General features: G+C 47.5%; 53 protein-coding genes and 2 pseudogenes (2 of these 55 cut by a window edge). 31 read left to right on the top strand and 24 right to left on the bottom strand.

Annotation, left to right across the window (positions count from 1 at the left end; genetic code table 11):
* Positions 1-1,698 carry the 3' portion of a phosphoenolpyruvate carboxylase gene (gene ppc / locus HH682_RS09125; RefSeq protein WP_214237260.1) on the top strand. It extends 954 nt beyond the left edge of the window, so the window shows 1,698 of its 2,652 coding nt (coding positions 955-2,652); its start codon lies beyond the left edge, outside the window; its stop codon occupies positions 1,696-1,698.
* A 49-nt stretch (positions 1,699-1,747) separates the two neighbouring features.
* Here the strand turns inward: ppc and HH682_RS09120 are convergent, their stop codons facing one another.
* Both HH682_RS09120 and metB read right to left on the bottom strand, forming a co-directional pair.
* Complete coding sequence (locus HH682_RS09120; protein ID WP_214237259.1) at positions 1,748-4,183, bottom strand: bifunctional aspartate kinase/homoserine dehydrogenase II; 2,436 nt, start codon at positions 4,181-4,183, stop codon at positions 1,748-1,750.
* 2 nt (positions 4,184-4,185) lie between these two features.
* Positions 4,186-5,349 carry a cystathionine gamma-synthase gene (metB, locus tag HH682_RS09115; RefSeq protein ID WP_214237276.1) on the bottom strand — a complete coding sequence of 388 codons (1,164 nt, stop codon included), beginning with the start codon at positions 5,347-5,349 and terminating at the stop codon, positions 4,186-4,188.
* A gap of 259 nt (positions 5,350-5,608) precedes the next feature.
* Between metB and metJ the strand changes: the two genes are divergently transcribed.
* Positions 5,609-5,926 carry a met regulon transcriptional regulator MetJ gene (metJ, locus tag HH682_RS09110; protein WP_214237258.1) on the top strand — a complete coding sequence of 106 codons (318 nt, stop codon included), beginning with the start codon at positions 5,609-5,611 and terminating at the stop codon, positions 5,924-5,926.
* Positions 5,927-6,007: 81 nt separating this feature from the next.
* On the opposite strand, the gene rpmE is transcribed toward metJ, so the two are convergent.
* Positions 6,008-6,220, bottom strand: coding sequence for a 50S ribosomal protein L31 (gene rpmE, locus HH682_RS09105; RefSeq protein ID WP_062814690.1), 213 nt, complete (start codon positions 6,218-6,220; stop codon positions 6,008-6,010).
* Positions 6,221-6,452: 232 nt separating this feature from the next.
* On the opposite strand from rpmE, the gene priA reads away from it, so the two are divergent.
* The 6 genes from priA (at position 6,453) to rraA (ending at position 13,611) form a co-directional block, all read left to right on the top strand.
* On the top strand, positions 6,453-8,648 hold the full coding sequence (gene priA / locus HH682_RS09100; protein ID WP_214237257.1) for a primosomal protein N': 2,196 nt from the start codon (positions 6,453-6,455) through the stop codon (positions 8,646-8,648).
* A gap of 150 nt (positions 8,649-8,798) precedes the next feature.
* The gene (locus tag HH682_RS09095) at positions 8,799-9,803 is read left to right on the top strand and encodes a DNA-binding transcriptional regulator CytR (protein ID WP_214237256.1); all 1,005 of its coding nucleotides are present in this window, start codon (positions 8,799-8,801) and stop codon (positions 9,801-9,803) included.
* A 157-nt stretch (positions 9,804-9,960) separates the two neighbouring features.
* Positions 9,961-11,025 (top strand): cell division protein FtsN, encoded by a 1,065-nt coding sequence (gene ftsN, locus HH682_RS09090; protein WP_214237255.1) that lies wholly within the window; start codon positions 9,961-9,963, stop codon positions 11,023-11,025.
* 87 nt (positions 11,026-11,112) lie between these two features.
* Complete coding sequence (gene hslV, locus HH682_RS09085; RefSeq protein WP_048912993.1) at positions 11,113-11,649, top strand: ATP-dependent protease subunit HslV; 537 nt, start codon at positions 11,113-11,115, stop codon at positions 11,647-11,649.
* A 3-nt stretch (positions 11,650-11,652) separates the two neighbouring features.
* Positions 11,653-12,987, top strand: a complete 1,335-nt coding sequence (hslU, locus tag HH682_RS09080; RefSeq protein WP_214237254.1) for an HslU--HslV peptidase ATPase subunit — start codon at positions 11,653-11,655, stop codon at positions 12,985-12,987.
* 135 nt (positions 12,988-13,122) lie between these two features.
* Positions 13,123-13,611, top strand: a complete 489-nt coding sequence (gene rraA / locus HH682_RS09075; RefSeq protein WP_214237253.1) for a ribonuclease E activity regulator RraA — start codon at positions 13,123-13,125, stop codon at positions 13,609-13,611.
* Positions 13,612-13,652: 41 nt separating this feature from the next.
* Here the strand turns inward: rraA and zapB are convergent, their stop codons facing one another.
* Positions 13,653-13,892, bottom strand: a complete 240-nt coding sequence (zapB, locus tag HH682_RS09070; RefSeq protein WP_214237252.1) for a cell division protein ZapB — start codon at positions 13,890-13,892, stop codon at positions 13,653-13,655.
* Positions 13,893-14,235: 343 nt separating this feature from the next.
* Here zapB and HH682_RS09065 point away from each other — a divergent pair, with 343 nt between their 5' ends.
* From HH682_RS09065 to tpiA, 6 genes are all read left to right on the top strand, one after another.
* Positions 14,236-15,087, top strand: a complete 852-nt coding sequence (locus tag HH682_RS09065) for an MIP/aquaporin family protein (protein WP_214237251.1) — start codon at positions 14,236-14,238, stop codon at positions 15,085-15,087.
* Positions 15,088-15,112: 25 nt separating this feature from the next.
* On the top strand, positions 15,113-16,624 hold the full coding sequence (gene glpK / locus HH682_RS09060) for a glycerol kinase GlpK (protein ID WP_214237250.1): 1,512 nt from the start codon (positions 15,113-15,115) through the stop codon (positions 16,622-16,624).
* Between the two features lie 120 nt (positions 16,625-16,744).
* Positions 16,745-17,725: a class II fructose-bisphosphatase gene (gene glpX, locus HH682_RS09055; RefSeq protein ID WP_214237249.1), complete on the top strand. Its 981-nt coding sequence runs from the start codon at positions 16,745-16,747 to the stop codon at positions 17,723-17,725.
* A gap of 28 nt (positions 17,726-17,753) precedes the next feature.
* Positions 17,754-18,500 carry a ferredoxin--NADP(+) reductase gene (gene fpr / locus HH682_RS09050; RefSeq protein WP_214237248.1) on the top strand — a complete coding sequence of 249 codons (747 nt, stop codon included), beginning with the start codon at positions 17,754-17,756 and terminating at the stop codon, positions 18,498-18,500.
* 9 nt (positions 18,501-18,509) lie between these two features.
* Entirely contained in the window at positions 18,510-19,097 is a 588-nt protein-coding gene (locus HH682_RS09045; RefSeq protein WP_214237247.1) for a DUF1454 family protein, read from the top strand.
* 116 nt (positions 19,098-19,213) lie between these two features.
* The gene (tpiA, locus tag HH682_RS09040) at positions 19,214-19,978 is read left to right on the top strand and encodes a triose-phosphate isomerase (protein WP_214237246.1); all 765 of its coding nucleotides are present in this window, start codon (positions 19,214-19,216) and stop codon (positions 19,976-19,978) included.
* 37 nt (positions 19,979-20,015) lie between these two features.
* On the opposite strand, the gene HH682_RS09035 is transcribed toward tpiA, so the two are convergent.
* The 3 genes from HH682_RS09035 to pfkA all read right to left on the bottom strand — a co-directional run bounded on the left by HH682_RS09035 (position 20,016) and on the right by pfkA (position 22,887).
* Positions 20,016-20,765, bottom strand: coding sequence for a CDP-diacylglycerol diphosphatase (locus HH682_RS09035; protein ID WP_214237245.1), 750 nt, complete (start codon positions 20,763-20,765; stop codon positions 20,016-20,018).
* A gap of 64 nt (positions 20,766-20,829) precedes the next feature.
* On the bottom strand, positions 20,830-21,819 hold the full coding sequence (locus HH682_RS09030) for a sulfate ABC transporter substrate-binding protein (RefSeq protein ID WP_214237244.1): 990 nt from the start codon (positions 21,817-21,819) through the stop codon (positions 20,830-20,832).
* 105 nt (positions 21,820-21,924) lie between these two features.
* Positions 21,925-22,887 (bottom strand): 6-phosphofructokinase, encoded by a 963-nt coding sequence (gene pfkA / locus HH682_RS09025; protein WP_214237243.1) that lies wholly within the window; start codon positions 22,885-22,887, stop codon positions 21,925-21,927.
* Positions 22,888-23,221: 334 nt separating this feature from the next.
* Between pfkA and gmk the strand changes: the two genes are divergently transcribed.
* The 7 genes from gmk (at position 23,222) to HH682_RS08990 (ending at position 32,318) form a co-directional block, all read left to right on the top strand.
* Positions 23,222-23,845 carry a guanylate kinase gene (gene gmk / locus HH682_RS09020; RefSeq protein WP_214237242.1) on the top strand — a complete coding sequence of 208 codons (624 nt, stop codon included), beginning with the start codon at positions 23,222-23,224 and terminating at the stop codon, positions 23,843-23,845.
* 53 nt (positions 23,846-23,898) lie between these two features.
* Positions 23,899-24,174 (top strand): DNA-directed RNA polymerase subunit omega, encoded by a 276-nt coding sequence (gene rpoZ, locus HH682_RS09015; protein WP_214237241.1) that lies wholly within the window; start codon positions 23,899-23,901, stop codon positions 24,172-24,174.
* A gap of 21 nt (positions 24,175-24,195) precedes the next feature.
* Positions 24,196-26,313, top strand: a complete 2,118-nt coding sequence (spoT, locus tag HH682_RS09010; protein WP_214237240.1) for a bifunctional GTP diphosphokinase/guanosine-3',5'-bis pyrophosphate 3'-pyrophosphohydrolase — start codon at positions 24,196-24,198, stop codon at positions 26,311-26,313.
* Between the two features lie 4 nt (positions 26,314-26,317).
* Positions 26,318-27,013 (top strand): tRNA (guanosine(18)-2'-O)-methyltransferase TrmH, encoded by a 696-nt coding sequence (gene trmH, locus HH682_RS09005; protein ID WP_214237239.1) that lies wholly within the window; start codon positions 26,318-26,320, stop codon positions 27,011-27,013.
* Positions 27,010-29,088: an ATP-dependent DNA helicase RecG gene (gene recG, locus HH682_RS09000; protein ID WP_214237238.1), complete on the top strand. Its 2,079-nt coding sequence runs from the start codon at positions 27,010-27,012 to the stop codon at positions 29,086-29,088. Before trmH ends, recG begins: the two co-directional genes overlap by 4 nt.
* Before the next feature lie 94 nt (positions 29,089-29,182).
* On the top strand, positions 29,183-30,565 hold the full coding sequence (locus HH682_RS08995) for a uracil-xanthine permease family protein (protein WP_214237237.1): 1,383 nt from the start codon (positions 29,183-29,185) through the stop codon (positions 30,563-30,565).
* Between the two features lie 112 nt (positions 30,566-30,677).
* Complete coding sequence (locus HH682_RS08990; protein WP_214237236.1) at positions 30,678-32,318, top strand: AsmA family protein; 1,641 nt, start codon at positions 30,678-30,680, stop codon at positions 32,316-32,318.
* Positions 32,319-32,360: 42 nt separating this feature from the next.
* On the opposite strand, the gene fabY is transcribed toward HH682_RS08990, so the two are convergent.
* From fabY to typA, 5 genes and pseudogenes are all read right to left on the bottom strand, one after another.
* Positions 32,361-33,302, bottom strand: coding sequence for a fatty acid biosynthesis protein FabY (gene fabY, locus HH682_RS08985; protein WP_214237235.1), 942 nt, complete (start codon positions 33,300-33,302; stop codon positions 32,361-32,363).
* 14 nt (positions 33,303-33,316) lie between these two features.
* Entirely contained in the window at positions 33,317-33,754 is a 438-nt protein-coding gene (dtd, locus tag HH682_RS08980; RefSeq protein WP_214237234.1) for a D-aminoacyl-tRNA deacylase, read from the bottom strand.
* The gene (locus HH682_RS08975; protein WP_214237233.1) at positions 33,751-34,608 is read right to left on the bottom strand and encodes a virulence factor BrkB family protein; all 858 of its coding nucleotides are present in this window, start codon (positions 34,606-34,608) and stop codon (positions 33,751-33,753) included. The genes dtd and HH682_RS08975 overlap by 4 nt, the downstream gene beginning before the upstream one ends.
* Positions 34,609-34,623: 15 nt before the next feature.
* A pseudogene (locus HH682_RS16120) lies at positions 34,624-35,230 on the bottom strand (HAD-IA family hydrolase).
* A 188-nt stretch (positions 35,231-35,418) separates the two neighbouring features.
* On the bottom strand, positions 35,419-37,242 hold the full coding sequence (gene typA, locus HH682_RS08965; protein ID WP_214237232.1) for a ribosome-dependent GTPase TypA: 1,824 nt from the start codon (positions 37,240-37,242) through the stop codon (positions 35,419-35,421).
* Positions 37,243-37,688: 446 nt separating this feature from the next.
* On the opposite strand from typA, the gene glnA reads away from it, so the two are divergent.
* From glnA to glnG, 3 genes are all read left to right on the top strand, one after another.
* Positions 37,689-39,098, top strand: coding sequence for a glutamate--ammonia ligase (gene glnA, locus HH682_RS08960; protein ID WP_214237231.1), 1,410 nt, complete (start codon positions 37,689-37,691; stop codon positions 39,096-39,098).
* A gap of 101 nt (positions 39,099-39,199) precedes the next feature.
* Positions 39,200-40,249 carry a nitrogen regulation protein NR(II) gene (gene glnL, locus HH682_RS08955; RefSeq protein WP_214237230.1) on the top strand — a complete coding sequence of 350 codons (1,050 nt, stop codon included), beginning with the start codon at positions 39,200-39,202 and terminating at the stop codon, positions 40,247-40,249.
* A gap of 7 nt (positions 40,250-40,256) precedes the next feature.
* Positions 40,257-41,672, top strand: a complete 1,416-nt coding sequence (gene glnG / locus HH682_RS08950; RefSeq protein ID WP_214237229.1) for a nitrogen regulation protein NR(I) — start codon at positions 40,257-40,259, stop codon at positions 41,670-41,672.
* A gap of 32 nt (positions 41,673-41,704) precedes the next feature.
* Here glnG and hemN read toward each other — a convergent pair whose 3' ends face one another.
* The gene (hemN, locus tag HH682_RS08945) at positions 41,705-43,078 is read right to left on the bottom strand and encodes an oxygen-independent coproporphyrinogen III oxidase (RefSeq protein ID WP_214237228.1); all 1,374 of its coding nucleotides are present in this window, start codon (positions 43,076-43,078) and stop codon (positions 41,705-41,707) included.
* Between the two features lie 220 nt (positions 43,079-43,298).
* A complete protein-coding gene (gene yihI, locus HH682_RS08940; protein ID WP_214237227.1) occupies positions 43,299-43,802 on the bottom strand; it encodes a Der GTPase-activating protein YihI in 504 nt (167 codons plus the stop codon).
* Positions 43,803-44,248: 446 nt separating this feature from the next.
* On the opposite strand from yihI, the gene yihA reads away from it, so the two are divergent.
* Entirely contained in the window at positions 44,249-44,878 is a 630-nt protein-coding gene (gene yihA, locus HH682_RS08935) for a ribosome biogenesis GTP-binding protein YihA/YsxC (RefSeq protein ID WP_214237226.1), read from the top strand.
* 69 nt (positions 44,879-44,947) lie between these two features.
* Here the strand turns inward: yihA and spfP are convergent.
* Positions 44,948-44,995: pseudogene (gene spfP, locus HH682_RS16210) on the bottom strand (small protein SpfP).
* Positions 44,996-45,369: 374 nt separating this feature from the next.
* On the opposite strand from spfP, the gene HH682_RS08930 reads away from it, so the two are divergent.
* The 4 genes from HH682_RS08930 to HH682_RS08915 all read left to right on the top strand — a co-directional run bounded on the left by HH682_RS08930 (position 45,370) and on the right by HH682_RS08915 (position 48,871).
* Positions 45,370-46,710 carry a carbohydrate porin gene (locus tag HH682_RS08930; RefSeq protein ID WP_214237225.1) on the top strand — a complete coding sequence of 447 codons (1,341 nt, stop codon included), beginning with the start codon at positions 45,370-45,372 and terminating at the stop codon, positions 46,708-46,710.
* A 97-nt stretch (positions 46,711-46,807) separates the two neighbouring features.
* Entirely contained in the window at positions 46,808-47,395 is a 588-nt protein-coding gene (locus HH682_RS08925; protein ID WP_214237224.1) for an NUDIX hydrolase, read from the top strand.
* A 111-nt stretch (positions 47,396-47,506) separates the two neighbouring features.
* On the top strand, positions 47,507-47,782 hold the full coding sequence (locus HH682_RS08920) for a DUF4282 domain-containing protein (protein WP_214237223.1): 276 nt from the start codon (positions 47,507-47,509) through the stop codon (positions 47,780-47,782).
* A 144-nt stretch (positions 47,783-47,926) separates the two neighbouring features.
* On the top strand, positions 47,927-48,871 hold the full coding sequence (locus HH682_RS08915; protein ID WP_214237222.1) for a sulfonate ABC transporter substrate-binding protein: 945 nt from the start codon (positions 47,927-47,929) through the stop codon (positions 48,869-48,871).
* Positions 48,872-48,955: 84 nt separating this feature from the next.
* Here HH682_RS08915 and ssuD read toward each other — a convergent pair whose 3' ends face one another.
* The 4 genes from ssuD to HH682_RS08895 form a co-directional block, all read right to left on the bottom strand.
* On the bottom strand, positions 48,956-50,104 hold the full coding sequence (ssuD, locus tag HH682_RS08910; protein WP_214237221.1) for an FMNH2-dependent alkanesulfonate monooxygenase: 1,149 nt from the start codon (positions 50,102-50,104) through the stop codon (positions 48,956-48,958).
* Between the two features lie 26 nt (positions 50,105-50,130).
* Complete coding sequence (locus HH682_RS08905) at positions 50,131-50,910, bottom strand: ATP-binding cassette domain-containing protein (RefSeq protein WP_214237220.1); 780 nt, start codon at positions 50,908-50,910, stop codon at positions 50,131-50,133.
* The gene (gene ssuC / locus HH682_RS08900) at positions 50,907-51,695 is read right to left on the bottom strand and encodes an aliphatic sulfonate ABC transporter permease SsuC (RefSeq protein WP_214237219.1); all 789 of its coding nucleotides are present in this window, start codon (positions 51,693-51,695) and stop codon (positions 50,907-50,909) included. The genes HH682_RS08905 and ssuC overlap by 4 nt, the downstream gene beginning before the upstream one ends.
* 161 nt (positions 51,696-51,856) lie before the next feature.
* Positions 51,857-52,576, bottom strand: coding sequence for a dienelactone hydrolase family protein (locus HH682_RS08895; protein ID WP_214237218.1), 720 nt, complete (start codon positions 52,574-52,576; stop codon positions 51,857-51,859).
* A 171-nt stretch (positions 52,577-52,747) separates the two neighbouring features.
* Between HH682_RS08895 and HH682_RS08890 the strand changes: the two genes are divergently transcribed.
* Positions 52,748-53,374, top strand: a complete 627-nt coding sequence (locus tag HH682_RS08890; protein WP_214237217.1) for a LysE family translocator — start codon at positions 52,748-52,750, stop codon at positions 53,372-53,374.
* Positions 53,375-53,430: 56 nt separating this feature from the next.
* On the opposite strand, the gene HH682_RS08885 is transcribed toward HH682_RS08890, so the two are convergent.
* Positions 53,431-54,204, bottom strand: coding sequence for a MetQ/NlpA family ABC transporter substrate-binding protein (locus HH682_RS08885; RefSeq protein WP_250318640.1), 774 nt, complete (start codon positions 54,202-54,204; stop codon positions 53,431-53,433).
* A 160-nt stretch (positions 54,205-54,364) separates the two neighbouring features.
* Here HH682_RS08885 and HH682_RS08880 point away from each other — a divergent pair, with 160 nt between their 5' ends.
* Positions 54,365-54,703 (top strand): hypothetical protein, encoded by a 339-nt coding sequence (locus HH682_RS08880; protein WP_214237215.1) that lies wholly within the window; start codon positions 54,365-54,367, stop codon positions 54,701-54,703.
* A gap of 277 nt (positions 54,704-54,980) precedes the next feature.
* On the opposite strand, the gene HH682_RS08875 is transcribed toward HH682_RS08880, so the two are convergent.
* The 4 genes in view from HH682_RS08875 to HH682_RS08860 are tightly spaced (at most 9 nt apart) and all read right to left on the bottom strand, a layout consistent with a single transcriptional unit that may run on beyond the window.
* Complete coding sequence (locus HH682_RS08875; protein ID WP_214237214.1) at positions 54,981-55,949, bottom strand: HesA/MoeB/ThiF family protein; 969 nt, start codon at positions 55,947-55,949, stop codon at positions 54,981-54,983.
* 9 nt (positions 55,950-55,958) lie between these two features.
* Entirely contained in the window at positions 55,959-56,717 is a 759-nt protein-coding gene (locus tag HH682_RS08870) for a thiazole synthase (RefSeq protein ID WP_214237213.1), read from the bottom strand.
* A 3-nt stretch (positions 56,718-56,720) separates the two neighbouring features.
* A complete protein-coding gene (thiS, locus tag HH682_RS08865; RefSeq protein WP_214237212.1) occupies positions 56,721-56,918 on the bottom strand; it encodes a sulfur carrier protein ThiS in 198 nt (65 codons plus the stop codon).
* Positions 56,902-57,671: the 3' portion of an FAD-dependent oxidoreductase gene (locus HH682_RS08860; RefSeq protein WP_214237211.1), read on the bottom strand. The gene runs 175 nt beyond the window's last position; the window shows 770 of its 945 coding nt (coding positions 176-945); its start codon lies off the right edge, out of view; the stop codon is at positions 56,902-56,904. The genes thiS and HH682_RS08860 overlap by 17 nt, the downstream gene beginning before the upstream one ends.

Here is a 57,671-nt window from a genome sequence, read left to right as displayed (position 1 = left end):
TTGAGAACACAACTAATTTCTACACAAAGCTACTTAGAATTACGTTTAAAAGGTGAAGAAACTCCTCCGCCTAAAGACATCATCGTCAGCAATGAACAACTTTGGACGCCCCTTTATGCGCTCTATGAGTCATTGCAAAAAAGCGGGATGGGGATTATCGCCAACGGCCATCTTCTCGACACGCTGCGTCGTGTGAAGTGTTTCGGTGTGCCGCTGGTACGTATCGATTTACGTCAAGAGAGCACTCGCCACACTGAAGCCATCTCTGAAATTACTGGTTACTTAGGACTGGGGGATTATGAAAGCTGGTCTGAAGCCGATAAACAAGCCTTCTTAATTCGTGAACTCAACTCCCCTCGTCCGCTGCTACCCCGTCACTGGCAACCAAGTGAGTCGACGCAAGAAGTATTGGATACCTGCCAAGTCGCGGCTGAAGTTCCTCAGGGATCCATTGCGGCCTATGTGATTTCCATGGCGAAAACACCTTCCGATGTTTTAGCTGTACATTTACTGCTCAAAGAAGCGGGGATCCGTTATGCACTTCCGGTTGCGCCGTTATTCGAAACACTGGATGACCTGAATAACGCTGATAGCGTCATGACGCAACTGCTCAGCATCGATTGGTATCGTGGCTTTATTCAAGGCAAACAAATGGTCATGATCGGTTATTCAGATTCCGCCAAGGATGCGGGGGTCATGGCTGCAAGTTGGGCACAATACCAAGCTCAAGATGCGCTGATTAAAACCTGTAATAAAGCAGGTATTGCATTAACACTGTTTCACGGTCGTGGTGGATCAATTGGCCGTGGTGGGGCTCCCGCCCATGCAGCCTTACTCTCACAACCTCCTGGTAGCTTGAAAGGTGGTCTTCGTGTCACTGAACAAGGAGAGATGATTCGTTTTAAATATGGTTTACCCGAAATCACTATTGCGAGTTTAACCCTCTATACCAGTGCGATTTTAGAAGCGAATCTACTTCCACCTCCTGAGCCAAAAGCCGAATGGCGCGAGGTAATGAAGCAATTATCAGCAGACTCCTGTGAGATGTATCGCGGTTATATTCGCGAAAATAAGGATTTTGTCCCTTACTTTCGCTCAGCTACGCCAGAGCAAGAACTGGGTAAATTACCGTTGGGATCTCGCCCTGCTAAACGTCGTCCAACCGGCGGTGTCGAGTCATTACGCGCCATCCCTTGGATTTTTGCATGGACTCAAAATCGCTTAATGCTCCCTGCATGGTTAGGTGCTGGGGCTGCACTTAATAACGCGATTGACCAAGGCCAACAGAAAAATTTAGAAGAAATGTGCCGTAATTGGCCTTTCTTTTCAACGCGTATCGGAATGTTAGAGATGGTGTTCGCAAAAGCTGATCTGTGGCTAGCTGAGTATTATGATCAACGCTTAGTTGACCCCACTCTTTGGCCTCTAGGAAAACAGCTACGCGAACAGCTGGCGGCAGATATTAAAACGGTATTAACTATCGCAAATGATGCGCATCTGATGGCTGACCATCCATGGATTGCCGAATCTATAGCGTTACGTAATGTCTACACTGACCCGCTGAACGTACTACAAGCCGAGTTACTGCATCGTGCTCGTCAGGCTGAAGCAAATAATCTCCCTACAGACCCCAATGTGGAACAAGCATTAATGGTGACTATAGCTGGGGTAGCCGCAGGAATGCGTAATACCGGCTAGAGCGTACAAGCCCCAAAAAAAGCACCTCATTAGGTGCTTTTTTATCGTATTAAATCAGCTTAGCTAATCGGTTAAGATCGGAAAGTAAGGCTCCCGCCGTAACATCTCTTCCTGCACCCGGGCCACGTATCACTAATGGATTATCCCGGTACCAACGGCTCTCAATCGCGAAAACATTATCACCTGGCAGGAGTGCTGCAAGAGGATGATCCGGACGAAGCGCTTCTAAACCGACCTTGGCCTTACCGCGAGTATCAAATCGCGCAACGTAACGCAGAACCAAACCTAGCTCTTGGGCTGCTTCAAAACGCTGCTGAATCTGCTCGTCTAAGGCTTCGCTATTCTCAAAGAAATAGTCCATCGAGTTTTCACGGCAAGCTTCTGGTACTAATGACTCCACCTTCACTTGGTGAGGCTCAATATCCGAGCCGGCTTCTCGCGCGAGAATAACCAATTTACGCATCACATCAATACCGGAGAGATCGACACGGGGATCGGGTTCGGTCAGCCCCTGCTGCCAAGCTTGGTCAACAAGTTCACTAAAAGGTATCGACCCATCGTACTGAAGAAATAACCAAGAGAGAGTGCCGGAGAAGATACCGCTAATCGACAGAATTTTATCTCCTGAATTATGCAAATCCCTCACCGTATAGTTAATCGGTAAGCCTGCCCCTACTGTCGCATTAGTTAACCAATAACGACCTGTCTTATCAAATGCATCACGAAGTTGTCGCCAACGCTGATTAGACGAGGCCCCAGCAACTTTATTGGCACTGATCACGTGAAAACCATAGCTAGCAAAGTCCAAATACTGCTCTGCCAAGGCGGCATTGGCGGTCACATCGAGAACCACTAAATCGTCAAACGGGTGGTCACGCATCCAGAGAAAGAGTGATTCTTCGTCTAAAGCCGTGGCGTCTCGTTCAAAATTGGCCAAACTCTCTGCGGCATTAAGTCCATCATAGCTGAGTAAGCTACGGCGGCTATTCGCAATGCCGGCTAAAACAAAATCTATCGCCGTACGATCAGAAAGATTCTCCTGTTCCCGAGAAAACAGTTCTAACCAACGAGAGCCAATATTCCCTTTACCAAACAGCACGATACCCACGCGCTTTTCAGCTCGAAACAAGGATTGGTGCAGCCCTTGAACGATCGGAGGAAGAGATGTTTTGCGCAGTACTGCGACTAAGCTAAGCTTTTCTTCTGATTGCCAGACGAATTCTACCGGTAGATCTTTAATCTGTTGCCAAAAACGGTGGCAGTGGAGCGGGTTTCGAGTAACCCCTGCGCCCACCATTGCGACCAGCACGCGCCCTTCACGTAACCGTAAACTAATAGGTAACCCTGACGCCTGTAGCTGAAATAGTGCATTTTCCACTAACTCAGAGGTGTAGCATAATTGCAGTAACTGACGATCACTATGAACGCCTCGTGCCAGTGGCCGAAGTTGCGTACGAATTAAAAATTGATCGACCTCTTTCAGTAATTGAGTAAAGTCGTGCCGGGGTCCAATTTGTATTTCGATTAAGCAGACATCTTCGTGGCTTGTGACAATCCGAGCGCCTGTGCCAGAAGCCAACACACGCTCAATACGTGTAGAGCCTACCTCCGGCTGATAACTGCAACGTAATTGCAGATCAATATTACTGGTTGCTACCGGCTGTAACGTACGGGTATGCAGCACTGGTGCAGCAAGACGTGCGAGCTCTGCCGCCTCATCAAGACGTAATAAGGGAAGTAAGCAAGCATCTGACACAATCCGTGGGTCAGCGCTGAATACCCCCGCAACATCGCTCCAAATCGTTACACGTTTAACACCTGCCAAAGCGCCTATTTGGGTCGCTGAGTAGTCAGAGCCATTACGCCCAAGTAGCACAGTATCCCCTGCGCGATTCGCGGAAATAAAACCAGTAATGACTAGGCGCTTATGCGGATACTGCGTCAGAATAGAGTGTAAAAGAGGATAAGACTCACCCTCGTCCACTTGCGGCTGTCCCGAACGTTCTGCACGTAAGAAAGTGCGAGCATCAATCCACTGTGCCTCAATTCCGGAATGGTTGAGCACAGCACTCATCAAACGGGCCGACCATATCTCACCGTGGCCGACCACCTTAGCGTACAATGCTTCACTTCCCTCACCATCTAACAAGATAGAAAGGTGATCAACATCAGCAATAAAATCTTGAGCAATGGGTTCGGCTAACGCTGGGGGTAATAAACTCTCCACCAACTCCAGCTGATAGCGCCGCAAGTGTTGTTGGACTTGAAAAGCGGATAACCGGTCAGTTTGACTGAGGCGATACCAATTAATTAGCTGGTTTGTAGTACTCCCCGCTGCAGAGACCACCATAATGTCACCAACGTGACTATATTCGGCCATAATTTCTGCAACACGTGAGTAACAGCGCCGATCAGCAAGGCTACTGCCACCAAACTTATGCAGCTGTCGTATCACTTCACTTTTCAGATCTACACCGCTAACCATAATTACTCCTGAGTAAGACGTTGGAAAGCTTGGTCAAGATCAGCGATCAGATCATTATGATCCTCAATTCCCACTGAAACACGCAGTAACGTCTCTGAAATTCCTGCAGCCGCTCTTGCTTCGGCAGACATTCCAGCATGGGTCATCGTCGCAGTGTGAGAAATCAAACTTTCTACTCCTCCTAATGACTCAGCTAGGGTAAAGAGTTGTAGCGATTTCAAAAATTGACGAACGGTCTTTTCATCACCGGCTAACTCAAAACTTAGCATTGCACCAAATCCACGTTGTTGGCGACAAGCAAATTCATGGCCTTTATTCTCAGGCAGCGAGGGGTGGTAAAGCTTACTGACTAAAGGCTGATGTTTTAAGTAGTCGACAATTGCTAACGCATTCTCTTGAGCCGCTTTTGTCCGTAACGATAATGTCCGCATCCCTCTTAATAATAGATAACTATCGAATGCTGACCCAGTAACGCCAATATTATTCGCCCACCACGCTAATTCTGTTGCGTGTTGAGGGTGACGAGAAATAACGGTTCCTGCGACAATATCAGAGTGGCCGTTGAGATACTTAGTGCAGGAGTGCACCACTAAATCAGCCCCGAGTTGAAGAGGGTTTTGTAGCGCTGGGCTGAGAAAAGTATTGTCGACAACAGTCACAGCGCCAACCGCACGTGCCGCCCGACATAAGCCTTCAATATCTACCACTCGTAATAATGGATTACTTGGACTTTCGATCAAGAAAAGTTTGGGATTAAGCTTAAGGGCCTCATCAACAGCTTGAGGATCGCCTTGATCAATAAATTTCACATTGAAAGCACCGCGTTTCTGTAAGCTATCAAATAATCGGTAGCTCCCACCATAGCAATCATGCGGCGCAATCAACCACTCTCCCGGTTTTAAAAAGACAGTTGTCACAAGCAGGATGGCTGACATACCGGTATTGGTCATCACCGCACCCGCGCCGCCTTCTAACTCTGCTAAGGCTTGCTGAACAACATCTCGCGAAGGATTACCGCGGCGGGAATAGTCATGAGCACGAGGTTGATTAAAATCAGTAAAGTTATAGGTGGTCGAAAGATGGATGGGTGGGACGACGCAGCCATATTGGTGATCTTCATTTAACCCGCTGCGTACCGCAATTGTCGCCTGCTTGAATTGTGTCATAGAGAATAAACCAAGAGTCATAAAGTAATTGCTAGCATATCCTTGCGGAAAATAGACGTCAACACATCTAGACATCCAAATAGATTTGCGTGTAGATTGAGCAATACGTTGATAAGAGGTAAAATCAGACCATAACGTCCGGTCTTCGAAGAGATTATCTGCTTTTGACGGCTCTTGGACCAATAAATCCAGTTTTATCTGCGATATCTGGCATAATAAGCTGAATTCAAGTAATTAACATTTATTAATAAGGTACACCATGGCCGAGTGGAATGCCGAATATATCAGCCCTTATGCTGAACATGGCAAAAAAAGTGAGCAAGTTAAGAAAATCACTGTTTCTATACCACTAAAAGTATTGAAAATACTGACGGATGAGAGGACTCGTCGGCAAGTTAATAACTTGCGCCATGCGACGAACAGCGAGCTATTATGCGAAGCTTTTCTACATGCTTTTACTGGTCAACCTTTGCCAGATGACAACGATTTACGTAAAGAAAGAAGTGATGAGATCCCTGAAACTGCAAAATTAATTATGCGCGAAATGGGCATTGATCCCGACATGTGGGAATACTAACGCCACCCTTTTATTCCCATAAAAAAACCCGGCATCGCCGGGTTTTTTATACAGCGGGGATACCCCCACCGATCAAGAAACTTATTTGGAGCTTGGGATGCTGAAACGCTTGTTGAAGCGATCAACACGACCACCAGTGTCTACAACACGTTGTTTACCAGTGTAGAATGGGTGGCAGTTACCACATACGTCTAAGTTTAAAGGTTGACGTAGGGTTGAACGCGTTTCGATTACGTTACCGCAAGAACAAGAAATGGTAACGTTGTTATATTCTGGATGAATACCTTTTTTCATGGGATAACCTCAGTAGAAGGCCGTGTCGCTCTCCGTGCCAAGCTCAGCTTGCACAGCACCACACGCGATTGAACAATAATATAAGTGTATGTCTTCGTCGCGTAATAGAACCGCTGTCTAACGAAGGCCCCATATTATACAGAAAATAGACAACAACATGCAAATGACGATTTCAATCACTTCACGAGAAACGGTACACTTGCCGTTTCGGTTCACTGAGTATGAGTAATGCATGACCATCGTTAAGGTAGCTTTACCGGTTCCTCTACCCAAACTGTATGATTATACCGCTGACGCAGCACATATCCCTCAGATAGGATGTCGAGTACGCGTCGTTTTCGGTCGTCGCAAAATGATCGGAATCGTGGTAACGCACAGTGCAAGCAGTGATCTCAGTGCCGAACAGCTTAAGCCTATTGATGAAATTCTTGATACCGAGAGCCTTTTCACGCCCAGTCTCTGGGAGTTATTGACTTGGTCAAATCGCTATTATCATTATCCCTTAGGCGAAATTCTGTTTCACGCAATCCCATCCCAACTTCGTCAAGGCAAAGAAGCCCGTAAATCAATATGTTATGAATGGCGGCTCACCGATATGGGACACGTCATCGACCCAAGTGAAATTAAGCGTTCGGAGAAACAGCGCCAGGCGATGATGCTACTACGACAAGGTGGATTATTACGCTCAGCGGTCGCTGACCACGACTTACCAGAAAGTACGTTCCAAGCCCTACGAAAAAAAGGGTGGTGCGACCTCTACGAACTCGCTGAATCACTTGAAGATTGGCGTCCTCAGTTCCGCGTCCTCGGTGATCGGCTTAAATTAACCACTGAACAAGCCACGGCAGTAGGTGCGATTCATAGTATGAATCAGCAATTTAGCCCATGGTTATTAGCAGGTATTACCGGTTCTGGAAAAACTGAGGTCTACCTCAGCGTTATCGAAAATATCCTGACGCAAGGTAAACAAGCCTTAGTACTGGTTCCCGAAATAGGGCTGACTCCGCAAACTATCGCCCGCTTTCGGGAGCGTTTTAAAGCGCCAGTTGAAGTGATCCATTCTGGTCTCAATGATACTGAACGTCTGAGTGTCTGGCTGAAAAGTAAAAAGGGAGAGGCGGCGATTATTATCGGGACACGCTCAGCTATTTTTACCCCGCTAGCACGACCGGGGGTGATAATTGTCGATGAGGAACATGATAATTCGTATAAGCAACAAGATGGCTGGCGCTATCATGCTCGTGATCTCGCCGTCTTCCGGGCAAATAAAGAAAATATACCGGTCATCTTGGGCTCAGCAACACCTGCCTTGGAAACCTTGCATAATGTCCGCATCAGCAAGTATCGCCAGCTTAACCTTACTCGGCGAGCGGGTAATGCAACGACAGCTCAGCAGCAGCTCATCGACCTCAAATCCGTTACCCTGCAATCAGGGCTCTCTCCACAGCTCATTCGGCGTATTCATGCGCATCTACAGGCCGGTAACCAAGCTTTACTCTTTCTCAATCGTCGTGGCTACGCGCCAGCATTACTCTGCCACGATTGCGGGTGGTTAGCGGAGTGCCAACGCTGTGACCATTATTATACTTACCACCAGCAACAACGAAGCCTACGCTGCCACCACTGTGACAGCCAGCGACCGATTCCTTGGCAATGCCCTGAGTGCGGCTCATCTCATCTAATGCCCGCGGGATTGGGGACAGAACAGCTGGAAGAACAATTACAACGCTTATTTCCTGATACACCACTGACGCGTATTGACCGAGATACCACTCGCAGAAAAGGAATGCTTGAACAGCATCTAGAGAAGATTCATCAGGGGGGCGCACGAATTCTGATTGGTACACAGATGCTCGCAAAAGGACATCACTTCCCAGATGTCACCTTAGTGGCTTTGTTAGATGTCGATGGGGCACTATTTTCAGCCGATTTTCGGGCAACTGAGCATTTCGCTCAACTTTATATACAAGTTGCCGGCCGGGCGGGACGCGCGGGTAAACAAGGTGAAGTTTTACTGCAAACCCATCAACCGGAGCACCCTTTACTCCAAACCTTACTCAGTAAAGGCTATTTTCAGTTTGCTGCTGAAACGCTAGCACTACGGCAACAATTACAGCTCCCCCCTTATTCGAATCAAGCCATATTTCGTGCTGAGCATCAGGATAGCGACCAAACTGAGCGCTTCTTACAACAGTTACGTAATCTCATCGAATCGAGTCCGCTAAAAGATGATGAGTGTTGGATTATCGGTCCAGTTCCCGCCCTACATGCAAAACGCCAAGGGCGTTGGCGCTGGCAACTGGTGATACAAAGCCCTTCTCGAGGCCGTTTGCAACAGCTTCTCACGCAAAGCTTACTCCTAGTGGGCACGTTGGCTGGGGAGAAAAAAGTGAAATGGTCTTTAGATGTCGATCCTACAGACAGTTAAGCAACAAAAGGTTGTGAAGTAACTCTTAAAATTAATCGATTGATAACAATTAGTTAGTCCGTTTTGTTACGCTTTAGCGGGTTCAAACCCAGAAAGAAAACTATTAAGTAGCAAGTTGACGCAGATTCTTATCCATCGAGGAGTTACGCTTTGAAAACCACCCCTGATCCCTCGTCAGCAACCATGAAAGCTGTGGCCATACAAGCTGGCGTATCAACCGCTACCGTTTCTCGCGTCTTCACCTCGCCGGAAAAAGTCTCACCCAATACTAGGCAGCGCGTTGAAGCAGCCGCATATGCGCTCGGTTACTCATCAACGCCCCTCTTTCCACGTGGTATAACGCCGTATTGGCGTAAAGTCATGGTTATCATCGCCGATATCACTGACAGCTTTTACAGTGAAATTATTCGTGGTATTGAGACTCAGGCAAGCCAACAATACTGCTTGATCACCTTATTTGACTGCGCCCATCAATCGATGGACCGCTATATTACTCAAACGCGAGGGTTACCTGAAGGTTACGATGGCCTCATTTTTGTCGTCCTTTCCCCTACTCATCGTGATCGTAGCCACCCAATACCCAGCGTGGTCATTAATGAGTACTCCTCCGATCATGGTTTCCCTACCCTTCATATTGACAACTTGACCGCATCCTTCAATGCCGTAAATTACCTTATCCAATGCGGTCACCAACACATAGCCTGCTTGACGGGCCCCGAAGAATTAGCTATCTGCCAATATCGGCGACAAGGATACCTACAAGCTTTACAGCGCCATAACCTTCCGCTTAACCCCTACTACATCGCACGGGGGGATTTTTCGTTTAGATCAGGAATGTCGGCCGCCGAACACCTTCTAAAGCTCGCCACGCCACCCGATGCTATTTTTTGCCATAATGATAAAATGGCGCTTGGTGCTATGTATCAGGCTAAACAACTTGGTATTGTCGTTCCAAGGCAGCTATCCGTCATCGGATTTGATGATATAGAAGAGAGCCAATATGCGGATCCACCGCTCACCACTATCTCACAACCCAGAGCCGCGCAAGGCGAGAACGCAGTTTCGTTATTAATGACTCTTATGGAAGGAAAGCCACTTATCCATCGATCTTATCTGTTGGAAACTGAGTTGATTTTACGGCAGTCCACGCGTTGAACGTCATAACTGAAAAATTTCACCCCAAATAACAAAAATCTCAACTAGAGTTTACTGGTCAAACTTCATTCGGTTAAGTAACATAGTAGCAATTGTTATTAATCAATTCTTCAGGCAATCTTGCCTTTCAGCTGGCTTAAATAATATCGGTACCGGTGTGGCACAAAAAGACTATGTAGGACGCGGACGTTCATCAACAACGCAGCGAAAAAAAAATAATAGCCGACGTAAAAACTCTAAGGCAAATACTGGTATTTCCAAAGTAATTGTTGTCATTGCAGCGGCAGCCTTAGTCCTCTTTATTGGTGTATTGGCATTACTCGCTCACCATAAGAAACAAGCGGAAAAAGAAGTCACCCCTCATAAGACCACAACCAATGGGCTTCCTCCTAAACCTGAGGAGCGCTGGAAATATATAAAAGAGTTAGAAAACCGCCAAATAACAGTACCTAGCCCAGTCGAACCAAGCGCCGGTGGCGAAGTAAAATCACCTACGCAGCTCACCGATGAGCAGCGCCAGCTATTAGCGCAAATGGCTGAAGATATGCGCCAGCAGCCCACTCAACTCAGCGAAGTGCCGTGGAATCAGCAAACCCCAGAGCAGCAGCAACAAACATTACGCCAGCAACAGCAGAATGCTGCGTTACAACGCAAGTACCAACAGCAAGAGCAGCAATTTATTTCGCAACAGCAACAACTAAATCAATCGCGTCCCGCTCAGCCAGCTAATAAAGAGCTGCAAGAGCAAAATCGGCAAATACAGTTACAGCATGAACGTCAACAAAAAGCCTATGCGGATCAGCAAAGAAGGTTGGAACTTGAGCGCCAGCAACAGACGTATCGCGAGCAGCAAAAGCAGCGCCAACAATTAGAGCGTCAAATCCAGCAACAGCAACATAGTGCCCCAATTACTGCAGCTAAACCTAGCACTTCACAGCCAGAGAAAGTGGCACCTGCAACACCTGCGTCCCCTCAAGCCACAGCAGAAATCTCGTCTAAACATTGGTTAATTCAATGTGGCTCGTTCAAAGGTGCCGCCCAAGCAGAGTCAACTCGGGCAAAACTTGCTTTTGAAGGGTTTGAAAGCCGTGTGACCACTGGAGGCGGTTGGAACCGAGTAGTGATTGGTCCTTACAATCAGCGCGCGAAAATCGATTCGGTGATTAAACAGTTAAAGAATTCTGGACATACAAACTGCATAACTCTCTCCGTTGGGGGTTGAAAGTTTTTAACTCACCCCCATATGCTTGAGTAAGTGACTCCGCGCTTTGTCGCGGAGTTTTTATTTCAAGAGATTAAGGGGCAGCCCGTGACAACGATAGTAAGCATACGACGTAACGGTAAAGTCGTCATTGGCGGTGACGGCCAGGCAACGCTCGGTAACACCGTTATGAAAGGCAACGTGAAGAAAGTCCGTCGTCTTTATAACGATAAAGTCATCGCTGGTTTTGCTGGGGGCACCGCTGATGCCTTCACACTTTTCGAACTTTTTGAGCGTAAGCTTGAAATGCACCAAGGCCACTTGGTGAAAGCCGCCGTTGAGCTGGCTAAGGATTGGCGAACGGATCGTATGCTGCGTCGTTTAGAAGCACTACTGGCTGTCGCCGACGAAAATGCTTCACTGATCATTAGTGGTAATGGCGATGTTATTCAGCCAGAAAATGACCTTATTGCCATTGGTTCGGGCGGACCTTATGCTCAAGCTGCGGCACGCGCAATGTTAGAAAATACTGAATTAGATGCTCGTGAGATCACCGAAAAAGCGTTAGAAATCGCCGGTGATATTTGTATTTATACCAACCACAATCTCACGATTGAAGAACTCAACTCAGGGGATAAGGAGTAAGTTATGTCTGAAATGACTCCTCGCGAAATCGTCAGTGAACTGAACCGGTTCATTATTGGCCAAGATAACGCTAAGCGCGCGGTCTCCATCGCACTCCGTAACCGTTGGCGCCGTATGCAGCTTAACGATGAGCTGCGCCATGAAGTCACACCGAAAAATATCCTTATGATTGGTCCAACCGGTGTGGGTAAAACAGAAATTGCTCGTCGTCTTGCTAAGCTCGCTAATGCGCCGTTCATTAAAGTTGAAGCCACTAAATTTACAGAAGTGGGATATGTCGGTAAAGAAGTCGATTCGATCATCCGTGACTTAACCGAAGCTGCTGTGAAAATGGTACGTTCACAAGCGATCGAGAAAAATAAAGCGCGTGCTGTAGAACATGCTGAAGATCGAATCCTTGATGTCCTGATCCCGCCAGCTAAAAATAACTGGGGACAATCAGAAGGGGCTCAAGAAGAGTCATCAACCCGTCAATCTTTCCGTAAGAAACTACGTGAAGGCCAGTTGGACGACAAAGAGATCGAGATCGATTTAGCCGCTTCCCCTATGGATGTCGAAATTATGGCACCTCCAGGAATGGAAGAGATGACGAATCAGCTTCAATCCATGTTCCAAAATATGGGTAACCAGAAACAGAAATCGCGTAAGCTGAAGATCAAAGAAGCAATGAAATTGCTGATTGAAGAAGAAGCGGCTCGCTTGGTAAATCCTGAAGAGCTTAAACAACAAGCCATTGAAGCAGTCGAGCAGCACGGTATCGTCTTTGTTGATGAGATCGATAAAATTTGTAAGCGTGGCGGACAATCCTCAGGCCCTGACGTATCTCGTGAAGGGGTACAGCGTGACCTGCTACCTTTAGTAGAAGGATGCACTGTCTCGACCAAACACGGTACGGTAAAAACCGACCATATACTGTTCATCGCTTCAGGGGCCTTCCAAGTGGCAAGTCCTTCTGATCTGATCCCTGAATTACAAGGGCGTCTCCCCATTCGTGTCGAATTACAGGCCCTGACGGTTAACGATTTCGAGCGTATCCTTACAGAACCAACGGCATCCGTTACTGTCCAGTACAAGGCATTGATGGAAACTGAGGGGGTTAATATCGATTTCACCGATGATGGAATTCGGCGCATTGCCGAAGCAGCTTGGCAGGTGAATGAGACGACCGAAAATATTGGTGCTCGTCGACTCTACACCGTCTTAGAGAAACTGGTAGAAGATATCTCCTTCGAAGCCAGTGATCGTTCGGGCGAGTCCGTCACCATTGATGCGGATTACGTCAGTAAGCACCTTGACGTATTAGTTGCAGATGAAGATTTAAGCCGCTTTATCCTTTAACCCTAATCCCTCTATACCCAGAGCCCCTCGCTCTGGGTAACTCTCCCCCTTCTGCCGAACCACGTCCAAGAACTTTGCCGCAACACTTAGAAAGAGATATACTTAGTCTACCTCTGGCAACCAGATGAAACGACGATGAAATATGATACTTCCGAACTCTGTGATATCTACCACGAAGAAGTAAACGTGGTTGAACCCCTTTTCTCTAACTTTGGGGGCCGTACCTCTTTTGGAGGGCAAATCACGACAGTAAAATGTTTCGAAGACAATGGGCTACTCTATGATCTGCTTGAAGAAGATGGCTCAGGGAAAGTTTTACTTGTAGATGGGGGTGGCTCAGTAAGACGCGGTTTAGTTGATGCTCAACTAGCCCAACTTGCGGCCAGTAACCACTGGGAAGGGATTATCCTCTATGGCTCAGTACGCCAAGTCGACGAACTGGCAGAGTTAGATATCGGTATCCAAGCCATCGCAGCAATTCCTGCTGGGGCTTCAGGTGACGGTGTGGGAGAAAGTGATATTCGTGTCAATTTTGGCGGCGTAACCTTTTTCTCTGGCGATTATGTCTATGCCGACAATACCGGCATTATCCTCTCTGATACCCCATTGACTGAAGACGAGTAATAGTGACATCGGCGGACAGCAACACTGCCCGCCCCGTTCTTTTAAACTTCTTCCATCTTGCCGAGTAAAGTACGCAGACGCTCTTGCCATTGTGTCTGTTCTTCTTTCAGCTGCTGATTTTCACGCGTTAACGACTCGTGATTACCGGCCACTTGTTGTGCGTCCTGCTTAAGGGCACTGTTTTGCTCTTTTAATTCCTCAATTTCCATTTGTAGCAGGGTAATGGTGTCAATCGCCTGCTGTACTTTTGCTTCCAATTTCTCAAACATTTCAAATGACATTGTTACTCTCTCCAATTAACGCCAGGCGTTGATAACCGCATCCTTCAATGTATCGCATTGATGCACTGTAAAGCTGCGCTGATAGTCCGATTGTATGGAGGCCAGCGATGCAAGTCCAGAGGGGAAACAACTTCAGGAGTTGTCTGTTCGTTTTTTTCACCTCAAAAAGCGTGAAAAGAAACGGAAATATGCGAAAACGCGCATTTTTTTTGACCAAGCACACATTTTTTAAGTGCGGTATTTTGCGTTTTTTTTCGTTAACGATAAATTCACAAGAAAAATACATTTGAGAATTTTGTGAAACTCAAATACTGTCTTCACTCTCTCCGTCAAGGAATACACCATGAGTAAAACAACCAACACGCTCACCGGTCAGTGTATTGCAGAATTTATTGGAACTGGCTTGATTATCTTTTTTGGCGTCGGTTGTGTCTCTGCGCTGAAATTAGCCGGTGCAAATTTTGGCCAGTGGGAAATCAGCATTGTTTGGGGGCTTGCCGTTGCCATGGGCGCTTACGTCAGTGCTGGCGTATCAGGTGCTCATCTTAACCCAGCCGTCAGTATTGCATTATGTGTTTTCGGCAACTTTGAAGCCCGTAAACTCTTCCCTTATATCTTTGCGCAAACTGCTGGTGCATTCTGCTCTGCCGCCTTGGTATATGGCTTATATCAAAGCTTATTTATCGTTTATGAACAGACTCACCACATCGTTCGCGGTACCCTAGAAAGCTTACCTATGGCGGGAATCTTCTCGACCTATCCTGATGCGCATCTCTCTATTGCTCAAGCCTTCTTAATTGAAATGACCATTACTGCAGTATTAATGGGTGTCATCATGGGCCTGACCGATGATGGTAACGGTATCCCACGCGGGCCCTTGGCACCACTGTTGATTGGTTTACTGGTCGCCGCCATTGGCGCTGCCTTTGGTCCACTGACTGGTTTTGCCCTGAATCCTGCTCGTGACTTTGGCCCTAAACTCTTCGCCGATTTAGCTGGCTGGGGACATTTAGCCCTTACTGGCGGGAAAGATATTCCGTACTTTTTGGTTCCAGTCTTTGCCCCAATTGTCGGTGCCCTAGTCGGTGCACTGTTATACCGGACAATGATTGGCCGCCATCTTCCTTTAGCAGTACAAGTTGAACCTGAGCAGGTCTCCGTTGAAAAGGCCTCTGTTCAAGAACGTAAAGTATAATATTCACGGCGAATAGGAACTCACCATGTCTACGAAAGAAAAAAAATACATCGTCGCGCTCGACCAAGGAACCACGAGCTCTAGAGCCGTTATTCTTGACCATGATGCAAACATTATTGCCGTTTCACAACGTGAGTTTGCCCAAATCTACCCTAAGACCGGCTGGGTAGAGCATGACCCAATGGATATTTGGGCATCACAAAGCTCAACATTGGTCGAAGTCTTAGCCCATGCCGATATTAGCTCCGACGAAGTGGCCGCTATCGGTATCACCAACCAGCGTGAAACGACGATTATTTGGGATAAAGAAACCGGTAAGCCAATTTATAATGCCATCGTTTGGCAGGATCCTCGTACCGCCGATTATTGTTCCGGGCTGAAAGATGAAGGATATGAAGAGTATATCCGTGACACGACCGGCCTAGTAATTAACCCTTACTTTTCGGGAACCAAGGTAAAGTGGATTTTAGACCATGTTGAAGGGTCACGTGAACGGGCGAAACGTGGTGAACTGCTGTTTGGAACTGTTGATACCTGGTTAGTCTGGAAAATGACCCAAGGTCGTGTCCATATTACTGATTACACTAATGCCTCACGCACCATGCTCTTTAATATCCATACCTTAGAGTGGGATCAGAAGATGCTGGATTTATTAGACATCCCGCGTGAGATATTGCCAGAGGTTAAAGCCTCTTCAGAAGTTTATGGTCAAACCAATATCGGCGGTAAAGGGGGAACACGTATCCCGATTGCAGGCATCGCCGGAGACCAACAAGCGGCACTCTATGGACAACTTTGCGTCCAACCTGGTATGGCAAAAAATACTTATGGCACTGGCTGCTTTATGTTAATGAATACCGGTAAGGAAGCGATCACCTCGAAAAATGGTTTATTAACGACCATCGCATGTGGACCACGAGGTGAAGTGAATTATGCCTTAGAAGGTGCGGTATTTATCGGTGGTGCATCGATTCAATGGTTACGTGATGAACTGAAACTGTTTAACGATGCGGACGATTCAGAATATTTTGCCAATAAAGTGAAAGATTCCAACGGTGTCTACATGGTTCCGGCCTTCACCGGCTTAGGTGCCCCTTATTGGGACCCCTATGCACGAGGAGCTATCTTCGGCCTGACCCGCGGTGCGAATGCCAACCACATCATTCGTGCCACGTTAGAATCCATCGCTTTCCAGACTCGCGATGTTCTGGAAGCCATGCAACACGATGCGAATACTCGTTTACAGACGTTACGAGTTGACGGTGGAGCGGTAGCCAACAACTTCCTAATGCAATTCCAAGCCGATATTTTAGGCGCGCATGTGGAACGTCCTGAGGTCAAAGAAGTTACGGCTCTGGGAGCTGCATACCTAGCGGGCCTTGCTGTAGGTTTCTGGAATGATTTAGAAGAAGTACGATCCAAATCTGTCGTTGAAAAAGAGTTCCGTCCTTCCATTGAAACCACCGAGCGTAATTACCGTTATGCGGGATGGAAAAAAGCGGTATCTCGCGTCAAAGGTTGGGAAAAAGATGAATAGCACACAGAGTGCTAAACAATAGCACTCACTGCCTCCTGCGCTTCGCAGGGGGCATCCCTCCCCTTTCCTCGCTATGATACACTGGGTCCCTGTTTTCTCTGACGACCCTAATGATTCAGTATGAAACATACACTCACACAACAATTTTATCGCGTTACCGAAGCTGCGGCAGTTGCCGGTTTTAAGTGGCTCGGACGTGGCGATAAAAATCACGCAGACGGCGCGGCCGTTGCTGCAATGCGCCAGCAACTCAATGCTATGCCCATCGATGGAACTATCGTGATAGGCGAAGGTGAAATCGATGATGCCCCAATGCTCTATATTGGCGAGAAAGTCGGACAATCCTCTGGCGAGCGAATCGATATTGCAGTCGATCCCATTGAAGGCACACGGATGACAGCATTGGGTCAAAGTAACGCCCTCTCTGTCATGGCTGTGGCGGAAGCAGGAACGCTACTGCATGCGCCCGATATGTATATGGAAAAATTAATTGTCGGTCCTGCAGCCAAGGGAACTATCAATTTACACCTCTCCCTCGAAGAGAACCTTAAACTGATCAGCCAAGCACTGCAAAAAAGCCTCTCTGACTTGACGGTGTCTATCCTCGACAAGCCACGCCATACTCCGGTTATCGCCGCTCTTTATAAATTGGGCGTCCGCGTTTTTACTTTTCCCGATGGTGATGTCTCTGCGTCGTTACTAACATGCTTCCCTGACCAACCGATAGATGTGATGTACGGTATTGGCGGTGCACCTGAAGGAGTCATTTCAGCTGCGGCAATCAGAGCATTAGGGGGTGATATGCATGCTCGTTTACTCACCCGAGAACAGGTAAAAGGTACTAGTGCTGAGCATCAACAAGCGAGCCGCGAAGAAGTTAGGCGTTGCCAAGCCATGGGGCTCACCATAGGGCAAGTGCTCCGACTCGATGATCTTGCCAAAAGCGATAATGTGCTATTTAGCGCAACGGGCATTACCGATGGTGATTTACTCAAAGGCGTTGAGGCTTCTGAGTCGTCAATAACGACTCATAGTTTAGTCATTGATGGTCAACGTCAGACCCAGCAATGGATTAAAACGGTCAATAGATTGGCCCTGTAACAACAATATTTACTTACTGGAGGTAACGATGGCGGTATGGTGTACAGGAAAAATTATTGAGGTTAAGGCGTGGACCGACACCCTTTTTAGTTTAATTGTCGATGCGCCCATCGCGCCCTTTACTGCTGGACAATTTGCTAAGCTCAGCCTCACTCTAGAGGGTGAGACGATCCAGCGGGCCTATTCCTACGTCAATGCTCCAAGCCAAACTCCCCTTGAGTTTTATCTTGTCCATGTTCCCGAAGGGCGCTTAAGCCCAGCACTGCTATCGCTACAGCCGGGTGACGAAGTGTTGGTGACTGAAGACGCTGCAGGATATTTTATTTTAGAAGAAGTGCCAGATGCCAAAGAACTTTGGATGATTGCGACCGGAACAGCTATCGGGCCATATCTCTCCATTTTGCAGCAAGGCGAAGGTCTTGAGCGATTCGAGACAATTATTCTGGTCCATGCCGCACGTTATGCTGCCGACCTAAGTTATGTACCGCTGTTCGAAGAACTCCAGCAACGCTATGGCGATAAACTACGGATACAAACGGTCGTCAGCCGAGAAGACTCTGCCAACAGTTTACGTGGGCGTGTTCCGGCATTACTTGATGACGGAACGTTAGAGGACGCCGTAAAGACTCACATTTCAGCCGAGAAGAGCCACATTATGATCTGTGGTAACCCTGAGATGGTAAGAGAAACTCAAAAATATCTCAAAGAGCAACGTGGTCTTCGCAAGCATCTTCGTAGGAAACCCGGTCATATCACCAGCGAACATTATTGGTAAGGTAATATTATGAGATACGCCGCTTCTTTTATCCTGATTCTGTTAGTCAGTGGACTGACCAATCACGTTAACGCGCACCCCGTATCAATGCCGCTACCTGAAACTGCCCCTTACCTATCGCCCGATGCCCCAACCTTTGAACTGACGATTACTCAATTTCGCCAGCAATTTAGTCAGCATTTTCCTGCTACTCCTCTACAAGAGTTCCGTGCCATTAAAACGGGGTCGATGCAGAAATTGGTGACTATTGCGGCGACAAAAATCAGTGAAACGATTTATGCCTCGACCGCATTGGAAGTGGGAACGGCGAAAATAAAATCAATACAGCTCACTTGGCTGCCTGTTCCTAGGAATCAAGCTACAGCGTCCCGCCTACAAGCTATGAGTTATATCACTAATATTATTCACTTTTTTTCACCACAACTCACCACCAAACAGTGCCGGGAACATCTAGAACAACTGCTAACGGTGGGAAGAGGTAAAGTATATACGCTATCGAAGGAAGGCCCAGTGCGGTATATTTTATCTGATAAAGGTGAAGGGGGTATGACCTTTGCTGCAGAACCCGTTAAATTAGTACTCAGAGAGACCAAATGATCCACCGATTTGTGATCCTAAGCAAATTGAGGGCTTCGACACGGTTTATAGTGAACTTAGACGCTATTGCACCCGCGTAATAGCATTTTACTCAAGCGCGTAATGCGGAGGAAAGCATGCGACATCCATTAGTAATGGGTAATTGGAAGCTTAATGGTAGTAAGCAACTTACAGCAGACTTAATCAGTGGTCTGCGTACCGTCCTTACAGACGTACAGGGATGTAAAGTAGTTATCGCCCCACCTGCCCTGTACCTTGCTCAAGCGGTTGCGGCCGTTGAAGGCAGTAATATAGGCGTTGGTGCGCAAAATATCGATGTTAATCTTTCTGGTGCTTTTACGGGTGAAACCTCTGCAGAAATGCTGAAAGACACGGGAGCAGGCTACGTTATCCTTGGTCACTCAGAACGTCGTACCTATCATCATGAAACGGATGAAGTGGTTGCTGAGAAGTTTGCCATTGTGAAACAGCAAGGATTAATCCCTGTTTTATGCATCGGTGAAACCGAAGCAGAAAACGAAGCAGGTAAAACAGAAGAAGTCTGTTCGCGTCAAATTGATGCCGTAATCAACGCCCACGGTGTTGAAGCGCTCACTGATGCGGTCATTGCCTATGAACCGGTCTGGGCAATCGGTACGGGTAAATCAGCCACGCCTGCACAAGCACAAGCAGTCCATAAATTCATTCGTGACCACATTGCTAAACAAAGTCGTGAAGTGGCTGAACAAGTCATCATCCAATACGGTGGCTCAGTCAACGATAAAAATGCTGCCGAACTTTTTGGCCAGCCGGATATTGACGGCGCTCTCGTCGGAGGGGCATCCCTAAAAGCAGATGCTTTCAGCGTTATTGTTAAAGCAGCCGCTGCGGCAAAAGCATAATCATATTAAGTATCGCAGCAACGCTGCGATACTTATCTCATACTGCGTGACATTGATGATCTTGTAGTTCTTCCGCTGACCCTAATATCCCCTTCATCCAATTCGTACGTAATACCAATACGACTAATTTTCCATCTGCAAGCATCGCGACGGCTATCCCTTCTCCGCCTCTGCTAGGATCAATATCGGGTAACTCAGTAAAAACGCGTTGAAATAGAGAATGAGATTTCAGTTGTTCAACCGATAACGTTCGCACCCAATAAGAATGGTTCAATAATGAAAGCGGTTGCCACTGATTAGTCATCGTCTGCTGCTTTACCGCTAATTGCTGACGCACGTCGGCACGCAGGCATGACATATGGATATGCAATTGATTTTGCGTTCTCCCCCATTTTGAATTAATCGCTAGAGAAAGTAGGGTATTGGGGATAGGCTTTTCCAAACGTTGACTCACCAACGGCAGTAGCGACCAAGCTAGGGAGAAGTAATTTGGCGTGTTAGGTTGTAAAAGGGCGTCGCTCTCAATGCCCGAGACATGATCAGTGGGGATCAGTAAGTATTGTGCGACGCCAACTTTATCTTTGAGTAATGCGTAACCTTGACGTAAATCGACCTGTTGGCAAGGAGTAGGTGATTGTAGCTGCCGCTGGTGAGGAACACACTGACGGCTAACTATCTCCCAGAGTGCATCGCTGTTGGTATGAAGATGGTATCCGCACCAAGTGCCATAAACCATCATGCCCACAATACCCACTATGCAGATTCTTTTTATTAATGCCCACTTCATCTTAGTCATTCCGCCGAGAACAGTGAATCCAGTGTACGGCTTCTCGGCGGAATGTCAGCGAATATTACGGCTTCATAATTTGGTCGTAGGTTCCGCCATCACTGAAATGTGTTTTTTGCGCGTTAGTCCAACCGCCGAACTTCTCATCAACCGTAAACAGATGTAGAGGTTTAAATACGGCTGCATAGTGCTTCTCGACCGCTTTATCCCGAGGACGGTAATAGTTTTGCGCGATAATTTGTTGGCCTTGCGGAGAATAGAGATATTTCAGATAAGCTTCTGCCACCGGGCGAGTTCCTTTCTCATCCACTACTTTATCCACTACCGAAACGGTAGGTTCTGCAAGGATAGATTCTTTCGGTGTGATAATGTCAAACTGATCTTTTTTCAGTTTATTCACCGCCAGATAGGCCTCATTTTCCCATGCAATCAATACATCACCAATGCCGCGCTCAACAAAGGTGTTGGTTGCGCCCCGGGCACCTGAGTCCTGAACCTGAACATTCTTATACAGTGCTCTGACAAAGGCTTCCGCCTGCTTAGCATCACCGTGATGGCTATCTAAGGCATAACCCCATGCCGCTAGATAATTCCAGCGCGCTCCGCCAGAGGTCTTCGGATTAGGGGTGATGACATTAACGCCTGGCTTAATAAGATCACTCCAGTCATGGATCCCTTTTGGATTCCCTTTACGAACTAGGAAAACGATGGTTGAGGTATAAGGTGCTGAATTATCAGGGAGCCTTTTTTGCCACTGCTTATCAATACGGCCACGTTGCGCAATCGCATCCACATCAGATTGTAAAGCTAGAGTGACAACATCGGCACGGATACCATTGATCACCGAAGTAGCTTGTTTACCCGACCCACCATGTGACTGCCTGACAACCACGTTATCACCGGTTTGCTGCTTATAGTAAGCCGAGAAAGCTTTATTATACTGCTCATAAAACTCTCTGGTTGGATCGTAAGAAACGTTTAACAACTGATAGTCTTTCGCCAGCACGCTAGCAGAGACCATCAGCAGTCCTACTCCGAGTTGCCACTTTTTCATAGTCACCCCTTATCATTTATTATGCGTAGAGTGACATGGGATGTTGCAGAGTTTAAAGAATAAAAAGTGTATTTTTATATCTCAAATGCATATAGCAGCAGGTCGTTAATAAAGTCGTTTAGCTGTTGCCATTAAATCGCCCCGGAAAGGTCTACGCATATTCTCGATAGCATCAATAATGTCGTGGTGTACCATTCGGTCGTTTTGTACTCCAACACAGCGCCCACCAAACCCTTGCAGCAATAAATCCACCGCATAAGCGCCCATTCTTGAAGCAAGAATACGGTCAAAAGCACAAGGTGCTCCGCCCCGCTGGATATGGCCTAGCACCGTGGCACGTGTCTCTCTTCCCGTCTCTTTCTCAATATACTGGGCAAGTTCTGCACAATCGCAAATCAGTTCAGTGATCGCGACAATCGCATGTTTCTTCCCTTTTTTCAGGCCTGCGCGGATTTCATCGACCAACTCTTCACGCGTGTAAGGGATCTCAGGTAGAACGACATACTCGCATCCACCGGCAATGGCAGCCGAAAGAGTTAGATCACCACAATGGCGCCCCATCACTTCGACAATCGAGATACGTTGATGTGAAGAAGAGGTATCACGCAAACGATCAATGGCCTCAACCACTGTTTCGAGGGCGGTTTGATAACCGATAGTGTAATCAGTGCCTGCCACGTCGTTATCGATAGTGCCGGGTAAGCCAATACAAGGGAATCCCATTTCAGTCAGACGCTTCGCCCCCATGTATGATCCGTCACCGCCGATAACCACTAGTGCATCCAGGCCACGCTTACGCATATTCTCGATAGCGATTTGGCGAACAGTCTCTTCCTTAAACTCAGGAAAACGAGCAGAACCAAGAAAAGTTCCACCGCGGTTAATCACGTCTGAGACACTATAACGGTCTAAGCTCAACATCCTATCTTCATACAAACCGAGGTAGCCGTCATAAATACCAAATAATTCTAAACCTTCAGCAAGACCAGCACGTACAACACCACGGATAGCAGCATTCATGCCTGGGGCATCTCCCCCACTGGTCAATACACCGATTTTTTTGATCATAGCCACCCCTGGATGATGAATAAAAGAAGCAAGGAAAAATGAAAGAATTAGCCCCAGTCTGCCCTAAGCATGCCGATGCCAAAGATAATAATATAACATACCCGATAGCCTGAGTTGATATAGGTCATCGAAACTCGCTGACGCCGAGTGTTCTTTTTAAAGATCGCTTAGAAGCTATAGTCCCTCTCATCCTTATAAACTCAGAAAAAATAGTTAATTGTCTAAAATTGCCCCCTTTTCCTCTGCTTTTTTAGACAAAAGACTGCTTCATTAGCAAAGGCTGTGTATAATGGCTCGGATATTGTCCCCGCTCTTTATCTAATCCAAGAAGACTATGGCCCAAGGTACGTTATTTATTGTTTCCGCTCCTAGTGGTGCGGGTAAATCGAGTTTGATCCAAGCGTTGCTGAAAACCCAGCCGTTATACGACACTCAGGTTTCGGTCTCTCACACCACACGAAATATCCGTCCCGGAGAAGTGCACGGTGAGCACTATCACTTCGTGACAAAAGAAGAATTTACCGCGATGATCGCCGACAATGCTTTTTTTGAGCACGCGCAAGTGTTTGGAAACTACTACGGCACCTCCCGTCATGCCATTGAACAAGTGCTTGCGACGGGTGTGGATGTTTTCTTGGATATTGATTGGCAGGGTGCTCAACAAGTTCGTCAACACATGCCTAGCGCGCGGAGTATTTTTATTCTCCCTCCCTCGCAAGACGAACTCGATCGTCGCTTACGTGGACGAGGTCAAGATGACGGTGACGTCATAGCGTCTAGAATGGCGAAAGCCGTTGATGAGATGAGCCACTACGCCGAATACGATTATCTAATCGTCAATGACGATTTCGATCTCGCACTGTCTGATTTAAAGACTATTATCCGCGCTGAACGCTTACGGATGCATCGTCAAAAATCTCGACACAGTGCGCTTATTAGCAAATTATTGGCAGACTGAATTAGGTTCAGTATCATGCCTTATTTATACCCGATCAGTGGAGTAATACCTATATGGCACGCGTAACCGTACAAGATGCAGTAGAAAAAGTAGGCAACCGTTTTGACTTAGTATTAGTCGCTGCACGCCGCGCACGTCAATTACAAACCGGTGGCAAAGATGCACTGGTTCCTGAAGAAAACGATAAGCATACCGTGATCGCACTTCGCGAAATCGAAGAAGGTTTAATTACCAATAGTATTCTTGATGTGCGTGAACGCCAAGATCAGCACGAGCAAGAAGCTGCTGAACTGCATGCCGTCAATGCTATTGCCGAAGGCCGTCGTTAATTCTTATAGTGAAGGTAACCCTTGTATCTGTTTGAAAGCCTTAACCAACTGATTGAAAAGTACCTGCCTGATGATCAAATTTTACGACTCAAGCAGGCTTATCTCGTCGCACGTGATGCTCACGAAGGACAAACTCGTTCAAGTGGTGAGCCGTATATCACCCACCCGGTAGCTGTCACCTGTATTTTGGCAGGTATGAAGCTGGATCATGAAACACTGATGGCCGCCTTGCTGCATGATGTGATTGAAGACACAGCCGTCACTTATCAAGAAATTGAGCAGGTATTTGGTGAAAGCGTCGCAGAGCTGGTAGAAGGCGTTTCTAAACTGGATAAACTTAAATTCCGGGATAAGAAAGAAGCTCAAGCAGAAAACTTTCGCAAAATGATCATGGCGATGGTGCAAGATATTCGCGTGATCTTAATTAAATTGGCTGACCGTACGCATAACATGCGTACGCTCGGCTCGCTACGCACCGATAAACGCCGCCGTATTGCCCTTGAAACTCTCGAAATATACAGCCCGCTTGCCCATCGTCTGGGTATCCATCATCTTAAAACGGAATTAGAGGAACTCGGCTTCGAAGCCTTGTACCCCAATCGTTATCGCGTCATCAAAGAGGTGGTAAAGGCAGCGCGCGGAAATCGCAAAGAGATGATTCAACGCATCTTGAGTGAAATCGATGGCCGTCTGCAAGAAGCAGGAATCCCTTGCCGAGTCAGCGGACGAGAAAAGCACCTGTACTCAATCTATCGCAAAATGCATCTGAAAGAGCAACGCTTTCACTCCATTATGGATATTTACGCCTTTCGGGTTATCGTCAAAGACATTGATACCTGTTACCGCGTATTGGGTCAGATGCACAGCTTGTTCAAGCCACGCCCAGGTCGTATGAAAGACTATATCGCCATTCCCAAGGCGAACGGCTATCAATCCTTGCACACATCCATGATTGGTCCGCACGGTGTTCCCGTTGAAGTACAGATTCGTACTGAAGATATGGATCAGATGGCTGAAATGGGGGTTGCCGCACACTGGGCCTACAAACAGCAAGGCGAGAGCGTCACCACTGCTCAGCTTCGTGCCCAACGCTGGTTACAAAGCTTAATTGAGCTGCAACAAAGCTCAGGTAACTCCTTTGAGTTTATCGAAAGCGTGAAGTCAGACCTATTCCCTGATGAAATCTATGTCTTCACCCCGGAAGGGCGTATCGTCGAGCTGCCAGCAGAGGCGACCCCAGTCGACTTTGCTTATGCCGTTCACACCGATATTGGCCATGCTTGTGTCGGTGCAAGAGTTGATCGTCAACCTTATCCTCTGTCACAACCGCTGACCAGTGGACAGACTGTTGAAATTATTACCGCGCCAGGTGCCCGCCCTAATGCGGCATGGTTAAACTTTGTCGTCAGCTCAAAAGCGCGCGCCAAAATTCGCCAACTACTTAAGAATCTTAAACGCGAAGATTCAGTCTTACTGGGCAGACGCCTACTCAGTCACGCGCTGGGCGGCATTAAAAAACTGGCCGAGATGCCACAAGAGAGTATTCAGCACGAGCTTGAGCGAATGAAGCTCGCCAGCTTTGATGATTTACTGGCAGAAATTGGCTTAGGTAATGCGATGAGTGTCGTCGTTGCGAAAAACCTTATCCCTCAACCCGAATCGCATGATATGGCACCAAGTAGCACCTCAAAACGTCACAAGCTACCTATCAAAGGTGCTGAAGGTGTATTGATTACTTTTGCGAAATGTTGTCGCCCGATTCCGGGTGACCCAATCTTGGCACATATTAGTCCCGGTAAAGGGTTAGTGATCCACCACGAATCATGCCGTAATATCCGCGGCTTTAGTAAAGACGCTGAGAAGTTTATGCCCGTTGAGTGGGATACCCATACTGAGCAAGACTTTATCGCCGAATTAAAGGTCGATATGTTCAACCATCAAGGGGTATTAGCCAACTTAACGGCAGCCATCAATCAGGAACGATCCAATATTCAGAGCTTGAATACGGAAGAACGCGATGGTCGGGTTTACACCGCTTATTTACGTCTTACCGTTCACGATCGCGTCCATTTAGCCAATATCATGCGTAAACTACGTGTGATGTCCGATGTCATTAAAGTCCAACGTAATCGTAACTAATCTTATGAATACCCAACGACTTGCTCGAATTCAGGAAATGCTGGCGAGACGCCAGCCCGACCTAACAGTGTGCCTAGAACAAGTCCATAAGCCGCATAATATCTCTGCCATTATTCGAACGGCTGACGCGGTCGGCATCCATGACATCCATGCCGTTTGGCCAGAAGATCGGATGCGTACAGCCGCCTCATCGTCGGCAGGCAGTAATAACTGGGTCAATGTACATACTCATGACACCATTGAGCAGGCGGTTGCTGAGTTCACGACACAGAATATGCAGGTTCTCGCGACCAACTTAAGCGAGAAAGCGATTGATTTTCGAGATATTGATTACACTAAACCGACCTGTATTATTATGGGCCAAGAAAAAACCGGTATTAGTGACAAGGTGCTAGCATTGGCGGATCACCATATCGTCATTCCGATGCTAGGAATGGTGCAATCACTGAATGTCTCCGTCGCTTCAGCCTTAATTTTGTATGAAGCCCAGCGTCAGCGACAGATAGCCGGATTATATCAGCGCGACTACAGTGATATTGACCCACAAGAACAACAGCGATTACTGTTTGAAGGCGGCTATCCTACGCTTGCCCGGGTGGCCAAACATAAAGGTTTGCCCTATCCACGCATTGATCAAGACGGCGACATTCATGCAGATCAAGCATGGTGGGACAGTATGCAGGCCACGAGGAAACGATGAAAGGTCGCCTGCTTGATGCCATTCCGCTCACTACACTGACCGGTGTCGGTGCCAGCCAATCGGCTAAGTTAGCTAAAATCGGCCTACACACTCTGCAAGATTTATTATTACATCTCCCTTTACGTTACGAAGATCGCACTCACCTTACCGCCATCAACGACTTACAAGCCGGTTCACATACCACCGTCTGGGGAGAAGTACTACATAGCGAGATCACCTTCGGCCGTCGCCGTATGCTGGTTTGCCAAATCAGTGATGGCACCGGGACCCTTACACTGCGCTTTTTCAATTTTAATGCAGGAATGAAAAATGGCTTGGCCACGGGCAAAAAAATTATTGCGTGGGGCGAGATCCGGCGTGGGCAACGCGGCCCAGAAATTATTCACCCTGAGTATCGTCAACAGGATGAGCAACAATCGATAGCCCTGCAAGATACACTGACCCCCGTTTATCCCGCTACCGAAGGTATTCGCCAAGCAACCCTACGAAATTTAACGGATCAAGCGTTGGTATTGCTACAACATAATCCTATTCAAGAGTTGTTACCTTCGCAACTCTGTAGTGGTCTTCTGTCATTGACCGATGCGTTACAACTGCTACATCGTCCGCCTCCAGAAATGCAGTTAGCCGATATCGAGCTAGGACGCCATCCTGCACAATTACGACTGATTACCGAAGAGTTATTGGCGCATCAACTCAGTATGTTACAAGCGCGTGCGGGCGCGCAGCAGTATCGAGCGTTATCTTTTAAACCTGATTACCATTTATCTGAACAGCTATTAAGTCGATTACCCTTTACGCCTACCGCGGCTCAGCGGCGTGTGGTCAAAGAGATCGAACAGGATTTAGCTCACTCCTACCCGATGTTGCGTCTAGTACAAGGGGATGTCGGGTCTGGAAAAACCTTAGTCGCCGCACTTGCTGCATTACAGGTGATTGCTGCCGATCAACAAGTGGTAATGATGGCACCGACTGAACTCCTCGCCGAACAGCACGCCCATAATTTTCGTACCTGGTTTGAGCCTCTTGGCATTCAAGTCGGATGGTTAGCAGGAAAACAGAAAGGAAAAGCGCGCGCTTCCGAACAAGAGCGTATTGCACGCGGTGAAGTTCAAATGGTGGTCGGTACCCATGCCCTCTTCCAAGAACATATTCAATTTCAGCATTTAGCACTGGTCATTATCGACGAGCAACACCGCTTCGGGGTCCATCAACGCCTTGCGTTATGGGAAAAAGGACAGCAGCAAGGTTTCCATCCTCATCAGTTAATTATGACCGCTACCCCGATCCCACGAACGTTAGCGATGACCGCTTATGCTGATCTAGAGACTTCCACAATCGATGAGTTACCCCCCGGGCGTACCCCGGTCACTACCGTCGCGATTCCAGACTCGCGGCGTAGCGAAATTATTTTGCGCGTTGAAAAAGCCTGTGCCGAAGGTAGACAAGCCTATTGGGTCTGTACCTTGATTGAAAAATCAGAGCAACTCGACGCTCAGGCTGCTGAGAATACGCTGGTCGAATTACAAGCAGCCTTACCTTCAATGCGTATCGGCTTAGTGCACGGTAGAATGAAACCTGCTGAAAAACAGCAGATCATGCAACAATTCAAGGGACATGAACTGGATCTACTCATTGCCACCACAGTCATTGAAGTCGGGGTTGATGTCCCTAATTCGAGTTTGATGATCATTGATAATGCCGAGCGTCTTGGCTTGGCGCAGTTACATCAGCTACGTGGGCGAGTTGGCCGAGGAGCTATCGCCTCACACTGTGTCTTATTGTATAATCCGCCTCTCAGCAAGACTGCGCAAAAGCGTTTACAAGTACTGCGTGATACCAACGATGGATTTATCATTGCTCAGCATGACCTTGAGATACGCGGTCCAGGAGAGTTGCTCGGGACTAAACAAACCGGTAATGCAGAATTTAAAGTCGTGGATTTGGTTCGTGACCAAAGATTGATTCCAGAAATACAACGGATTGCGAAACATCTCCATCAGAACTACCCAGAACAGTCGAAAGCTCTGATTGAACGATGGCTACCTGCCAAAACACTGTTCAGTAATGTCTAAGCCAACGATCTCTACTTTGGAGAAAGCAATCGTTTGCAATCGCACCTGACTCCTTTAGAATTGCCCCTTTTCATCACTCTGCCAGAGAAAAACTATGTCTGCCGAACGTGTCGAACCGACTGAAAACACGCCACTCGCTCCGCGTAGTGAGCTAATTTATACTCTTGAAGCACGTCCCCCGCTTCCTCAAGCCATTTTCGCAGCCTTGCAACATTTACTCGCCATGTTTGTGGCCGTGATTACGCCAGCACTCCTAATCTGTAAGGGGTTAAATTTACCGGCAGAAGATACTCGTCATATTCTCAGTATGTCTTTATTTGCTTCCGGTATCGCCTCCCTATTACAAATTAAAACCTGGGGGCCTGTCGGTTCTGGATTGCTCTCGATACAAGGGACCAGTTTTAATTTTGTCTCGCCGTTGATCATGGGCGGTCTCGCTTTAAAGCAGGGGGGAGCAGAAACCTCCCATATGATGGCGGCTCTCTTCGGCACCCTGATGCTTGCCTCGTGTACCGAGATGGTTATCTCGCGGATACTCCCTTACGTACAGCGCGTCATCACCCCGTTAGTCTCCGGTATCGTGGTCATGATTATTGGCCTCTCTTTGATTCAGGTCGGTTTAACCTCGGTAGGTGGTGGCTTTAGTGCTCTGGCTAATCATAGTTTCGGCTCACCCACTAATTTGCTACTGGCTGGAGTGGTGTTATTAACCATCATTCTTCTTAATCGCCAAAAAAATCCCTACCTAAGGATTGCCGCACTCTTTATTGCCATGTTAATCGGCTACGTACTTGCTTGGGCAATGGGTGTCTTACCCAGCGCCTTACCGAGTGCTAATCATCCCTTAATTATATGGCCACAGCCTTTACGCTATGGGCTTGAGGTTGATTGGAATTTATTGCTTCCCCTCATGCTAGTATTTATGGTGACATCACTAGAGACTATTGGTGATATTACCGCTACATCCGATGTGTCAGAACAACCCGTAAAGGGTCCGCTCTACATGCAACGTCTTAAAGGCGGTGTACTTGCCAACGGAATAAATAGCTGCGTTTCAGGGCTGTTCAACACCTTCCCTAACTCATGTTTTGGCCAGAACAATGGGGTGATTCAACTGACGGGTGTCGCCAGCCGCTATGTCGGCTTTATTGTCGCGATAATGTTAATGCTGTTGGGGCTTTTCCCTGCTGTCAGTGATATCGTACAAAATATCCCTGAACCCGTACTTGGTGGAGCAACCTTAGTCATGTTTGGTACCATTGCCGCCTCGGGGGTGCGTATCGTGGCACGGGAAACGTTAAATCGCCGCGCGATTATGGTCATGGCGTTATCCTTAGGGATTGGCTTGGGCGTTTCGCAACACCCAGAAATTTTGCAATTTGCGCCAGAGTGGCTTCGTACACTCTTTTCATCAGGTATCGCCGCAGGAGGCGTAACGGCTATCGTATTGAACCTGGTTATGCCTCGCGAAGAATAAGTCATAATATCCGACTGATTATTGATCCAGATGGTCAGTCGTCTTTATGCACCTTGAGCTAACTTTGATTTTAAGGCATAACCGTCAGTTCGCTCATAATTAGGAAACATCGATGAAGTTACTCCTTAAATTACTTCTCTCTATAGTGTTACTCTTCCTCGCCCTAGTGAGTCTCGGTTATGCCATTTTACGTAGCCATTGGGGAATCGCCGCAGCCTGTCGATGGATCAGTGATACAACGCCCTATCATTTATCGATCGAACGTCTTACGCATGATTGGTCGCATCCCTTAACATTCCAAATCGATAAGGTCACCTTTGGCGAAGATGGCCAGCCTGCGCTACTTATTGCCGGTAAACTTTCGTTATCCCTCACCGCTCGCCAGCTTATGAGTCCTGGGCATTTTTCACAGATTACTGTCGAACAAGGCACTTTGGTACTGAGTAATTTAACCCCTGAAGCGACACTCCCCATTAGCGCCGACCGTTTAGAGCTTCAGGCGGTTAAATTATTAAATCCGTACCCGACCGACAGCCTCTCTGCGAAGCAGATCAATGGCGTGTTATCACCTTGGCAACCAAGTCAACAAGCGGTATTAGGCAAGACATTCACCTTCAATTTTTCAGCTGAAGAGGTCCATGTCGCTCATCGGCAGTTCGATAAACTGGTTGCCCAGGGTAATAAAGACCATCAACGGCTGAATATTGCGTATTTATCAGGTGCAGTCGAACGCGGTACCTTTACAGGAAAACTTTCGCGATCGTCGGAAGGTCAGTGGCAAATCCCTTCTCTTCAACTTGATAATATTCGCTTTCAAACCGATAAGCGGTTGACTGAAATCTTTGGTGTCAATTCTCTGCCAGAGGTGACAGTTCAGGATCTGACCATCAACCATCTCAGTATTGTGGGGCCGGATTGGGTCGTAAACGACTTGTCTGCCAACGGCCAAGACCTCACAAATACCGCAGCGTTCGCAGGCCGCTTAGCGTTAAACGCAGAGAGCGTCATCGTGGGTACGGATCAATGGTCTCAACCTCACCTTAGGCTAACCGCTGGCGACGGCAATATTTCTCTGGATCAATTTAATTCGGGCTGGGCGAAAGGGACCGTCTCTGCACAAGGTCTGTGGCAAGGAAAAACTGGTGATATCACGCTAGATAAGCTGAGTTTTAGTGATATTCGCTATACCCTTCCCAGTGATTGGCGTCAGTTTCTACAGGCGCAACTCCCTGCCTTTATCCGCTCAATCACTCTTAACAACCTGAGTGTGGAGAATGGCCTGCTGATCGATATTAACCCAGACTATCCATTCCAGATGACCGCAACGCACATTACCGGTAATCAGCTACAGATCGCTCAACAGCGCCAATGGGGGCTTTGGGGAGGTAATGCGGAGTACTATGCCGCGGCAGCAACCTTTAATCGCCAAGATATTGGCGCACTCTGGTTCAAACTTAACGCAAACAATGAAAGACTGGCCTTACAGGATATCAAAGGATTGGTGGAGGGTGGACCCGTGATCGGTGACCTCGCGATCACCCAGTCATCGACTCGCCCTTTTTCGCTATCGCTACGGGGTGAAAAAGTGCCTTACACGGCCTTCTCTCGTTGGTTTTGGCCACATCCCCTGTCAGGGAAAGGAAACTTTAGCCTAATCCTTAATGGCAATCTCCCCTCAATAACGGCCTCGCCGTCTTCGTTGAAAGGAGTGTTTAACACCCCCACCTTTACGCAGCAGGTCGCGCCTGAGTGAGGGTGAGGGTGAAAAGAAGGGCTGCTCTCCCGATTTAGTGCGTTAATGGGGGGCCGAGCCGCCCTCTTCCAGCGGCTTTTCAGCTTGCGCGGGCAGCACTAAATAGACGCCTTGGAACACTGCCCCTTGATGATGCTCATCGCTCAAGGTCACATCTAAACTCACTCTAGCCTTACGACCACAGGCAAGACGGTCTAAATCACCTTTTAACGATCCCAAGTCAGCACTGGCTGTTGGCCGCCCTTGTAACGGTTGGCTATATCGAATATGGGCATCCGCTAATACAATGGTGCCACCCAATTTTCGCTCTCTGAGGAGCAACCAGATCAGACCCCACCCGGTTAATGTCGCCAAAGAGAATTGGCTGCCAGCAAATAGAGTATGGTGAGGGTTTTGATTGCCGGTTTCTGGCATCGTGGTCATAAACTTCTGGCCGGTATATTGCTGAATACGAACCCCCATTTTTTCACTTAAGGGGATATGCTGGTACCAGGCTTGTTGTAACTGCTCGCACCAATCGGCCCGATGGAGAATATCATCCATTGATGCCATCGGTTTTATCATCAAAAAATGACGAATACGGGGGGTTTGCGAAGTGGTAAACCGACCTTGGTTGATATAACCAAGTTGAGCAAAAAATTCGACGGCATCTTCCCGCGCACTACAGGTCACTCGCTTAACCCCTTCTTGTCGCGCGACAGACTCTAAAGTCATTATCAATAATCGCCCCAATCCTTTACCGCGTAACTCGGGGGATACCGCAAGAAAACGAATAGAGGCTTCATTATCACCACTGATTGAAAGCCGTCCAACACCCACCACCTTACCGTCATCATCGACCAGCATTTGATGATGTGCCGTGGTATCCCACGCATCCTGCTCTGAACCAGGTGGCTGATTTAACGGTTTACGTAACATCTGCCAACGAAACTGAAAATAATCGGCGAGGTCACTAGCGGTTTCGGGAACCCGTAATTGATACATCTCTGACCTCCGCCTCAACACTGTAGCCAGAATGTTACCGGGCCATCATTGGTCAAGGTCACTTGCATCTCTGCGGCAAACTGCCCATTTTCAGTTTTTACGCCGAGTTCTCGGCAGCAGTCGCTAAAAAAGTGATACAGCTCGCGTGCCACGTCGGGCGATGCCCCCTTGGAAAACGAAGGACGCATCCCTTTCTGGGTGTCGGCAGCTAGGGTAAATTGCGACACAACCAGCAGCTCTCCTGCGGCCTGCTGCACATTAAGGTTCATTTTTCCTAACTCGTCGCTAAAAACTCGGTAATTAATCACTTTCTCGGCTAATTTACGTGCCGTAGCCGTATCATCACCTTTTTCGACACCCAGGAGAACCAGTAATCCACTGCCAATAGTCCCGACCACCTTATTCTCGACACTTACCTGAGCCGCTGAAACGCGCTGAATTAATGCAATCATGAAATATCCGCCTCTTGTTGACGCTGACGACGAAGTTTACGGTAATGCTCTAGCGATACGGTAATTTCTGCCCCCAACAACACAATACACCAAGTCCAATAGACCCAGAGAAAAAGCATTGGGATAACCGCAAGTACGCCGTAGATAAGCTGGTAAGCGGGAAACATCGTGACATACAACGTGAAAACTTTTTTACCGATTTCGAATAATACCCCTGCCACTAAAGCACCAATCAGTGCATCCTTACCTGCCACATTACAGGTTGGCACGACGCTAAAGAGGAGCCAGAAGGCGAGCCATGACAGAAGTAGAGGGAAACTACGTAGTACTAACTGAATGATTTCACTGATCCCCGGCATATTAAGCCATTGAGGGGAGAGCAAATAGGAGCTCAGCGCAATGCTCGCCCCCGCAAGTAAGGGACCGAGTGTTAAGATCATCCAATACACAGCAAATGAGAAAACAAGGGGCCGTTTACGGGAACTGCGCCAAATACTGTTTAACGCACTATCGATGGAGAACATCAATAGTAGCGAAGTAAAAATAAGGCCAATCGCCCCGAACACCGTCATCCGGTGAACATTGACGACAAAACGATTAATATATTCTTCGATGACATTGCCTGTAGTGGGAACAAAGTTTCGGAAAATAAAATGTCGGATCTCACCACTGATATCGTTAAATACAGGAAACGCAGAAAAAATAGCGAAAATTACCGTCACGAATGGTACTAACCCTAATAATGAAACAAAGGTTAGATTTCCCGCCTGTACCGTCATGTTATCATCGTTAATCCGTCGCCACAGTACGCCTAGCCAGCGAAGAAACGAACGTGTCCTTAATTTAATCCGCATAAATAATGAGTTTCCCTACGAAAAATTACTGGTACCTTGAATTGCCGTTTCCAGACTTTCAACATCTTGGTAAAGGTGAGTGTTAATTCCCAGCTGTGCTGCAGCCTCAATATTTTCTAAGAGATCATCAACAAAAAAGGCCTGCTCAGGCGCAACGCCCTCTTCAGCCAGCACATGGTGAAAAATAGCCGTATCCGGTTTACGTAGCCCGATACGATGAGAAAAATAGCTTTGATCGACTACTGCCAATAGCTCAGGGTACTGCTGTGCCAAAAATTCGGTATGAATTTGATTGGTATTCGATAAAAGTACCACTCGATGCCCATCCGCACGCAGCTGCTGAATTAACGTGAGTACGGCTTGATTCACACCCGTAAAAATTGCCTGCCAACCACTTACAAATTGCGGGTAACTGAGGTTGACTTCTAACTCGTCACACAGCGCCGCAGCAAATTGTTCATCCTCTATCTCTCCCCCTTTCGTGGCGCTCGACTAGCGGTCCTAATTGGAAGTGTTGCTGAACATGAGCAAGCGGAGTACCACTAAGATTACTCCAGACCCCTAAAGCACGGGTAAAGTCGAGATTAACGAGAACGTTTCCTAAATCGAAAATATACAGCATGATATCTCTCCCGTAAGTTCTACTTATCTACACTATAAGGCCGACCTTCTCATTCTATCAATCGAGATTTTGGAAAATTGATCGACTTTTGCGCACAGCGATAAGCAGTCTATATATAGGTAAGGCAAAAAAAAACCTGAACCAGAAAAGTCTGGTCCAGGTTTAGCTTAATGCTCAGAAATTGAGGATTAAGACTCTTTACCACCACGCGATGCACGCTTACGGTCATTTTCAGTTAAATGACGCTTACGGATACGTACAGAGACTGGCGTCACTTCTACTAATTCATCATCATCGATGAACTCAAGCGCTTGCTCAAGACTCATTTTGATAGCTGGAACCAGTGTCGTCGCTTCATCAGTACCTGATGCACGCATGTTAGTCAGTTTCTTACCGGTTAAGCAGTTAACTGTCAGGTCATTTGAACGTGAGTGAATACCAATGATTTGGCCTTCATACACTTCCGCACCGTGACCTAAGAATAACTTACCGCGGTCTTGCAGGCTGTACAGAGCAAATGCGACGGCTTTACCTTGACCGTTAGAAATCAACACACCATTTTGACGTTGGCCGACTTCACCTGGACGGACATCGTCGTAGTGGCTGAAGGTTGAGTACAGTAAACCTGTACCTGAAGTCATGGTCATGAATTCGTTACGGAAACCGATTAATCCACGGCTAGGAATAACGTAGTCTAAACGTACGCGTCCTTTACCATCTGGATCCATATTTTTCATGTCGCCTTTACGCTCACCCATAGCTTGCATCACAGAACCTTGGTGTTGTTCTTCGATGTCTAGGGTAACGTTTTCGAATGGCTCTTGTTTACGTCCATCAACTTGACGGAAGATAACTTTAGGACGAGATACTGCCATCTCGAAGCCTTCACGACGCATGTTTTCGATCAGTACAGACAGGTGAAGTTCACCACGTCCTGATACACGGAAAGCATCAGCATCTTCAGTTTCTTCAACGCGTAAAGCAACGTTATGTACCAGCTCTTTCTTCAGGCGGTCAAGAATTTGACGTGAAGTCACGTACTTACCTTCTTTACCACAGAATGGAGAGGTGTTAACACAGAAGAACATGGTTACGGTTGGCTCATCAACGCTTAGCGCAGGGAGTGCTTCAACTTTCTGAGTATCACAAATCGTGTCAGAGATGTTCAGTTCACCTAAACCAGTGATAGCAATGATATCACCCGCTTCAGCTAAATCAGATTCGATACGCTCTAGACCTAAATGGCCCAACACTTTACCGACTTTACCGTTACGCGTTTTACCTTCGCTATCAATCACCGTAACCTGTTGGTTAGGTTTGATTTTACCGCGTTTGATACGGCCGATACCGATAACACCTAAATAGTTGTTGTAATCAAGTTGCGAAATCTGCATTTGCAGCGCGCCATCTTGGTCAACATTTGGTACTGGTACGTGTTTCACGATCGCTTCATACAGTGGCGTCATATCTTCAGCCATGTCTGCATGATCATCGCCGGCAATCCCTTGGATTGCTGAAGCGTAGATGATTGGAAAATCTAATTGTTCATCCGTTGCGTCTAAGTTGACGAACAGATCGAAAACTTGGTCAACAACCCAATCAGGACGTGCGCCCGGACGGTCAATTTTGTTGATCACAACAATTGGCTTTAACCCGTGAGCAAACGCTTTCTTAGTTACGAAACGGGTCTGTGGCATAGGACCATCAATCGCATCAACGACTAACAGTACTGAATCGACCATAGACATAACACGTTCAACTTCACCACCGAAGTCGGCGTGTCCCGGGGTATCAACGATGTTGATACGGTAATCATTCCACTTAATAGCGGTGTTTTTTGCGAGGATAGTAATTCCACGCTCTTTCTCCAGGTCGTTGGAGTCCATCACACGCTCAGTCGCTTCAGTACGCTCGTCAAAGGTACCGGACTGTTGTAAAAGTTTGTCGACTAGGGTGGTTTTTCCATGGTCAACGTGCGCGATGATGGCGATATTACGCAATTTTTCGATCACAGCTTTGCCTCAGGCATTAGAAATAGCGCGCTATTGTACACGGATTAGGCGAAAGACTGAACACGATCACACGATTCACAGCCACTTTATGCAGTTTTTTTTTATCACCACGGTTTGATGACTTTTTTTGTGCAATTTCAGTGCAACATGGCTACTCTTTACCCATAACGCACCAATATAGATCATTGATATTGACGCAATTGCTTTTTATTGGTGCAATGCCCCATATTACGACAGCGGTAAAGTTGGGCCCAACTCGTCTCTGCTGGGGGTTTTCGGTGTTTTAGAAAAGTTGGCACGCTTTTCGCTTTAAGCATAATAAGCGAAAACGATAGCTAAAAAACGTTTTTAGGCGCTTGCCGGATTTCGGGTCAAAGGGTTAAGCCCTCGTAAGCATAATGCTTCCCATATCCCCCTACGATAATAGAGCTTTCAGGAGAGTAGATATGTCCGTTGAACACGTTCTCTCGTTGATGAACGAACATGAAGTCAAGTTTGTTGATCTGCGCTTTACAGACAGTAAAGGTAAAGAACAACACGTTACCATCCCTGCACACCAGGTGAATGAAGACTTCTTTGAAGAAGGTAAAATGTTCGATGGCTCATCCATCGGTGGTTGGAAAGGGATTAATGAATCAGACATGGTGCTGATGCCCGATTTGACTACCGCAGTGCTCGACCCGTTTTTCGAAGATCCAACGCTAATTATCCGTTGTGATATTCTTGAGCCAGGCACCCTGCAAGGCTACGATCGTGACCCGCGTTCTATTGCTAAACGTGCGGAAGACTTCTTACGCACCTCAGGTATCGCTGATACCGTCCTGTTTGGACCAGAACCAGAATTCTTCTTATTTGACGACATTCGTTTCGGTTCCTCCACCTCTGGCTCACATGTCGCCATTGACGACATTGAAGCGGCATGGAACACCGGTAAAGTGTACGAAGGCGGCAACAAAGGCCACCGTCCAGGTCTAAAAGGCGGCTACTTCCCCGTTCCACCGGTCGATTCTGCACAAGATATCCGTTCAGCCATGTGTCTAACCATGGAACAAATGGGCTTAGTCGTTGAAGCACACCACCATGAAGTGGCGACCGCAGGTCAAAACGAAGTGGCAACACGCTTTAACACCATGGTGAAGAAAGCAGACGAAATCCAAATTTATAAGTATGTGGTGCACAACGTTGCACACGTTTACGGTAAAACTGCGACCTTTATGCCAAAACCAATGTTTGGTGATAACGGTTCAGGTATGCACTGCCACATGTCTTTATCTAAAGATGGTAACAACCTGTTTGCTGGCGATAAATACGGCGGCCTGTCTGACATCGCATTATATTATATCGGCGGTATCATCAAGCATGCGAAAGCGCTTAACGCTTTAACCAACCCAACCACCAACTCTTATAAGCGTTTGGTCCCAGGTTACGAAGCACCGGTAATGCTGGCTTACTCTGCCCGTAACCGTTCTGCCTCAATCCGTATTCCAGTGGTTGCTAGCCCGAAAGCACGTCGTATCGAAGCGCGTTTCCCTGATCCAGCGGCCAACCCATACTTAGCCTTTGCTGCGCTGCTGATGGCTGGCCTAGACGGTGTGATCAATAAAATCCACCCTGGCGATGCAATGGACAAAAACCTCTATGATCTGCCTCCGGAAGAAGATGCAGAGATTCCAAAAGTAGCAGGTTCACTCGAAGAAGCGCTGAATGCCCTGAACGAAGACCGCGAGTTCCTGACCCGTGGCGGCGTATTTACCGACGAAGCTATCGATGCTTACATCGAATTACGTAAAGCTGATAACGATCGCGTTCGTATGACTCCACACCCGGTTGAATTTGAACTTTACTACAGCGTCTAATTTTCGTTTGTAGTGTGTTGCCGTGAAGTCTTAGCCCATCTTCGGATGGGCTTTTTTCTCAGTAGCCTTACCTGCGGGTCACCCCATTCTGGAGAGATGTAATGCTTAGCAATACCGCCTCAGATGCCGTGCAGATCCTTAATTCATTGATCAATTGTGTGCTCGTCGTCGACCATGAATTAGTGATTCATTATGCCAATCCGGCGGCGCAGCAATTACTCGCTCAGAGTTCACGTAAACTTTTTGGTACCCCCCTTCCAGAACTCACGGGGTATTTCTCCCTGAATGTTGAAGTGATGCATGAAAGCCTCAGCGTTGGACAAGGCTTCACTGATAGCGAAGTCACTCTGGTGGTAGATGGTCGAGCTCATACACTGGCACTGACGGCACAGCCTTTACCCGACCAACAGATCCTACTTGAGATGGCGCCAATGGATAATCAGCGTCGATTAAGTCAAGAGCAGCTGCAGCATGCACAACAAATCGCTGCGCGTGATCTGGTTCGCGGTCTAGCCCACGAAATTAAAAATCCATTGGGTGGCTTACGTGGTGCGGCACAACTGCTTTCTAAAGCCCTTCCTGACCCAGCGTTAAAAGAATATACCAACGTGATTATCGAACAGGCTGACCGTCTGCGTAATCTCGTTGACCGCTTATTAGGCCCTCAGCAACCAGGCATGCATGTCATGCAAAATATCCACCAAGTTGCTGAACGCGTGGTTAAGCTCGTGTCGATGGAATTACCCGAAAATGTCACCTTAGTGCGTGACTACGATCCGAGTCTTCCTGAGCTACAGCATGACCCCGACCAAATCGAACAAGTTTTACTGAATATGGTGAGTAATGCGTTACAAGCATTAGGTCGCGAGGGAGGCACCATTACCCTGCGTACCCGTACCGCCTTTCAGCTCACGCTCCATGGCACCCGCTACCGCTTAGTCGCGCAAATCGATATTGAAGATGATGGGCCGGGGATACCCACTCATCTGCACGACACCCTATTTTACCCAATGGTCAGTGGGCGTGAAAATGGCACCGGGTTAGGGCTCTCGATCGCACGCAGCTTGATTGACCAACACGCCGGTAAGATCGAGTTCAAAAGTTGGCCAGGCCATACTGAATTTTCAATTTTTCTCCCTATTCGCCAGTGAGGTTTCTATGCAACAAGGGATAGTTTGGATCGTCGATGACGATAGTTCCATCCGCTGGGTGCTTGAACGCGCACTGACTGGAGCCGGATTGGCGTGTACAGCCTTTGAAAGCAGTCACGACGTATTGGATGCTTTAGCAACCAAAACACCGGATGTCTTATTATCCGATATTCGTATGCCGGGTATGGATGGATTAGGGCTATTAAAACAAATCAAAAAACGCCATCCCATGCTGCCAGTCATTATTATGACCGCCCATTCCGATCTCGATGCGGCAGTCAGCGCTTATCAACAAGGTGCCTTTGATTACCTACCTAAACCTTTTGATATTGATGAGGCGGTGGCCCTAACGGAACGGGCGATCAGCCATTACCAAGAACAACAACAACCGCGCCATCAACAAAAAGATGGCCCGACAACCGATATTATTGGTGAGGCACCTGCTATGCAGGATGTCTTCCGTATTATTGGTCGGCTTTCCCGCTCTTCTATCAGTGTCCTGATTAACGGTGAATCGGGTACAGGTAAAGAGTTGGTGGCCCATGCGTTACATCGCCATAGTCCGCGCGTAAAGGCCCCCTTTATTGCCCTGAACATGGCCGCAATACCCAAGGATTTGATCGAATCGGAATTATTCGGCCATGAAAAAGGCGCGTTTACCGGCGCAGGGCAAGTACGACAAGGTCGCTTTGAGCAAGCGGACGGCGGCACGCTATTTCTAGATGAAATTGGTGACATGCCGTTAGACGTACAGACTCGACTGTTAAGAGTTCTGGCGGATGGGCAATTCTATCGCGTCGGCGGCTACGCGCCCGTGAAAGTGGATGTGCGGATTATCGCGGCGACTCACCAAAATCTTGAGCTACGGGTTCAAGAAGGTAAGTTTCGTGAAGACCTGTTCCATCGGCTGAATGTGATTCGCATCCATTTACCGCCGCTACGTGAACGCCGTGAGGACATTCCTCGCTTAGCAAACTACTTCTTGCAAACGGCAGCACGCGAGCTAGGAGTGGAAACAAAAGTCCTACATAATGACACGATTAATGCGCTCACCCATATGGCTTGGCCAGGTAACGTCCGACAATTAGAGAATACCTGTCGCTGGTTAACCGTGATGGCAGCGGGTCAAGAAGTGTTATTACAAGATTTACCGCCAGAGCTTTTTGATAACACCGTACCGAACGAAAATACCGCTACCCCATCGATCCCTGAAAGTTGGTCAGGATTACTGGCGCAATGGGCGCAACGCGCACTGCGTTCTGGGCATCAGGATCTACTATCTGAGGCTCAGCCCGAGATGGAACGTGTACTGTTGACCACGGCCCTACAACACACTCGAGGCCACAAACAAGAAGCCGCACGGCTACTGGGTTGGGGACGTAATACTCTCACCCGTAAACTGAAAGAGTTAGGGATGGAGTAAGGTTTAAGCGTGCTCAACCCTTTTGAGCACGCTTAGATCACACGTGAAAAGGCTTGCTGTTGCAAGCGCTGACGGGAATAGTGATCGAAACACAAACAGAGATGACGCACTAATAACCGACCTCTTGCCGTGACTTGTAAACGTTCTGACGTGAGAGTTAATAATCCATCCTCAATCATGGGGCTTAATAAGCGTAATTCTTCTGCGAAATAGTGCGTAAAGGGTTGCTGAATTCGCGATTCAACTTGGCGAATATCAAGCGAAAATTGACACATTAAAGCTTTGATGAGATCACGACGGAGCATATCCTCGGCACTCAGGCTTATCCCTCGGCATAACGCGCTACCGCTTTCTGCAAGACGTGTCGACCAGTCATTCAGCGTTTTCTCATTCTGACTATAGGTATCGCCCACCATACTAATTGCCGATACCCCTACGCCTAATAAATCAGTCTCACGTTGAGTGGTATACCCCTGAAAGTTTCTCTGTAATGTGCCAGCACGCTGAGCTCGTGCAAGTTCATCTTCTGGAAGAGCAAAGTGATCCATTCCGATAAACTGATAGCCGCCAGCCTGCAACTGATCGATCGTCTGTTGCAGTATCGTCAGCTTTTGCGCCGCAGTGGGGAGCTCCTGCGACTTAATTTTCCGCTGTGCGGCGAAGAGTTCAGGCATATGCGCATAATTAAAGACACTCATCCTATCCGGGCGTAATGCCAACACCCTATCAATAGTATGTCCAAAGCTTTCCGCCGTCTGCTGTGGTAACCCATAAATTAAATCGATGTTTGTTGAGGTGAAACCCAGCGTCTTCATTGTAGAAATCAGTTGTACAATCTGTGCCTCATCTTGCTCGCGATTCACTCGTCGTTGAACCACGGGATTGAAATCTTGCACCCCCATACTCAGGCGATTAAAACCAATACGACGTAAGGCCACCAACCGTTCGACCGGAAATTGACGTGGGTCCAGCTCAAGGGAGATCTCGGCTAATGCCTCAACGCTGAAAGCATCACGTACGACTTGCATTAACTCAGCCAATTGCGCATCACTGAGAAAGGTCGGCGTGCCTCCGCCAAAATGGATCTGCGTAAGCGTACGCTGCGTGAATAGCGTGGCACGTTGGCGAATTTCTGCGATTAACTGCTGCAAATACCGTTCAGCTTTCTCAGGATGACGCGTGACGACTTTGTTGCAGCCACAAAAATAACAAAGCTGATGGCAAAAAGGGATATGGAGATAGAGGGAAAGTGGGCGCGTCGGATAGCGATATGCCGCGACACGGAAATCCTCTTCAGTAAAGTGCGACGTAAATTCTAAAGCGGTTGGATAAGAAGTATAGCGTGGGCTAGAAGAGTTATATTTTTCAATCAGTGCCTGATCCCATTCGACGTCTTGCAGCAGCATGCTTACCTCTTACCTTGGCTTTACCGCCGCGCTTAACTCGCCGATTGCGAGAAAATAAACGTCGGTGCAGCACAGACTTTCTGTGCGACAAGCGTAAAAGTTTACTGACTATCCAGAATAGATAACAGGCGAATAATCCGGCAGGAATTGATCCAAGCCAATGCATTATCAATTAATCCTTCTGCTGAATGACAGGGAGCCAGCTCCCTGTCATTCCTACTCACTGTCCTTTCAACAAGCGGTACATGTCTTCTTCCGCTTCGTCGTCTTTCTCTTCATTATCAATATCAATACCCAGCAACACCATTAATTCTTCAATTCGGTCCAAACGCGCTTCGAGCCAGGTTTGGTCTTCGCCGCTCAGGGTATCACCTGCTTCTAAGCGGTCCAGTAACTGGTCTAAACGCGGATCATTTTCCAACATCCGTAATTCTTGTTGGCGGGTCATTTTCTCTGGTTCGGCGTGAACGTTAGTCACCGGTACAGCGGCCACTTTACCTTCGGCGACCAGAGGAACAGGCGTCTTGCTCCCGATACGTGGGTCACTCTTCTTCGGCGCTGCGTTGCCTTGTTGCTGAGTTGCTTTAGGATGGCTACGATTACCGGCTACATTGCCTTTAAGCTTACTTTTGCGTTTGCGGTCTCGGCCTTCAAGATTCAGTTCGGCGCGTGTTTTACGACGTTCCGTAGACTTGCTTTTGGTCGGTCTGGAAGGTTGCTTCATATTGTCAGTCTCAAGGAGGATTACTTCGATAGGTTCTGGGCGCGAATCTAGCAGAAACTTGGACAATAAAAAAGCGGTAACACTAAGGTTACCGCCCTTTCGTCCTTTTTTCGTATATCCCTTACGTTGATGTTCGCATCCCGATCCCTGAACAACGTTCCTCAAAGCCTTCCATTAGCGGCTAAACTGTAGTTCAAGAACCCAATAGTGCAAGGCAATATTAACGATAAATTTCACTATTTAATCATCCGTTTGATTTTTATTGATTTTTACCGAATATAGACTCCCAATAGCCAGTCTTTACTATAAAGAGGCAACTCTCTGTCCTAAGACCTAAAATTCCACGATACGCCCGCGTGCACGGCTATTACATAACAATGCGCGAAATCTAGGCAAAAGGTAGGTATACTCGCGGTTTATGCTGCTAAAATTATGTGGAGTTTGCTGTGCCGAGCTGGAATTATCACGTCACTCATTTTGTAACTAGTGCCCCGGACGTTCGTCATCTACCGGACGATACGGGTGCGGAAGTCGCCTTTGCAGGCCGCTCTAATGCCGGAAAGTCGAGTGCGTTGAATGCCTTAACCCAACAAAAAAGTCTTGCACGGACCAGTAAGACGCCGGGACGTACGCAACTCATCAACCTATTTCAAGTAGCAGACGGTATTCGCTTAGTGGATTTACCCGGTTATGGTTATGCCGAGGTACCAGAAGAAGTTAAACGAAAATGGCAAAAATCGCTGGGTGAGTATTTAGAAGTTCGTCAAGCCCTCAAAGGACTCGTAGTATTGATGGATATTCGTCACCCAATGAAAGAGCTCGATCAACAAATGGTCACTTGGGCGATCGCTAGCGAAATTCCTGTTTTAGTTCTACTGACTAAAGCTGACAAACTGGCCTCTGGCGCACGTAAAAAACAGTTAGCGATGGTGCGAGAAGCTAGCCTAGCCTTTATGGGGAATGTGCAAGTTGAACTCTTCTCATCATTAAAAAAGATGGGTATTGATAAGCTAAGCCATAAGCTAGATGAATGGTTTACAGAATACAGCGAACAGCAGGACGCTGCTGAGGAATAATCCCCTTTTCCCCTCTCCTAAACGAAAAAACGCCCCAGCGATAAACGAGATCGCTGGGGCGGCTAATTTCTAGCCTAATCCGATTACGTGAAGTAAAAGGTCTTAAAGATAGAACATCTTACCTCTGTACCCTACAAGGGAAAATGTACCCCAATTTTTATGAGTGGGAAAGCGCTTTTTTGGTTCAAAAATAGCCTTTTCAGATGATTAATACCGAATAGATCACATAAATACTCCTTATCCCTCGCATAAATGTTAAAAATATGTTTCTCAAATATCAAAAAAGGCGTATGCTCTGCCCCCGCTTTTTGAGACTTATTTTCTCCACTAATCCAGCCTAAGGAGTGCACCAATACTCACTTGCTGGTGAAGTCGCGCTTTTCGTGATCGAGGTCTAAAAGTACAAATATTTAATAAAATTGGCACTAATTTACACGTTATTCTGCGGTAACCTCTTCTGAGCGTTAACACCTTTTTTCGGGACAAAAATAATGAAAATAAAAAATAAATTTTTCTTACGTACACCTTCTTTCTTTGCACTGTCATTAGTCGCGGTGAGTTGCGCGAGCGCGTTACCGGCTGCGCAGGCGGCAGAACCTTTTAGTTATGACTCCGCTTGGATGCTCGGTGACTGGAACGGAACGCGCAGCCAATTAAAAGAAGAAGGCGTCGATTTCCAGGTTAACTACACCATGGAAAGTGCTGCAAACTTAGCAGGCGGCTACCGTTCCTCAACCACCATGCGCTATTCCGACCAATGGGCTTTTGGTGTTGATTTAGATCTTGAAAAACTATTAGGTTGGAACGACACCGAGTTCCAAATGACCATTACTGACCGTAATGGCCGTAACTTATCTGACGATGCTATCAGCCGTAATGGTACGCTCTCCTCAGTCCAAGAAGTCTATGGACGTGGGCAGACTTGGCGTTTAACTCAATTTTGGTTACGTAAACATTTCTTTGACAACTTAGTGGATGTTAAAGCGGGTCGCGTCACCGTGGGCGAAGACTTTGACACCATCGACAGTAAGTTCCAAAACTTAGCCTTTGGTGGCGGTCAGGCAGGTAACTGGCGCGGTGACCACTGGTACAACTGGCCAGTGTCTCAATGGGGAGGACGTGTTGCCATCAACATCACTCCTGACGTTTTCTTCCAAGTCGGTTTCTATAACCAAACACCTTACAACTATGACCGTGGCGATGGTTTCCGTTTTGAAGTCAGTCAAACGGAAGGGAACTTAGTCCCAGCAGAAGTTGTTTGGCATCCAACCTTTGGTCCAGATAACTTAAAAGGTAACTACCGTTTAGGTGGCTATTATTCTTCTGTACGTGACCAAGTCTATGGCTCATGGCGTAATGGTAATACCGATACAACTCATGCCTACGGTGGTTATTTACTGGCTCAACAACAACTTTTTGCGCAACCGGGCGGTAGCGATCGCGGCTTAACCTTAACGGCTCAAGCGGTGATGAACGACCATAAGACAGCGAAAATTGATAATTACCAATCGCTGACGCTAGTATGGAAAGGGTTAGCCGATGCACGTCCAGAAGATGAGATTGGTATTGGTGCATCACGTATCCACATCAACTCAAGCTATTCAACGATGCAACGTCGTGAAAACCGTTCTAACGGTGCTTATTACGATAGCAACCCAGCTTGGATCCCTATTCAGCATGGTTCCGAGTATGACTATGAAGTCTATTACAATATTCACGCAACCAACTGGCTACAAGTCCGTCCTAACCTGCAATACGTTGTCGCACCAGGTGCCGAGAGCGGTGTTAAAAATGCATTAGTCGGTGGTATTAGCGCCAATTTAAGCTTCTAAGTTTACTCTCCGTATCCGACACCATTGGATACGGAGATTCTCCTCTTGCCAGACTTTCCTTGAAGAGTTACCTTTTTTTCTCGACCAAGGAGGCACCATGTCTAGATCCCCCCGTTCAGTATCCATTATTAACGAACACACCCTTTCCGATGATTGGTATTCACTGAAAAAATATACGGTTGATTATCAGCGGGCAGATGGAAGCCGTCAGACCTACTGTCGTGAAGTCTATGATAAGGGTGATGGTGTGACCGTCTTCCTGTATCACCGCGCTCAGCAAACAATTATTTTGACTCGCCAGTTTCGCTTGCCGCTAAAGATCCAAGGTGAGTCCGGCTTACTGATCGAAACCGCGGCAGGACTGCTGGAGGGAGAAGATCCGATCACTAGGATCCGTGCGGAAATAGAGGAAGAGACAGGTTATCGTATCCAGCAGGTGACCAAAGTATTTGATGCATGGATGAGTCCCGGGGCCGTTACCGAAAAACTCCATTTCTTTATCGCCGAATATTCTCATAAAGACTGTATTCACTCTGGCGGGGGGGTATATGAAGAAGGCGAAGATATCGAAGTGCTAGAACTCCCTTTTCAACAAGCCGTCGAAATGATGCAAAGGGGGGAAATCAACGATGCGAAAACGATTATGCTATTACAGTATGCCATCATCAATAAACTCCTCGTCTGAGTAGAATACGCTATTCAGGATAATAAGAGCTTTGCTCACACTCTTCTCTTTTTCATTGCCGACTTATTAAATAAAAGTTAAGTTTATGTTTTATATCATGGAGAGAAGAGAATGCTTAAATCATTATTAAATTTCGACCAAATGATTACCCCTAAAATTATTACCATCATTTATTGGCTAGGGATTATTGGTGTCGTACTCGGTGGCTTAGCCGCAATGATTACCAGCCTATCTTTAGGGGGAAGTGTTATTGGCGGATTGTTTTCTGGGTTCTGCACCCTGATTTTCGGGGTGATTGGCGTACGTATTTCCTGTGAACTGATTATTCTCTCCTTTAATATTTACGGTAAGTTAAAAGAGATTGCCGATAATACTGCTGTAAAATAATACACTTACCGCTAATCGCCCTGTACGCCAACGGTTAGCGGCTAATCACATTAATAGATATCCTTTGTCTTTTTTCATAGTTACCCTGCTGCAGTAAAATTGCTATAGATATCAGTCTTTCCCACGCGCATAGCCGGAGTACTGATGAAAAAGATTTATACTTTAAGCCTCGTAGTGAGTAGCTTACTGATGGCCCCGACCATTAGCTCAGCTGAACAATCAGTGGTGACTATTGGTTATCAAAAAGCCAGTCTCTTCACTATTATAAAATCTCAAAATACCCTCGAAAAAAAATTTTCCTCACAAGGTGTAAAAGTGCGCTGGGTAGAGTTTCCTGCTGGGCCACAATTATTGGAAGGGTTAAATATTGGTAGTGTTGATATTGGTGCTACCGGCGATGCCCCCCCGATATTCGCGCAAGCAGCTAAAGCAGATTTAATTTATTTAGCGCATTCAGTGGCAAACCCTAAAAATGAAGCGATTGTTGTACCGGCAAATTCAGCCATCCATAGTGTTGCGGATCTAAAAGGAAAACGTGTTGCGCTAAATAAAGGATCCGATGTCAACTACTTGTTGGTTGCGGCATTACAACATGCCGGGCTGAGTTATAAGGATATTCAACCCGTCTATTTACCCCCTGCTGATGCGCGTGCAGCATTTCAAAAAGGAGCTGTCGATGCATGGGCGATCTGGGACCCTTACTATGCAGAAGTGAGCCAAGTCACTCATGCCCGTACTCTCACCACCGCCGAAGGATTAGTGCCACACTACTCTTTCTTCCTATCTAGCCGTAAATTTGCGGAGGGTTCTCCTAAGCTGGCGTTAGAGGTGGTGAATACCTTAAAAGAGAGTGGCCAATGGGCAAATAGCCATAAGGAAGAGACGGCAAAACTGCTGTCCGCTGCAACAGGTTTGAATATTGATTACTGGCATACGACGTTAGCCCGGCTTGACTACACCACCAAACGCATGACACCCGACGTATTTGCGCAACAACAGACGCTTGCTGATGCTTTCAGTAAAATTCATCTTATTCCCGGCCAAGTACAGGTCAACCGAGCAACGTGGTCACAAGACGCCAGTCACTAACGTATTGCTTTCACTCTTTGATGAATAAAAAACGCCGCTCAAGCAGGAAATGCTGAGCGGCGTTTACTTTAGGGCTTTATCAGCTTAACTGGCGCTGACTTGGCGCGGTAACTCGGTATTACCAATGGTTTCGCCGTGCGGGCCATGACGATGAGTCGCTTCGGCTGTCGAAAATAGAGGCATTACTCGTTCTGCAAACGACCAAGCCTCCTCTAAATGTGGATAACCTGACAGAATAAATTTAGTAATGCCTATCGCTTGGTACTCGCGGATCCGAGCAGCGACTTGTTGTGGATTACCCACTAACGCCGTCCCTGCTCCGCCCCGTACTAACCCAATCCCTGCCCATAAGTTAGGGGAAATCTCTAAATTATCCCGTGAACCACCATGTAATTCTCGCATTCTTGCTTGGCCAGTAGAGTCCATCCGCGAGAATATCGCCTGCGCGCGGGCTATCGTTTCATCATCCAAATGGGCAATCAGTTGTTCTGCCGCATGCCAAGCTTCTTGCTCGGTATCGCGGACAATCACATGTAGCCGAATACCAAACTCGACGTCACGCCCATTTTCCGCCGCTTTAGCACGAACTTTTTCGACTTTCTCTGCTACCTGTTCCGGCGGTTCTCCCCAGGTTAAATAGGTGTCGACATGCTCTGCGGCAACCTCGACAGCAGACTCCGAAGAACCGCCAAAATAAATAGGAGGGCCTTGGTCTTGATGGCTTGGAAAGAGCAGTTCCGCGTTCTCAACACGTAGTTGCTCGCCCTGATAACTGACTTTTTCACCTGCAAGTAAACGGCGATAGACATGTAAAAATTCGCGGGTCACTTGGTAACGTTGATCGTGACTTAAAAAAATCCCATCTCCCTTATTCTCCTCTGGGTCCCCACCGGTCACCACATTAATCAATAAACGACCTTGGGAGAGTCGATCCAAGGTACTGGTCATTCGTGCCGCCAATGATGGGGGTTGTAAGCCCGGACGAACGGCAACAAGAAATTTTAATTTCCGGGTTAATGGCGCTAACGCTGCCGCCACTAACCAAGAGTCCTCACAGCTTTTTCCTGTTGGGATCAATACGCCACTGTAACCCAAGTTATCGGCAGCTAGCGCGATTTGTTGTAAATAAGGGAGGTCGACCGTACGCCCCCCTTGCTGGGTCCCAAGATAATGTCCGTCGCCATGAGTGGGTAAAAACCAAAAGAAATCTGGGGAGTGCGTTATGTTATTCATCAATCATTACCTTAATCTGTTCTGACTTATATCGCGTGGCGGGTCGGGGCGATCACAGGCTGATCAGGTTGCATTATCGCCGCCAAAATCTGCCGTTCAAGGGTGGCCACATTCGCTTGTGTGCTTGAGCGTGGATAAGGCACTCCAACATCGACATCTAGATTGACCTTACCTTTATCTAGCATCACGACACGTTGGGCAGTGGTCACCGCTTCACTCACATCGTGTGTCACCAGTACCACCGTAAATTTCCAAGTCTGCCAAAGCTCAATCAGCAGTTGCTGCATCTCTAAGCGCGTCAGGGCATCTAGCGCCCCCAAGGGTTCATCAAGTAACAATAATCCTGGACGGTGGATTAACGCTCGAGCTAACGCCACCCGCTGTTTTTGCCCACCAGAAAGCGTTTCTGGCCACTGGTTAGCCTTATCAGACAATCCGACGGCAGCTAAAACCGCTTTCGCCTCTTCACGCCATTGTCCCGACAACCCTAACCCGACATTCTCAATCACCGTCTTCCACGGTAATAAACGTGGCTCTTGAAACATTAAGCGGATAGCCGATGCAGACTTTGCTAGAGGCTGATGATTGGCGGCAAGATCGCCGCCAGTTGAACTTTCTAACCCCGCCAATAGCCGTAGTAAGGTGCTTTTTCCACAACCGCTCCGCCCCACGACTGCAATAAACTGCCCGGAAGGGATCGTGAGATCTAGGGCATCTAATACCGGCTGCTGACTAAAATATTTACTGATCGCATTCAACTGCAAGGCCAAGGCCGTTGTGGGAGTAATCAGACGAATATTTTTCATATTGGGAGTTCCTCTTTACGCCATTGAATGTGCCAGCGTAGTAAGCGTTTTTCCAACGCCACCGTCAGTAAATCCGAGAGTTTACCGAGTAAGGCATAGAGAAGAATGGCGAAGACGACAATATCGGTTTGTAAAAACTCGCGGGCATTCATCGCCAAATACCCTATTCCAGCGTTAGCCGAGATGGTTTCCGCCACGATTAACGTTAGCCACATCAGCCCTAATGAAAATCTCACCCCAACCAAAATTGAGGGCATCGCCCCGGGTAAGATCACCTGCCAAAAAAGTGCCACACCGCGAAGTCCATAACTGCGTGACATCTCAATTAACTGCTTATCAATATGGCGAATACCGTGGGCAGTATTAAGATAAAGCGGAAAGAAGGTCCCTAAGGCGACGAGGAAAATTTTGGCTCGCTCATCAATGCCAAACCATAAAATGACCAGCGGGATCAGTGCTAAATGCGGAATATTGCGTAGCATCTGTAGAGTGCTATCCAATAACAGTTCACCGATACGGGATAAACCGGTAATTAACCCCATAATCAGTCCAGCACTGGCACCAATAGCAAAACCGACCACCGCACGCCAAGTACTGATCGATAAATTACTCCATAACTCACCACTTTTCATTAACGTCCAAGCGGCGGTAATGATGTGGATGGGAGCAGGTAATACGCGATCAGAAATCCAGCCGCTGGCAGATCCTAATTGCCAAGCAATCAGCAACAATGTAGGCACAAGCCAAGGCAATAAGGTGCGCGTGATACGCGTGGGTTGCTTCATCTTCCACTCCCTATTCGTACAAGAAATCACGAAGGCATAATGCCTTTCACCGAAATCAGTTAACCGGATTTAAGGAAAGATGAAAAATAAGGATAAATACTTATCTAAGCAGAAATTTAGCTTTAGCCAGCGCAGAACGGCTGGCTAAGGAAGCACATAAATTAATTTACGCGTTTAAGTAATTCAAACAGGCTGGCAAATGCACGCTCGGTCACTTGGGGATGGTATTCGGCAACCCCTGGGTTATTAGCCGTTTCATCGGTAAAAGAGTGTACTGCATCGTGGTAACTCACTAATTGCCAATCGACATTAACCGCCGTCATTTCGTTGACGAAGGCTACGAGTTGTTCACGCGGTACCAGAGGATCTTTAGCCCCATCAAGCACCAGAATGGCTGCCTTAATTTGGGTAGAGTCGTAGGCACCACAGGTATCTAATCCACCGTGGAAAGAGACCGCCGCGCGGATATCAGCGCCGCTGCGCGCTAATTCCAAAGCACAGTGTCCACCAAAGCAGAAACCAAAAGCAGAAATTTTTTGCGCGTCTACCGCAACCGATGTCTGACTTTTTAACGTATCAATCGCTGCGTTCATCCGTCCCACTTCATCTGGCGTATTTTTTACTGCCATCATCGCAGCACCTGCTTCGTCAGGATTTGTGGGTCGAGCCGTTTCCCCGTAGAGATCGGCAAGCAGCACAACATATCCTTGCTCCGCGACTTTTTTGGCCAGTTTAGCGGCATCATCGGTGACGCCGAACCAGTTTGGTGCCATCACCAAACCAGGCAAAGGATGAGCTGTCTCGCTGGGGAAAACTAAGGTTCCGGCCAATGCCGTCTCGCCTGCTTGGTAGCGAACTGTTTGCGTAGTAATCTGACTCATATATTCCTCAATATTTCTGATTAGTCTCGTCGCTCTACTATAGCTAACATTCAGCGGTATTGACTATAACCGAGCGGTAAGCCAGCCTGTCGAGAGCGAAAATGATCAAAAATAGCGCGGACGTAAATCATAATTCAGCTTTATTACTCAACGATAATCAGGGGGACGTATATGGTTGAATGGTCTTTAATCACGCCTGCACTATTGGTCTACAGTCTAGGTACGTTAACGCCCGGTCCAGCAAATCTTTCGATTGCTAACTTAGCCATGTCCCAGGGGCGTCAAGCCGGTTTTATCCTCGCTGCAGGGGTAATAACCGGATCGCTATGTTGGGGGGTCATGACCGCCTTGGGCGTCTCAACGCTGCTGCTTTCCGAACCGCGTTTCTTATTAGCCTTAAAATTTCTCGGGGCTGTGTATCTTTTTTGGCTCGCCTATAAAGCGATAAAGTCCCTCGCCGTCCCCCTCCGTCCAACCACTAAGGTGTCACGAGCTGACCATAAAGATTTCCGTTACTACTGGCAAGGGGTCAGCCTGCATCTCACCAATCCTAAAGCGATCTTAACTTGGCTAACCGTGACGAGTATCGGTCTCTCACCACACTCAACACCTTGGGCGACTGTCCTACTGGTCATCCTCTGTGCCCTGATCGGGATGACCATTTTTAGCCTCTATGCCTTCTGTTTCTCCACCTCACGGGCGCAACAGATTTTGGTGCGTTATCATCGTTTAATCACTCTATTCTGTGCCGGATTCTATACCTTGGTGGCTATTGGCTTTCTACTTTCGATAGGGTGACTAACTCTTGGCAAAAAAAAACCCATGCTCAGCATGGGTTGTAGACTCACAGGGGGTTACCAAGCGCGTATCACATCTCCGTGATAGACCGCTTTCGCTTTCGCTTCGACCTCAGGAGATTGGAAAGCCTGCTTAAGCTGCTGTAATTTCGTCTCATCTTTATCGCCTTCACGCACCACTAAGACATTAAGATAAGGCGAGGCTTTACCTTCCATAAATAATCCATCACGCGCTGCCGATAAACCGGCTTGCGAAGCAAAGTTATTATTAATCACCGATAACCACACCTTCGGATCGTCCAAAGAACGCGTAAGTTGTGGCGTATCAACTAATACAAACTGCAAATTTTTAGGGTTAGCGTTGATATCTAATACCGTTGGAAGTAAGCCTTTGCTAGGGTCGACCGTGATCAAGCCTTGTGACTGCAGTAACAATAAACTACGGCCCAAGGTGGTGGCTTCATTAGAAATAGTGACCGTCGCCCCATTAGGTAATTGATTTAAATCCTTAATTTTCGATGAGTAGGCGGCGATTGGGAAAATAAAACTCTTCCCTAAAATAGCGAATTTATAGCCACGTTCTTTGGCTTGCATCTCAAGATACGGCACGCTTTGGAAAGCGTTGGCATCCACATCTTTGTTCGCCAAGGCTTCGTTGGGCTGAACGTAATCATTAAAGCTAACGACCTCAACATTTAGCTGATATTTATCTTTAGCAACTTGTTTCACCGTGTCCCACACTGCTTGGTCAGGCCCAGAGTTGATGGCGACTTTAATAGTATGCGCATCTTCCTGTTTACACCCCACTAGGCCTAATGCACAGACAGCCAAAAAAGAAGAGACTAAAAATTTTTTCACCGCATCCACCTCAACATGTCTAATTTTAATTGAGTATATTAGACATTTAGACGTCTGTACATCTAGCGATATAGATTAATTCGCGTACCCTCTTTATCATTACAACCACAATGAAAGATTTTTGGAAAGTGTCATGGTAAAGCTAAAAGTTATTATTCCAGCAGTGATTATTTTATGTACGGCAGTATGGTGGCTGATGCCACACTTTAGTGATCAAGATAAAGCCTATTATGTCTCTCTCTATTGTTTGCAACCCACCGGCTCTGATCAGCAAATCCAAGCTAGGATGCAACAGACAATTGAAAACAATAACCAAGATTATGCCCTGAAAAAACGCCACTTCTCACCGATGCTTGGGAAACATATTCAAGATGCTTGGGATCGCCTCACCCCTGATCAGCAACAGCAAGCCCAGCAGCGTGACAATTGTACGCGGCTGCTCTTAGAAAAACTCAATATTCCAGCGCCTTAATTCACTCACCCGTGCCTCTCGTCCGTTACTCTTTTCGCTCTGCTTACAGTACCCTAAGAGTCGACGGGAGAAATACGTTATCCCACACAGAGAGCCAAGGGTAGAGTTTATCCTGCTGTACAGGGGAGTAAACCGGCTAAACGTTGTTGTAGACTACTTTTACCTATACTACTGGCGCCTCAGAGCGCCGTCGTTTTTTCCTCTGAGAAGTCGAGTAAAAAATCACGCAACAAAGGCTGCGATTGCCAAGAAATATTCACTTAATCAAAGCCGAACATTACGCCTCTCCCGCCGCAAGTAATACAATATTATCCAGCCCACGTAGCCGTAATAACTGCTCGGCACGTGCGGCCCGTAATCCTGTATGACAAACCAAGACTAAGCGTTGATAAGCAGGTATCGTCCACTGCTCAAGCCCCTGTAGCGACATGCGAACCACCGTATCAGTAACACTGGTCGGGGCTTGTGTGCGATCCCGCAACTCGACGATCAGATCGGTTTGTACCAATTGCGCTCGATCGATAAAGTGTAGCGTTTTCTCGATCGGTTCAGCGGCGGAATCAAAGCGAAACTGGCTAAACTGCCAATTGCTAAAGTTACACCTCACCAGTGACCCTAACGGAGAGGGGGTGTTCTGTAACACACAACTCAATACCATTTGCGCCTGAATTGCCGCCAAACAGGCCACTACCGGGCCCATCACGCCGGTACTTTGACAATTTCCTGCCATATCGGGTAATTGTGGAAACAACGCTTTATAACTCGGTGCACCGCCACAAAATCCGCCCACATATCCCTGAGTTCCAAGGGCTGAAGCACTGATTAGCGGTAAACCGTGGGTTACGCAGGTGTCAGACAGTAAATATGTGGTGGCAAAATTATCTGCCGCATCAACGACGATATCGCAATCACGCAGAGCATGGCGGACGGTGCTGGCCGTAATATGCGTCACTTCAGGCTCTATCAGCACGTCGCTATTGCATTGGCTTAAATGGGCTTGTGCGCAGAGCGCTTTGGCTTTTCCGATATCTTGCTGCCTAAAGAGCGTTTGCCGATGCAGATTATGCAGCGCAACCCGGTCAGCATCGTAAAGTCGAATCTGACCGATACCGGCTCCCACTAATTGTGGAAGGAGCGTAGCACTGAGTCCCCCCGCACCGACCACCAGAAGCTTGGCATGTTGCAGTCGTCGCTGCCCTTGTTCACCGATTTCCGGTAACTGCATTTGTCGTTGATAACGTTGCATCGCTATTCCTCAGATGAGATTCGCCAGTCCAAATAATGGCGTTGAGGGTACTGCCATATCACGTTGTGCCATTAAGCCAGCTTGATAGGCCGTATGCCCTGCCGAGATGGCTTGGCCGAAAGCTTGAGCCATCGCCACCGGATCTCGCGCTTTAGCAACAGCGGTATTTAATAAAATACCGTCGAATCCCATTTCCATGGCTTGAGTGGCATGAGAAGGTGCGCCGATCCCGGCATCGATGATCATCGGGATCTCTGGAAAAGCTGCACGTAAAGCCTGCAATCCTCGTAGGTTGTTAAGACCCTGACCGGAGCCAATCGGTGCTCCCCAAGGCATCAGCACTTGGCATCCTGCCGCTAACAGTTTTTCGCCAACAATTCGGTCTTCTGTGGTGTAGGGGAAGACCTCGAAACCTTCTGTACATAAGATTTTTGCTGCCTCCACCAAGGCGAAAGGATCCGGTTGTAAACTATCGGCATGACCAATCACCTCTAACTTAATCCACGGCGTATTAAACAGCTCCCGGGCCATATGAGCCGTTGTCACCGCCTCTTTCACACTGTGGCAACCTGCCGTATTCGGTAAAATAAGCCGTGTATGTTGGCTAATAAGGTCACGGAACGCCTGGCCGCCTGCCCCTTCACGCCGTAAACTGACAGTGATCACCTCAGTGCCTGAGGCACTAATCGCTGCGCTCAAGATGGCAGGCGACGGGTACCCCGCCGTGCCTAAGAAGCAACGTGATGTCAACGATGTTCCATAAAACATGCCTTAGCCTCCCTGCATAGGTGAAAGCGCCTCAATGCGTAGCCCATGCTGCAATCGCATCTCGGCATACTGACTTTTCGCCACAAATTGTCCGTTTACCGCACAGGCAACCACTGCTATATCGATGTGTTGTTCGCGCAATAATGCCGATAAGTCGGTTGCCTCTGTCATGATCGACTGGCCATTAAGTAAGATCTGCATTGCTCTTTTCCTTCGCTAACTGTTCAACAAGTTGCTGCGCGACGCGCGGAGCCAGTAAAAAACCATGGCGGTACATCCCGTTCAGATAAAAACGGTTATCCTGATACTGGATACTGGGGAGATTGGTCGGGTAAGCAGGTCGTAAACCGCTTGCGGTTTCCACTATTTCAGCCTCTGCAAACGCGGGGTGTAGCGTGTACGCAGCACTCAATAACTCCATCGCCGCCCGGGCACTCATACCTCGATTATCATCGGTCTCGACCATCGTCGCGCCTAACATAAATTCCCCTGCGCCACGCGGCACCAAATAGCAAGGAAAGCGGGGATGTAATAGCCGAATCGGACGTGAAAAGTCTAACTCAGCACTGCGTAGACGTAGCATTTCGCCACGTACTGCACGGAGTTGTGGAAGGTGTGATTGAGCGTGAATACCTCGACAATCGATAATCTTGCCAGAGGGCTGAGTTGAGTGAAACACTACGCCTTGATCAACTAATTGCTGAGCGAGGGAGGTTAAGGCTTGCCGAGGATTCAAGTGCCCTTCTTCAGCAAAAAAGAGTCCGCTCTCAAAGCGCGAACCAAGATCCTCTTCGACCTCCATCGGTTTCACCCACTGAAAATGGGATGTTTTACTGGCGAAGATCTTGAGTTCTTGCTGATCTCTTGCCGGAGCGACGACTAAGGTTCCGCGCTGTTGCACATCAGGGACCCGTTGTTGCCACCAGGCGAGCGCGTGTTGCCCAAGCGTGACCA

It is taken from the genome of Rosenbergiella gaditana, from assembly GCF_018494065.1.
GTDB lineage: Bacteria > Pseudomonadota > Gammaproteobacteria > Enterobacterales > Enterobacteriaceae > Rosenbergiella > Rosenbergiella gaditana.
Note: the sequence above shows the minus strand (reverse complement) of the source record. Positions and strands in the feature narration are given on the sequence as shown.

Excerpts from the sequence above, each read along its gene's own strand:
- HH682_RS08920 (WP_214237223.1), top strand. The coding sequence starts at position 47,507 with ATGCTTAAATCATTATTAAATTTCGACCAAATGATTACCCCTAAAATT.
- HH682_RS09030 (WP_214237244.1), bottom strand. The coding sequence starts at position 21,819 with ATGAAAAAGTGGCAACTCGGAGTAGGACTGCTGATGGTCTCTGCTAGC.
- fabY (WP_214237235.1), bottom strand. The coding sequence starts at position 33,302 with ATGTATCAATTACGGGTTCCCGAAACCGCTAGTGACCTCGCCGATTAT.
- HH682_RS08905 (WP_214237220.1), bottom strand. The coding sequence starts at position 50,910 with ATGAAAAATATTCGTCTGATTACTCCCACAACGGCCTTGGCCTTGCAG.
- zapB (WP_214237252.1), bottom strand. The coding sequence starts at position 13,892 with ATGTCATTTGAAATGTTTGAGAAATTGGAAGCAAAAGTACAGCAGGCG.
- thiS (WP_214237212.1), bottom strand. The coding sequence starts at position 56,918 with ATGCAGATCTTACTTAATGGCCAGTCGATCATGACAGAGGCAACCGAC.
- HH682_RS08875 (WP_214237214.1), bottom strand. The coding sequence starts at position 55,949 with ATGCAACGTTATCAACGACAAATGCAGTTACCGGAAATCGGTGAACAA.
- glnG (WP_214237229.1), top strand. The coding sequence starts at position 40,257 with ATGCAACAAGGGATAGTTTGGATCGTCGATGACGATAGTTCCATCCGC.
- rraA (WP_214237253.1), top strand. The coding sequence starts at position 13,123 with ATGAAATATGATACTTCCGAACTCTGTGATATCTACCACGAAGAAGTA.
- HH682_RS09045 (WP_214237247.1), top strand. The coding sequence starts at position 18,510 with ATGAGATACGCCGCTTCTTTTATCCTGATTCTGTTAGTCAGTGGACTG.
- HH682_RS09065 (WP_214237251.1), top strand. The coding sequence starts at position 14,236 with ATGAGTAAAACAACCAACACGCTCACCGGTCAGTGTATTGCAGAATTT.
- HH682_RS08925 (WP_214237224.1), top strand. The coding sequence starts at position 46,808 with ATGTCTAGATCCCCCCGTTCAGTATCCATTATTAACGAACACACCCTT.
- metJ (WP_214237258.1), top strand. The coding sequence starts at position 5,609 with ATGGCCGAGTGGAATGCCGAATATATCAGCCCTTATGCTGAACATGGC.
- HH682_RS08995 (WP_214237237.1), top strand. The coding sequence starts at position 29,183 with ATGTCTGCCGAACGTGTCGAACCGACTGAAAACACGCCACTCGCTCCG.
- ssuC (WP_214237219.1), bottom strand. The coding sequence starts at position 51,695 with ATGAAGCAACCCACGCGTATCACGCGCACCTTATTGCCTTGGCTTGTG.
- rpoZ (WP_214237241.1), top strand. The coding sequence starts at position 23,899 with ATGGCACGCGTAACCGTACAAGATGCAGTAGAAAAAGTAGGCAACCGT.
- HH682_RS08890 (WP_214237217.1), top strand. The coding sequence starts at position 52,748 with ATGGTTGAATGGTCTTTAATCACGCCTGCACTATTGGTCTACAGTCTA.
- gmk (WP_214237242.1), top strand. The coding sequence starts at position 23,222 with ATGGCCCAAGGTACGTTATTTATTGTTTCCGCTCCTAGTGGTGCGGGT.
- trmH (WP_214237239.1), top strand. The coding sequence starts at position 26,318 with ATGAATACCCAACGACTTGCTCGAATTCAGGAAATGCTGGCGAGACGC.
- HH682_RS08915 (WP_214237222.1), top strand. The coding sequence starts at position 47,927 with ATGAAAAAGATTTATACTTTAAGCCTCGTAGTGAGTAGCTTACTGATG.
- dtd (WP_214237234.1), bottom strand. The coding sequence starts at position 33,754 with ATGATTGCATTAATTCAGCGCGTTTCAGCGGCTCAGGTAAGTGTCGAG.
- glnL (WP_214237230.1), top strand. The coding sequence starts at position 39,200 with ATGCTTAGCAATACCGCCTCAGATGCCGTGCAGATCCTTAATTCATTG.
- HH682_RS08870 (WP_214237213.1), bottom strand. The coding sequence starts at position 56,717 with ATGTTTTATGGAACATCGTTGACATCACGTTGCTTCTTAGGCACGGCG.
- HH682_RS09035 (WP_214237245.1), bottom strand. The coding sequence starts at position 20,765 with ATGAAGTGGGCATTAATAAAAAGAATCTGCATAGTGGGTATTGTGGGC.
- HH682_RS08895 (WP_214237218.1), bottom strand. The coding sequence starts at position 52,576 with ATGAGTCAGATTACTACGCAAACAGTTCGCTACCAAGCAGGCGAGACG.
- fpr (WP_214237248.1), top strand. The coding sequence starts at position 17,754 with ATGGCGGTATGGTGTACAGGAAAAATTATTGAGGTTAAGGCGTGGACC.
- glnA (WP_214237231.1), top strand. The coding sequence starts at position 37,689 with ATGTCCGTTGAACACGTTCTCTCGTTGATGAACGAACATGAAGTCAAG.
- metB (WP_214237276.1), bottom strand. The coding sequence starts at position 5,349 with ATGACACAATTCAAGCAGGCGACAATTGCGGTACGCAGCGGGTTAAAT.
- priA (WP_214237257.1), top strand. The coding sequence starts at position 6,453 with ATGACCATCGTTAAGGTAGCTTTACCGGTTCCTCTACCCAAACTGTAT.
- rpmE (WP_062814690.1), bottom strand. The coding sequence starts at position 6,220 with ATGAAAAAAGGTATTCATCCAGAATATAACAACGTTACCATTTCTTGT.
- HH682_RS09120 (WP_214237259.1), bottom strand. The coding sequence starts at position 4,183 with ATGGTTAGCGGTGTAGATCTGAAAAGTGAAGTGATACGACAGCTGCAT.
- tpiA (WP_214237246.1), top strand. The coding sequence starts at position 19,214 with ATGCGACATCCATTAGTAATGGGTAATTGGAAGCTTAATGGTAGTAAG.
- recG (WP_214237238.1), top strand. The coding sequence starts at position 27,010 with ATGAAAGGTCGCCTGCTTGATGCCATTCCGCTCACTACACTGACCGGT.
- hslU (WP_214237254.1), top strand. The coding sequence starts at position 11,653 with ATGTCTGAAATGACTCCTCGCGAAATCGTCAGTGAACTGAACCGGTTC.
- pfkA (WP_214237243.1), bottom strand. The coding sequence starts at position 22,887 with ATGATCAAAAAAATCGGTGTATTGACCAGTGGGGGAGATGCCCCAGGC.
- glpX (WP_214237249.1), top strand. The coding sequence starts at position 16,745 with ATGAAACATACACTCACACAACAATTTTATCGCGTTACCGAAGCTGCG.
- yihI (WP_214237227.1), bottom strand. The coding sequence starts at position 43,802 with ATGAAGCAACCTTCCAGACCGACCAAAAGCAAGTCTACGGAACGTCGT.
- HH682_RS08880 (WP_214237215.1), top strand. The coding sequence starts at position 54,365 with ATGGTAAAGCTAAAAGTTATTATTCCAGCAGTGATTATTTTATGTACG.
- glpK (WP_214237250.1), top strand. The coding sequence starts at position 15,113 with ATGTCTACGAAAGAAAAAAAATACATCGTCGCGCTCGACCAAGGAACC.
- ssuD (WP_214237221.1), bottom strand. The coding sequence starts at position 50,104 with ATGAATAACATAACGCACTCCCCAGATTTCTTTTGGTTTTTACCCACT.
- HH682_RS08930 (WP_214237225.1), top strand. The coding sequence starts at position 45,370 with ATGAAAATAAAAAATAAATTTTTCTTACGTACACCTTCTTTCTTTGCA.
- hemN (WP_214237228.1), bottom strand. The coding sequence starts at position 43,078 with ATGCTGCTGCAAGACGTCGAATGGGATCAGGCACTGATTGAAAAATAT.
- HH682_RS08975 (WP_214237233.1), bottom strand. The coding sequence starts at position 34,608 with ATGCGGATTAAATTAAGGACACGTTCGTTTCTTCGCTGGCTAGGCGTA.
- HH682_RS08990 (WP_214237236.1), top strand. The coding sequence starts at position 30,678 with ATGAAGTTACTCCTTAAATTACTTCTCTCTATAGTGTTACTCTTCCTC.